This window comes from Prochlorococcus marinus XMU1404 (assembly GCF_017696175.1).
In the GTDB taxonomy this organism is placed as follows: domain Bacteria; phylum Cyanobacteriota; class Cyanobacteriia; order PCC-6307; family Cyanobiaceae; genus Prochlorococcus_A; species Prochlorococcus_A marinus_X.
The window spans coordinates 511,846-569,516 of record NZ_JAAORE010000001.1; the positions used below are offsets into that span (position 1 = coordinate 511,846).

Here is a 57,671-nt window from a genome sequence, read left to right on the forward strand (position 1 = left end):
TGTAATACTCAAATTTTTTGTTTTGAATAAAAATTTCAGCTTTAGAGAAATATATTTCTTTGTAAGGAATAGTTCCTGCTCCTAAAGTGAATTTATGAAATTAATTTAATATCCCTCAAGATCCAGAATCCTGCAAATTTTTCAATATATGGCGTTGACTGTATGGAAATAAATTGATAACCAAAAGAATTTCTTTTATTCTCTAAAAACTTTGTACTTAAAATGTTTGCATCTTTTTCTGGTAAATCTGTTACCAGCCACTTATCTTCTTCTGAAGCTTCAAGGATAAGTTGGTTTTTATTTATAGTTAATTTAATAGGTTCTAAACAACTGAACCATGCAGCAAGTGCTAAAGATCTATCTTTGCTAAAAAGTCTTAATCCTGGGACTGAGTGATTATCATCTAAATCTTGTTGAATTGGGAAAATATCTCCAAATTCCATGGGCCAATTTTCTGCTGATTTTAATTCACCAATTGATATTTCAGAGATAGTTAAAGCGTCACCTCTCACTGCTTCTGGTAGAGGTTGAGGAGAGCTTTCTATTCTGGAGCTTAAAGTAGGAGCTAGTACCCCTCTTACATAACCTGTTTCCTTTGGATAAATCTCTTTTTCAAGAAATTCGATTCTATCAATTAAATCGTAAGTTCTTCTACTAACAAGAGGCTCAATACTTGAGGCCTCCAGTGATTTCTTAATGATCGATTTCATTGAAGATCTCCAAAATCTAACTATTGTTGGTTTCGCCCAGCCTTGTTTTTTTGCATCATTAATTGCTTCATTTAGTGCCTCTGTAAGCCATTCTGAATTAACTTTATTAGCAGGACAATTTTTATTCCAAAGAAAAATATCTTCTGTCTTAAAACTTCTTGTAGAGCAAATAATTAACTCCCATCTTTTTTTTCCATTGGATTCAATAATTGGTCTTGAATAAAAGTCTAATTCCCAATTTGAAGTTTTTAATTCAAGACTTGGTTCTGTTTTATTATTAATGTTCATTTATCTTGTTCTTTTTTATCGAAGAGTGCTTTAGTTTTAAGTGCTCTTTCAGTTGCTTCTTGCATAACTTTTTGCTTATCAATAATTAATTCTCCAGCAGAGTTTTCTAAAAGTGCTGTATTGAGACCAATGCGCCCTTTTTCGAGGTCAATTTCAGATATTAAAGCTTTTATAATTTCCCCTTCTCTAAAAATTTCTCGTAAGGAACGAATAGATCCATTTGTTAGTGAGGATTGATGAAGAAGTCCACTAGCTCCATCTAAATCAATAAAAAAGCCATATGGTTTAACTGCTAAAACTTCTCCTTCGATTAATTGGCCCAATTTTAAACTCCCAAGTTTAGAAACTAATCTCGCCTTTTTTTCAGAGAGAACTAATTTTCTGGATTCTGGATTGACCTCTAGAAATGCTACTTTTAAAGTTTTGCCAACAAATGATTGATGATTCTGACCATCTTCAAGTTGGGATCTTGGGATAAATCCTCTCAACCCATCTACATCGCATGTAAGTCCACCCCTGTTAAAACCATTTATTAAAACATCAATTAATTCTCCATTTTTTGAAGAAATTGTGACTTTTTCCCAACTTTGTCTAAGAATTAATGCTCTAGCACTTAACGTCACCATTCCATCAGCATTTTGCTCTTTAATTACCAAAACTTCCATTTCAAGCCCTTTAGAAAATTTTTCCTTAAAGTTAGTAATTACTCCTAACCCGCATTCTTTTTTGGGCATAAAACCTGGCGCTTTTCCACCAATGTCAACGTATAAACCATCACTCTCAATTGCTATAACCTTTCCTGAGATAGTCTCTCCTGTCGCCCCTATTGGCTCATTTTCATTTAAAGCTTCTAAAAAGGCACTTTCATCAAAATCGAATTCATCAACTGTTCTTTCTAATTGAAAATCTGTGCTTTGCTCAGAAAAATTAAGGGGTCTATTTAAGTCTTGTTGAGTTAAATTTTGTTGAGAAATATCAAAATCATTGGTGTTTTCATTATTGTCCTCAATTTTTTTTACTGAATCATTTTTAATGATTTGCGGTTTGATTGCGATATCTTCTTTTTTAATTTCTTCTTGCGAATTGGTTTGCTCATTATCTATTTTTTGAGTATCTTTCTTGCTTATGTGAAGTACCTGAAGAGGTTTTTTATTGCCCTTTGGTTGGATATTATCTTGGGCATTTTTATTACTGACTCCCATCGTAGGTAAAATAAGGATAATTAATTATTAACATACTCTAAATGTTAGTACTCAAAATTAAAATTAATGAACTTTAAACCAATACCTAACAAATTTGAATATTTAAATTGGCAAGAAATTGAGTGTGTTGCAAAAAACAAAAGATCAACAGTGATTTGGCCATTCGGTGCTGTTGAGCAACATGGGCCGCATTTGCCTCTTGCTACAGACAGTATTTTTGTTGATGAAATTATTAGCGAAGTTTTTAAATTATTCTCTGCCGATATTCCATTAAAAAAACTTCCAACCCAATATATTGGTTTTTCTCCAGAACATAAGGGTTTTGCCGGGACAATTTCACTTTCCTCAAATTTACTAACCTCAATGATAAAGGAAGTTGGAGGTCAATTATCTGAAATGGGTTTTAAAAGATTGATATTAATTAATGGACATGGAGGTCAAATTTCACTATTAAATACAGCTGCAAGAGAGCTAAGAAGTATCGCACCAGGGATGGCAGTTTTTCCTTGTTTCTTATGGAGTGGTGTGAATGGATTGAGTGAATTGTTAACAAAAACTGAGATTGAGGATGGGCTTCATGCTTCTTTAGCTGAAACAAGTTTGATGATGGCTTTGAAACCAGAATTAGTAGGTGATGAACGCCCAAATGAGGGCAATAAAGTAGAGATCCCTGAAGGTTGGAGTCTAGAGGGCAATGCGCCTACTGCTTGGCTTACTGACGACTTTAGTAAATCAGGTGTTATTGGAGATAGTAGAGGAGCAAATGAGTCTTTAGGGAAAAATTTAAAGGAATTATTGATTAATCATTGGTTCAAATTGATTATGAATCTGATGCAATCAGATTGGCCAAACAATTATTAAATAAGTTTTAGTAAAAAATGTGACTTAACAATTGAAACTATTTTCATGATATTTAAATAAACTCTCTATAATCATGTAATATTCATGCATAATGAGCTAAAGATTACTGACATGCAAACTCTAGAATCAAATAAAAAAACTATTGAAGAATCGACTAATCCGATTTCTTTAGATTTGCCCGACTTCACTACAGATTCTTATAAGGATGCATACAGCAGAATAAATGCAATTGTTATAGAGGGAGAGCAAGAGGCTCATGATAATTACATTTCAATAGCAACTTTAATTCCAAATGAGTTAGAGGAGTTAACTAAATTGGCGAGAATGGAAATGAAGCATAAAAAAGGCTTTACTGCATGTGGAAGAAATTTAGGTGTAGTAGCTGATATGGAATTTGCCAAAAAATTCTTTTCTAAATTACATGGTAATTTTCAAGTTGCTCTTGAAAAAGGAAATTTAACAACATGTCTTTTAATACAAGCTATCTTAATTGAAGCATTCGCAATCTCTGCTTATAACGTCTACATAAGAGTTGCTGATCCTTTTGCAAAAAAGATAACAGAGGGAGTAGTTAAAGATGAATATCTTCATTTAAATTACGGTCAAGAGTGGCTTAAAGAGAATTTATCTACTTGTAAAGAGGAATTAATGGAAGCTAACAAGGTTAATCTTCCTTTAATTAAGAAGATGTTAGATGAAGTAGCAGATGACGCATCAGTTTTAGCTATGGACAGGGAAGAATTAATGGAAGAATTTATGATTGCTTATCAAGACACATTGATGGAAATAGGTCTAGATAATAGAGAAATAGCCAGAATGGCGATGGCTGCAATTGTTTGATTTTATTTCTACTTAATTAGGAATTTTAATAATTAATCATTCCTATTTATGTAGTTACCTCTGTGCTATTGTTCATAACATCATATAGAAACAATTTATAAATTTTAAATGTTTGGGTTAATTGGCCACTCAACCAGTTTTGAAGATGCGAAAAGAAAAGCTTCGATGCTAGGCTTTGATCATATTGCAGATGGTGATTTGGATGTTTGGTGTACAGCTCCTCCACAGTTGGTTGAAAATGTTGAAGTTAAGAGTGCTACTGGAATATCTATTGAAGGTTCTTATATAGATTCTTGCTTTGTTCCTGAAATGCTTTCTAGGTTTAAAACGGCAAGAAGAAAAGTATTAAATGCTATGGAACTAGCTCAAAAAAAAGGGATTAATATTACTGCTTTAGGTGGATTTACTTCTATTATTTTTGAGAATTTTAATCTTCTTCAGCATAAACAAATAAGAAATACTTCATTAGAATGGGAAAGATTTACTACTGGCAATACTCATACCGCCTGGGTTATTTGTAGGCAACTAGAAATAAATGCACCACGTATTGGGATAGACCTTAAAAAAGCAACTGTTGCTGTTATTGGTGCTACAGGGGACATAGGCAGTGCTGTTTGTAGATGGCTTATAAATAAAACCGGTATTTCTGAACTTCTTATGGTCGCAAGACAACAAGAACCACTAGCTTTATTACAAAATGAATTAGATGGTGGCACCATAGCAACTTTAGATGAGGCATTACCTCAAGCGGATATTGTTGTATGGGTAGCAAGTATGCCTAAAACTATTGAGATTGATACTGATAACTTAAAAAAACCATGTCTAATGATTGATGGTGGTTACCCCAAAAATCTTGATGAGAAATTTCAGGGCGAAAATATTCATGTTTTAAAAGGAGGTATAGTAGAGTTTTTCAATGATATTGGCTGGAATATGATGGAACTTGCAGAAATGCAAAACCCTCAGAGAGAGATGTTTGCTTGCTTTGCAGAAGCTATGATTTTAGAATTTGAAAAATGTCATACCAACTTCAGTTGGGGAAGAAATAACATTTCTCTTGAAAAGATGGAATTTATTGGAAAAGCTTCTTTAAAACATGGTTTTTCTGCAATTGGACTTGATAAACAGCCCAAAGTATTAACTGTCTAAATTATGGCTAAACGTTACCTCCTTGACTTTGAGAAGCCTCTTGTTGAACTTGAAAAACAAATAGAGCAAATTAAAGAATTAGCTAGAGATTCAGAAGTAGATGTAAGCCAACAGCTTCTACAGCTTGAAACTTTAGCTGCTAGGAGAAGAGAAGAAATATTCAAATCTCTCACCCCTGCACAAAAGATTCAGGTAGCTAGGCATCCTCAAAGACCTAGTACTTTGGACTTTGTTCAAATGTTTTGTGATGATTGGATCGAATTACATGGAGACAGAAATGGTGGCGATGATATGGCACTAATTGGGGGGATAGGTTCGATAAATAATAGACCAGTGTTAATGTTAGGACATCAGAAAGGAAGAGATACAAAAGAAAATGTAGTAAGAAACTTTGGGATGGCAAAGCCAGGAGGTTACAGAAAAGCTCTTAGATTAATGCAGCATGCAAATAGATTCTCTTTGCCAATTCTTACATTTATTGATACTCCTGGAGCTTATGCTGGTTTAAAAGCTGAAGAAGAGGGCCAAGGGGAAGCGATTGCAAGAAACCTTCGAGAGATGTTTGGATTGAAAGTTCCAATAGTGGCTACTGTTATTGGAGAAGGAGGTTCCGGAGGTGCACTTGGGATAGGTGTTGCCGATAGGTTACTAATGTTTGAACACAGTGTTTACACAGTGGCTAGTCCGGAAGCATGTGCATCAATTTTGTGGAGAGATGCTGCGAAGGCACCAGAAGCGGCTTCAGCACTTAAAATTACAGGTAAAGATTTACTTAAATTGGGGATAATAGATGAGGTATTACCAGAACCTTCTGGTGGGAATAATTGGGATCCTTTAGATGCTGGTAATACACTAAAAGAGGCTATTGAGAAACACCTTAATTCTTTACTGCAAATGCCTGAAGATGAATTAATTGAGGAAAGATACAAAAAGTTTAGGGTTTTAGGTAAATTTATCGAAGCAAACAATATTGAAGAGATTTATAGTGAAATCCCTCAAAAAACTGAATAAATTGAAACTAGCTTTTATAACAGGTGCTACGAAAGGTATTGGTAGATCTACCGCAATTACTTTTGCACATGCTGGCTGGGATTTAATTTTGCTCTCTAGGAATTTGGATTTGATGGAGAAACTAAAGAGCGAACTTTTGACTACTAAATCAAAAATTAGCCTTATTAAATGTGACTTATCAAATCCTCTAGAAATTGAGCATTGTGTTAAAGAAGCAATTGAGAAGTATGGATGCCCTTCAGTCTTGATCAATAATGCCGGTTGTGCATTTAATGGGCCTTTAGTTGAAATGGATTTAGGCCAATGGGAACAAACTATTCAAATAAACCTAACAAGTGTTTTTCAAATTTGCAGTTCAATAATTCCTCAAATGAGAAAAAATGGTGGTTTAGTTATTAATGTTAGTAGTCATGCCTCCTATAATGCATTCCCTCAATGGGGAGCTTATTGTGTTTCAAAATCTGCACTAGCTATGTTTACTAAATGCTTGAGGGAGGAGGAGAGATCTAATTCAATAAGGGCGTGCACAATAACTTTAGGTTCAGTAAATACTCCTCTTTGGGACTCAGAATCTATCAATGCTGATTTTGATAGAACTTCTATGCTCTCCTCAAGCGAAGTATCAGATACTATTCTCTATATGGCTCAACAACCTGAATCACAACTGATTGAAGACTTAACTTTAATGCCCTCTGGTGGAGCTTTTTAAACATTCTTTTTCTTTTCTTAATCCTTAAAAAGTGATTTTTTTTAGGTCTAAGCGAACCCGATTAAACAAGAGAATGTGATATAGTTAATAAGCAATTAAGCTATAGGAAGATACAGTTAATTAAGTTGCGTACAATTTTCTGTCAAGAATTTTATGACCTCTACATTACCCAACGATAATATTAGAAACTTTGACGACCAGATTACTAATAAATTAATCTCAGAAATTATAAGAGACAGAATCAAGAACTCTGGAACCAGATTTAGCGCCAACGATAACATTGCAGATTTTATAAATCCGGGAGAATTAGAGATTTTAGAAAGAGAAGTTGCCTCAAGAGTTAAGGACTTACTAAAGTCCCTCATAATAGATGTTGAAAATGATCATAATACTCAAGAAACTGCTGAAAGAGTTTCAAAAATGTATTTAAATGAAGTTTTTAAAGGCAGATATCACCAACAACCTAAAGTTACAAGTTTCCCAAATGATAAGAATCTTGATGAGATTTATACAGTCGGCCCAATTTCTGTTAGATCTGCATGCTCGCATCACTTAGTTCCAATTCTAGGAGAGTGTTGGATAGGTATTAAACCTGGGAATAAAGTCATAGGACTTTCAAAATTTGCGAGAGTTGCTGATTGGGTTTTTTCAAGACCTCATATTCAGGAAGAAGCTGTAATGATCCTTGCAGATGAAATTGAAAAACTCTGCGAACCTAAAGGTTTAGGCATTATTGTAAAGGCCCAACATTATTGTATGAAGTGGAGGGGAGTCAAAGAACCAAATACAAGCATGATTAATTCTGTTGTGAGAGGCGATTTTAGACACGATTTAAGTTTAAAGCAAGAATTTTTTGAGCTTGTAAAACAGCAGTCAGCTACTAATAATTATTAAATTCTTTTTAATAACTTAAAAAGATCCTCTGTTTTTTTAATATCTTTTAAACCTGGAGATATTTCAATACCACTTGAAATATCTAGTCCATCTGGTTTGAAGTCAGTAAGAATTTCATTAATCCATTCAATTGATATTCCACCTGCCAACCACCATGGTTTGCTAAATTGTAAATTCTTTAAATAAATAGAATTTATTTTTTTTCCTGAACCTCCATAAGTTTCTTTATTCCAAGAATCAAGTAGTATCGCATCTACAAAATCTTCAAAAGGTTTTATTTTATCTATGTCCTTTTCGGTTTTTATTCTGAAAGCCTTCCATAGGCCAATATAGGGAATTTTTTCCCTTATTTTTTTGCAATAGTCAATATCTTCATCTCCATGTAATTGAATGATAGTTTCACTTGGGTTGCCTAAGAAGTTTTTGATAATTAAATCTATAGGACAATTTTGCACAACAGTTACTCTATCGATTTTTGGATAAAAATTTTCTAGGGTTTTAAATATTTTTTTCTTAATTTGAGCTGATACATACCTTGGAGACTCTTCAACCGAAATAATGCCAATGGCATGTGCTCCTAATTTAGCGACTTGAAGAGCTTGTTCTTCAGAAGTTAGTCCACAAATTTTAACTAAAGTATTAGTCTTGGGCATATCATTATCCTTTATGTAAAATTAATATTATTGCTAAATATAGCGGAGATTATTTTTGAGAAGTTGGCAAATTTTTAAAATATGGGGAATTCCCTTCAAAATTCATCCTTATTGGTTTGCGATTCTCTTTTTATTTTCATGGAGTATAAGTAATCAGGTTAATTTAACTTCAAGTGATATCTACAATACTAAAGAAGCTTGGATTATAGGATTTTTAAGTTCTTTTTTCTTGTTAACATCTATTATCTCTCATGAGATTTTGCATACTTTTGTTTCTTTAAATCAGGGTGTAAAAATAAAAAAAATTACTTTTTATTTTCTTGGGGCAATTTTACAAATAGATAAGTATTGTCAAACTGCTTTAGGTAATATAAAAATCGCAATTGTTAGACCTCTATTATGTTTTGTTACAGCATCTATCCTACTTTTAATTAGTAGCAACAGTACATCTCAAGAAATAATATCCATTGATATAATCTCTAGAGTAGGTATATTAAATTTATTCTTAGGCTTCTTAAATTTGCTTCCAATTGGTTCTTTAGATGGAGGAAATTTATTAAAAAGTATTATTTGGCATTTCTCTGGGAGTAAAAACAAAGGGAGAAATTTCCTAAATAAAGTAAATTTATCTTTATCTTTTTTAGTTCTAATATTTGGGATAATTTGTTTATTTAAATTTAACTTTTACTATGGTTTTATCCTTTCTTTTTTAGGTTTGTTTGGAGTTAATTCTTCAAAGTCTGAAAGTCAATTTTTTAAAATTGAAAATATACTTAAATTTAGTAAAGTTTCCGAACTTAAATTAAAGCCATTGAGAAAAATTGAATTCGATTCTAATTTCAAAGAATTAAACTCATTAATAAAAAATAAAAAGGACGCGTCAGATAAATATTTTTTTGTTACGAATAATGGTAGATGGACTGGTTTTGTTGATGAAAAAATTTTAAAAACTGTCTCCTTAAAAAAATGGGAACAGAACTTTGTTGGAGATTTTAAGAAACCAATCGATAGTCTTGTAAATGTTTACAGTAACGATAAATTATGGCAAACCATAGAAAGACTTGAAGAAACAAGTGAAGGTTTTATATTGGTTCTCAATTCTGCAGATATGCCTTTAGGGATAATTGATAGATCTAAAATTGGAAACTTTGTATTGAATAAATTAGGGTTTAATTTGCCTTCAGAGATTGTAAATAAATTTAATGATAATAATAAGTATCCTTTGGGAATTGAATTGCCAAGAATAGTTTATGCAATGAAGCAGAAAGGAGATCTTTAAGAATTGGTATCATTAAAATTTTTAACATTCTTATTATCTATGGTAATTTTTTAAAATTTAGATTTGAATTATTAGCTAAGAATGAATTTGTTAAATGTTGAACAATTTCATCATTTGTGAGGTCTAGATTTACTTTTGGTGGAGCTTCTTCTTTAAATAATTTGAACCACAAATCTTTTGAAGGATTTGTTTGAATTTCTCCATGTTGAAGGAATCCATTTTTTTTACGATATTGGGCACTACCTATCCTCTTAAACCCATCTTGATCAACTAAATCAGAAATTAATGAAGTTCCAAAACAATTTGTTTTAATGCGTGATTTTCTTAAACTACCATTTTGTAAATTTAGACCTAATTCTCTGAAACTTTTCATTAACCAATTATTTACCATTTCATAACTTAGGAATTTATAGTAAGACTTTTTAAATGTTAATGCATATGTTATGCCTCCTGAATGCAAAACGGCCCCCCCTCCAGAAGGACGTCTGACAATGTTAATTTCTCCATTTGATAATAATTTTTCCCAATGAGGAGGAATTTCCTTTTGGTGATAACCAATTGAAATCCAATCCCCAGTCCAATAGTAGAACCTCAATGTGAGTATTATTTCAGCTTTAAAAATAGTCTGATCTAAAGAATTTAAATCGAAAGCCATTTGATCAAAACCAGATAAATTATTTGTCGAAAAAATTAAAGCTTGATTTTCTATTCCCAAAATTTACTTTGTAGGTTTATTTATGATAATTTTCAATAAATTTTTTCTTTCAATTTGTTAATTACGTAACATCATTTTGTAATAGTGTTTCAAATCTCCTCTTTTCAGTGGAGAATATAGGAAACATTTTTTTAACCATGGAGCCAACTCAAACAATAAATTTAATTGCATTAAGCCTCATAGTAGTTATGCATGCAGGAGTTTTAGCGTTAAGGCTAGGGATTAGTTTGGGTAGAAATTAAAATTTATTAGAAAATATATTTTTTTAAGGTAATAATATAGGAAGACTGAATTAACTTATTCAGTAAAATATCAATCACTTAATTTGTCCAAATCATTTCGTGCAAATAGTATTTTTTACAAAAAATATCTAGATTCTGCATTTAAAATAAAAAAAAATAAACATGAAAATTTTGTATCTTTTGTTTTTCTAATTATAAAAATTTGCTTTTCACTCTTAGCAATAATAAGTTTGACTAAACTTGGTCATAGCTCCAAGGTCAGGTTAAACAGATTAAGGGAAATTCAAGATTCATTTTTATTCGAAAAATATAGATTTAATGTTTTAAAAAGTAGGTTTGATGACTTATTCTCTTCTGAAGGTGAGCAAAGATTTATGAAGGATCAAGATCAAATAATTTCTAGGGACATTATCAGAGTAATATGGCGTTGATAAGGAAGATCTATAATCTTTTAACTTGTCATTTTTCTATTAACTTTTTTGCTAGTGAGTCAGAACATTAAAGGTTTAGTCCTAATAACAGGAACAACTTCAGGAGTTGGGTTAAATACTCTAAAACCTCTTTTAAGATTTGGATGGGAAGTCATAGCTGTTAATCGATCTAATAAAAGAGCTATAAAAATAGCTGATGAATTATTGTCGAAAGAGGAAATTAAAAATGTTCACTTTATAGAGATAGATCTTTCTAATTTGGATGAGGTCAGAAAAGGTTGCGATGAAATATTGGAAAGATTTGTAAACCCAATAAATTCTCTTATTTGTAATGCAGCGGTTTATAAGCCAAGACTAAAGAGACCTGAAAGATCTCCGCAAGGTTTTGAAAACTCTATGGCAGTAAATCATTTTGGGCATTTTCTTATGATAAACCTACTTATGGAAAATATTTTATCTTCTGAAAGAGAAATTGTTTTAAATGGCAAATCAACTATATTCAAGCCAAGAATTACAGTATTAGGGACTGTTACGGCTAATTATTCAGAACTTGGAGGAAGGATCCCCATACCTGCTCCAGCTGATTTGGGAGATTTATCTGGATTCAAAAATGGTTTTTTATCTCCAATAAGTATGGCGAATGGAAAGAAATTCAAACCTGGTAAGGCTTATAAGGATAGTAAACTTTGCAATATGGTGACCGTTCAGGAATTATCAAAAAGATATCCTGCAGATAAAATTATTGTAAATTCTCTATATCCTGGATGTGTTGCTGATACAAAACTTTTTAGAGATACACCTTGGTTATTTAGATTTCTTTTCCCGATATTTCAAAAATTCATAACAAAAGGATATGTTTCACAAAGAATGGCAGGAGAGAGGGTCGCTCAAGTGGCAACTTATAAAGAATTCGCTAAACCATCGGTCCATTGGAGCTGGGGAAATCGTCAGAAAACTGGCAGAAAAGCTTTTTCTCAAAAGTTGTCAAAAAGAATAATTGATACGAAGACCTCTAAACAAACTTATGATTTAACAAGCCAATTGGTTGGATTAGATTAATTTAGACTAATCAAATCCTAATAAATCAAAAATTTCTCTATCTTTAAGTGGATTACCTTCTAAAGGTTCTACGTTTTCAAGCATATTTTTGGCAAGAGATAAATATTCATTTTGAACTTCAATAACATCTTCAGTTGGTTCCATTTCAAAAATGGTGCATTTTTTTAGTCTTGATCTTCTAATGGCGTCGACATCTTTAAAGTGGGCCATAGTTTTTAAACCTGTTCTTTCATTGAATTTATCAATTTGATCTGTGTCTTTTGATCTATTTGCGACTACCCCACCTAATCTGACTTTATAATTTTTTGCTTTTGCTTTAATTGCAGAGACAATTCTATTCATAGCGAATATTGAATCGAAGTCATTAGCAGTAACAATTAGACAATAATTTGCATGTTGCAATGGAGCTGCAAATCCTCCGCAAACAACGTCTCCCAGGACATCAAAAATAACAACGTCAGTATCTTCTAATAAATGATGTTCTTTTAATAGTTTAACTGTCTGGCCGGTTACATATCCCCCGCACCCTGTCCCGGCGGGGGGACCTCCACTTTCAACGCACATTACGCCATTAAAACCTTCAAACATGAAATCGGTTGGTCTCAATTCTTCGCTATGAAAATCTACCTCTTCGAGAATATCGATAACTGTAGGAACCATTTTGTGTGTCAAAGTGAAAGTACTATCGTGTTTCGGATCGCACCCAATTTGTAGAACCTTTTTACCTAATTTTGAGAATGCGGCAGAAAGGTTTGATGATGTAGTTGATTTTCCAATGCCACCCTTCCCATACACGGCAATAACTAAAGCCCCTTCCTCAATATTTATTTTTGGATCTTGTTTTACTTGAACACTTCCTTCTCCATCAAGAGGTCTATTTATAGTACTTGTCATTTAAAGCTTAAAACACATTATTATTTATATTCTTGCAGCGCAAATACACATGAAATATGTTTCTAAACAAATATGTATTTATTTGTATTAAAAGCGGGAAATATGTTCTTATAACTGAATTTTTAGGATTAAATTTATTAGATTATGAGTGAAAATACTCATGACTTAATTATAGTTTATTAGTAAAAATTAACTGAAATATGCTTTGGCATCGTAGAGAGTTTCATCGCTTATCTCTGGAATTCCTCTCAAGATTGCGTATTTTTCAGTATTTGTTTTAACTTTACCTCTTACAAAAAATGGAACTTTTGTTAATTCAGCTCTACCAGATTCAGTCCAAATAATTCCTTCTTTACTATTTTTTTCTTTTTTTTCGTCAGATTTTAAAATTTCCTTTGTGTTTGTCGCTGTATGTCCTAAATGGCTTTGATGACCATCAACAAACTCAAAGTCATGTTTGAACATATCAATAAGATGCTCTTCTAATCCCATCATTAGGGGGTGTACCCAGTCATCAAAAATCACATTTGCTCCTTCCCATCCCATTTGAGGGCTATATCTTGCAGGAACATCTTGAACATGCATTGGAGTACTAATTACTGAGCATGGAATGCCGAGTCTTTTTGCACTATGCCTTTCCATTTGAGTCCCTAAAACTAATTCAGGGGCTGCTTTTTTCATGGCATCTTCCACTTCTAGATAATTGTTAGTTATCAGAGCTTCTACATTTAGATCTTTTGCAGTAGCTCTTACTTGCCTGGCCATCTCCCTGCTGTACGTTCCAAGACCAACTACTTCAAAACCCAATTCTTCCTTCGCAATTTTGGCTGCTGCAATTGCATGTGTTCCATCACCAAAAATAAAAACTCTTTTGCCGGTTAGATAATTTGAGTCAACTGATTTTGAGTACCAAGGAAGTTTTGATTTATTTTCTAATTCTTTTTTATTCGTCAAAGGAAGATCTAATTTCTTATGAACTTCATTTATAAATTCAATTGTATTTTTTATTCCAATTGGAATAGTGTTTGAATATTCCATTCCAAAGTTCCGTTTAAGCCATTCGCATGATGCTTCCGCAATTTCTGGATAAAGACAAATATTTATTTCAGCATCAATTAGTCTTTCAATATCATCTGGACTAGCACCTAATGGAGCAACTACGTTTGTATCTATTCCTTGCTCTGAAAGTATGCGTTGGATTTCGATTACATCATCTCTACATCTAAAACCTAGTAATGAAGGGCCAAGTATATTGACTTTTGGTCTACGCCCAAATTCCTTCCACCTTAGAGGACTTATTTTCTCTGAATAGCTTACTTTTTCTTTTAAAAGGGTTCTTGTTAATTGATAAAAGGTTTCTGAGGCCCCCCAATTTTCTTTCTTGCTATAAGCAGGTAATTCAAGATTCACAATCGGCATATCAAACCCCATCCCTTTCGCAAGAGCTCCAGGTTGGTCTTGGATAAGTTCTGCTGTACAACTTTCTCCGACTAAAAGAGTTTTGGGTTTGAATCGTTCAACTGCTTCCTTAATATTTTTCTTCACTAATTCAGCTGTATCACCTCCAAGGTCTCTAGCCTGAAAAGTTGTATAAGTTACTGGAGGCCTTTGCCCCCTCCTCTCGATCATTGTAAAGAGAAGATCTGCATATGTATCTCCTTGGGGGGCATGAAGCACATAATGAATGTCTTTCATTGACGAGGCAATTCTCATAGCACCAACATGTGGTGGTCCTTCATAAGTCCAAAGAGTTAATTCCATAGTTTTTAATGAGTTACTAAAGTTTTTGAAGTTAGTATTTGATTTCTTTTTAAAGGCTTGGAGAAGAGACCAGCCAAATCTGCGGCTTGATCAATTCCATGAATTGGACTGAATACCATTTCTATTGACCACTTGGTACTAATCCCCTCCGCCTCAAGAGGGTTAGCTAAACCCATTCCACAAACTACTAAGTCTGGATTAGATTCTCTCACTCGATCTAATTGTTTTTCTACATGCTGCCCTTCGACAATTTTTGTATTATCAGGTAATAAATTTATCTCCTCTTTCATTAAATCTTTATTTAGGTAAGGAGTGCCTACCTCTATAAGATCCATTTCGCATTCATTATGCAAAAATCTTGCCAAAGATATCTCCAGTTGCGATTCAGGAAGAAGAAATAATCTTTTCCCCTTAAGTATTTCTTTGTGAGATTCAAGAGCAAGTTTTGCTCTACTAATTAAAGGCGAAATAATTTCATGAACTTTAAGTTCACTAATTTTGAAAGCTTTCGCTGCAGCTAAAATCCATTCAGTACTTCCTTCGATACCGAGAGGAAATGGAGCCGAAATTATTTCACAACCACGATGTTTTAGGTCTCGAACGGTATCACTTAAATAAGGCTGAGTTAATAAAACTTTTGTATTTTTGCCAATCTTTGGCAATTCAGTTGATTGACGGGGTGGGAAGCTCTCAATTTTTGAAATTCCTAAATTTTTAAAAATCTTTTTAAACCTATCCTCTACATTATTTGCAAGTGTCCCAACTAATAACAATTTCTCCTCATTTGATGACTCCATTAATGGAATTAAAGCTTTTAATGCGCCATCTTCTCCTTGGGTAAAAGTTGTTTCTATCCCACTGCCAGAGTAATTAACGAATCTTACTTGACCAAAAAATCTTTTATTTAATTTCTCTGCGACAGTTGCAAGATCTAATTTGATCACTTCACTTGGACAAGATCCAACTAGAAAAAGAGTTTTTATTTCTGGTCTTCTTGCAATAAGATCATTAACCACTCGATCTAATTCTTCATGAGCGTCAGCAAGACCAGCAAGATCTTTTTCTTCAAGAATAGCCGTCCCAAATCTTGGCTCAGCAAAAATCATAACTCCAGCAGCGCTTTGAATTAAATGAGCACATGTCCTTGAGCCTACTACCAGAAAAAACGCATCAGGCATTCTTCTGTGGAGCCAGACTATTGAAGTTAACCCACAAAAAACTTCCCTGGGCCCAGTTTCCTTATTAAATTCAACTTTACTCATTAAAAAATTTCAAGAGCTTGTATTTCAAGCTTGCATAAACTTTTTAATTTAAGAAAGTAATTAATAAGTTCTCTTACAAAATGAACACATTTAAAAAACTTATATGAATGTTTAAATACTTAAATGGGAATTATGAAAAAAACTTTTAGGGAGTATTTTAATTTCTGTAGAAGGAATTTCCTTGACTTATTTTTGAAAGCTTCCATACATTTCTAGCTATTTTCGTAGCTAATAATCCTGCTCTTTCTAACTTAGATTTTCCTGGTTTAGCTCCAATTAGAGCTGTCACTTCTGAAGTGGTTAAAGGTGCTCCAGTATTTATAGCTAATTGGGTTAACTCCAATCTATCTCTAAGGTTCTTAAGATTTACTTTCTCAATTTTATCTTCTTCTAACCAGCTAAAAGATGGGTCTTTCTGAGATAGTTTTTGCATCAAGCTTAGGCTAACTAATCCAAGAGTTTGATCAGGAGTTAATTCTTTTTCAGTACCAGAAACATTTGGTTCTTTTTTTTGAGAAGTTCCCATAAAAATGCATATCTTTTACTTGAAGTTATCGTTTTGTGGTAAGCATGCAAGTAAATTTAATAGAAAAAATGAACCATTATCCGTTATAGTCGCCTCAATGGAACCAACTTCTAGCTTAAACAGAGGAGAACGAAAAAAAGGGAGTTCTCTAGTCACAGGATCTGAGGTGCAGTCTCAGGCCAATGGTGCTAGCTGTTTTATTACTACCGATTCAGAAAAGTCTCTGGTATCCAGACAAGCAAGTCAAGTTGAGCAAATTGAGTTAAGAACATATGTTTTTTTAGATTCTCTGCAACCTCAATTAGCCGCATATATGGGAACTGTTAGTAGAGGTTTTTTACCTATTCCTGGTGATTCATGTCTTTGGATGGAAGTTTCACCCGGGATGGCTGTTCATAGAGTTACTGATATCGCACTAAAAGCAAGTAATGTAAGACTTGGTCAGATGATTGTTGAAAGAGCATTTGGATCTCTTGCTCTTTACCATAAAGATCAAAGCACGGTTTTACATTCTGGAGACGTTGTTCTAGATGCTATTGGGAGCGAAGTGAGAAAAAGAACAAAACCTGCTACGAGTTGGACTGAAGTTATTCGAGCGATTACTCCAGATCATGCAGTTTTAATAAATAGACAAAACAGAAGTGGATCAATGATTCAATCTGGAATGAGCATGTTTATATTAGAAACTGAACCAGCTGGTTATGTTTTAAAAGCAGCTAATGAAGCTGAAAAGGCATCTAATATAACTGTTGTTGATGTTAAGGCAGTTGGAGCTTTTGGTAGATTAACTCTCGCTGGGAAAGAAGGGGATGTAGAAGAGGCTGCAGCTGCTGCTATAAGAGCAATTGAAGAAATTTCAAATTATTGAGAATTTTTTAATTTAAACTTTCTTTTAACTTAAACCTATCTCTTTTTTTAAAAAAGGTGACATAATTTTTGCAGCTTTACCTCTACTACCTAATTTATTTAATTGTGATTGTGAGAGCTCACCGTAAACACAGTTAGACTCTTTTACCCAAAAAATAGATTCGAATTCCCCGTTTGGATATTTGGGGTTCTTAAGAATTTCTCCCCAGCATATTCCTGTTGTATCTTTAACTAAGTTTCCTGAGGGATCGCACAAAACCATGCAACTTATAAATCTTGCACTCCTATAAGGACTATCAGAAAGTTCATTAATTAATTTTTTAATTTTCTCATCATTAGTTTTGGCATATCGAGCAGAATAAATTCCTGGCCGACCATCTAAAACATCTACTTCAAGACCCGAGTCATCAGCTAATGCCCAAGTTTTAGTCTCTAAAGCAGCTGCTTTTGCTTTTAGAAGTGCATTCTCAAAATATGTGTTTCCAGTCTCTTCGACATTTAAATATTCTGGTTGCTTCTGAACCTTTAAAGACAAAACATCCAGCATCTCTGAAATTTCAGATACTTTTCTTTCATTGCCACTAGCAATAGTTAGAACTGGAAGGTTCAAAATAACAAATAAATTTATTGTGAATATTATCTTACTTCAAAGCTTGATACGGAGACAGGAAAGGTTGAACATTCCACACCTGTGTAGACAGGGCCTGCCTCGTACGGTAAATAACATAATGTAAATTTTTTCTTAACACAACAGTATGTTTTGATGCACTAACTAATTTGCATAAGTATTGACATATCAATAGTACCAAGGGTGATAAGTTTAACTTATGAATGATAGAAAAAACATTAATGGAGATTTTGTCGAAAACGCTTGACTTATAAGTACTTAATGAAGCATTCTTCGAATTGAACATTCCACATTTAGTAATTAGTAGACAATGGCTACAGAAACAATGGGCATCGCTCTCGGCATGATCGAGACACGCGGACTTGTACCTGCAATCGAAGCAGCAGACGCAATGACAAAGGCAGCAGAAGTTCGCCTTATTGGTCGTGAATTCGTTGGCGGCGGTTATGTCACAGTATTAGTTAGAGGCGAAACAGGCGCAGTTAACGCAGCTGTAAGAGCTGGTGCTGATGCTTGTGAAAGAGTTGGTGACGGTTTAGTTGCAGCTCACATTATTGCTCGTCCTCATAGAGAAGTTGAACCTGCTCTAGGTAACGGTGAATTTCTTGGTCAAAAGGACTAATTAAGTAAAGCAAGATTTATAAATTTTGCACAATAATTATTTTCCCTACACAGATCTAAATTTATCTTTATGAGTAAGAAGTATGACGCAGGGGTAAAGGAGTACAGAGATACCTACTGGACTCCAGAATATGTCCCCCTAGACACCGATTTACTAGCCTGTTTCAAATGTACAGGTCAGGAAGGTGTTCCAAGAGAAGAAGTTGCAGCAGCTGTTGCCGCTGAATCTTCAACAGGTACTTGGTCAACAGTTTGGTCCGAGTTACTTACTGACTTAGAATTTTATAAAGGACGTTGTTATCGAATCGAAGACGTCCCTGGAGATCCTGAAGCTTTCTATGCTTTTATTGCATATCCTTTGGATCTTTTTGAAGAAGGCTCAATTACAAACGTATTAACATCTCTTGTAGGAAACGTTTTTGGATTTAAAGCTCTAAGACATCTACGTCTAGAAGATATTAGATTCCCAATTGCTTTCATTAAAACTTGCGGTGGTCCACCAAATGGAATCGTAGTTGAAAGAGATCGACTTAACAAATACGGAAGACCTCTACTTGGTTGTACCATCAAACCTAAATTAGGATTATCTGGTAAAAACTATGGTCGAGTTGTATATGAATGTCTTAGAGGCGGTCTTGATTTAACTAAGGATGATGAGAATATTAATTCTCAACCATTCCAACGTTGGAGAGAAAGATTTGAGTTTGTTGCAGAAGCAGTTAAGCTTGCTCAACGAGAAACTGGAGAAGTTAAAGGTCACTACCTAAACTGCACTGCTAACACTCCTGAAGAACTCTATGAAAGAGCTGAATTTGCAAAAGAGCTAGATATGCCAATCATCATGCATGATTATATAACTGGTGGTTTTACTGCAAATACTGGATTAGCTAATTGGTGTCGTAAAAATGGCATGCTTCTGCATATTCATAGAGCTATGCATGCTGTTATTGATAGACATCCAAAGCATGGTATTCACTTCAGAGTTCTTGCAAAATGTTTGAGACTATCTGGAGGAGACCAATTACATACTGGAACCGTTGTTGGAAAACTTGAAGGTGATCGTCAAACAACTCTTGGTTATATTGACAACTTAAGAGAGTCATTTGTTCCTGAAGATAGATCAAGAGGTAACTTTTTTGATCAGGATTGGGGTTCAATGCCTGGAGTATTTGCAGTCGCATCAGGTGGTATCCATGTTTGGCATATGCCTGCACTTCTAGCGATCTTTGGAGATGATTCCTGCCTTCAGTTCGGTGGAGGAACACATGGTCATCCATGGGGTTCAGCTGCTGGAGCTGCAGCTAACAGAGTTGCTTTAGAAGCTTGTGTAAAAGCCCGTAATGCTGGTCGCGAAATCGAAAAAGAGAGTAGAGACATTCTTATGGAAGCTGCTAAGCATAGTCCTGAATTAGCTATTGCTCTAGAAACTTGGAAGGAAATTAAGTTTGAGTTTGACACTGTCGACAAGCTTGATGTTCAAGGTTAACTCAAGTTTCGAAATTGAGGAGATTTATTCTCCTCAAACTTATTAAAATCTCGTTTTTACGAGTAATTCATTCACATTTTGATTAATTATGCCTTTCCAGAGCACAGTAAGCGACTATCAAACAGTTGCAACCCTGGAAACATTCGGTTTTTTACCACCGATGACCCAGGAAGAAATATATGACCAAATTGCGTACATAATTGCTCAAGGTTGGAGTCCAGTTATTGAGCATGTTCATCCTAGTGGATGTATGCAAACTTATTGGTCTTATTGGAAACTCCCATTCTTTGGGGAAAAAGATCTTAACTTGATCGTGAGCGAATTAGAGGCATGCCATAGAGCATACCCTGATCATCATGTAAGAATCATCGGATACGATGCTTACACTCAAAGTCAAGGAACAGCTTTTGTAGTTTTCCAAGGCCGTTAAAGCTACTTATCGTAGTTAATATCTTTCTCCAAAAAAATTTTTTGGAGAAAGTTTTTCAAAAGAGTTTCACATTTGAAGATTATGTCAAAAAAAACCAGTAGAGAGATTGCACTTGAAAGAAGAAAGGCGATGAGTGATAGCGGTAAAAAAGCTGCTGCTTATTCTTCAACCACCAAAGATAGAGTTCGATCTTCTCAAGATACACAAATTTCTGGGACTCAGTCTTCTTCTAATAATCATAATATTTCTAAACCAGCTACAAAGCATATTCCAAAAACTCAGGTAAACAGAAATTCTTCAACAACTTTATCTAGTAAAGAGTTAGTAATAGAGAGAAGAAAAGCAATGTCTACCCATGGGAAATCAGCTATAACTTCATCCGATAGAACCCGTACTGATGTTAAAAAAGAAAGTCCTGTAAACACAGTTAAATCAACTATAAGCAGAAATCAAGAAGTTCAAAATTCACATAATACAGAAATTAAAACATCAAAACCAAACGTTAAAAGAAGAATTAATCAGAAGAGAAAGCCTATTACTAATACTAGTAGAGATATTGTTTTAGCGAGAAGAGAAGCTCAATCTAAGCATGGTAAATCAGCAACTAAACAAAATACCAGTGCAGCTTCTTTAGCTAGAAGGGGAGACCCAGATTTAAGTAGTAGAGAGATTTCTCAGAGAGTGAGAGAGCTAAGAAGTAAAACTGGTGCTACAGGCAAAAAAGGTAATGGTAAATGTAGACCATGTGGTCCAAATAAAAATGGGTCCAAACAAAATATTGCGGATGCTAGCTGGAAAGTTGGTAAAAGTGAAACTGATTCAGGTCAAATAGTTACCGGAACACAAGCTAATAGATCTGTAAAAACTACAGGTAATGAAGCAAGTACATGCAGAACTGTCACTGGTACTCAATATATGGGAGCAGAAGTAGTTGACCAATTTTGTCAAGATAGACAAAGTTATAAACAACCACTTAGATCTACAGTTACCTCTACAACATCAGGTAATAAAGTAACTGGAAATGAAGTTGGTAGATCTGAAAGGGTCACAGGCGATGAGCCAGGGACTTGTAAAAATCTTACAGGTACTGAATATGTATCTGCTAATCAATCACAGAAGTATTGTGGCGATGTTCCAAAAAATCCTTCAAAGGTTAAACATAGTACTACAAATGATGGATTAAAAGTATCTGGATCACTTCCAGGTAGATCAACCCTAGTTACTGGAGATGAATCAGGTTCTGGACATCAATTAACTGGAGATCAATATCTTGGCTCTGAGCCAAATCCAAAAGGTAAAGCATTTGAAAAAGTAGGCAGTTACAACACTCTTAATGGGAACAATGTAACTGGTACAGGGGTTGGAAGATCAGACCATATGACAGGCAATGAACATGGGAGTTGTAAGAATGTAACTGGCGATGAGTACATAGGATCTCAACAATATGAGAAGTTTTGCGTTTCAAAACCAAAACCAGAAGCTAGAAAAGTAGGTTTAAGCCTTTCTTCAAAGTCAAATTTAATAAGCGGCACTATGACAGGAAGATCAGAAATAGTAACTGGAGATGAACCAGGTTCATGCAAAGTGTTAACAGGAACACCATACGCAGGTTTAGATCAGATTAATGAAAATTGTAGTACTGAGATTTCAGAAGATATGAAATCCCGAGCAACAGTTAATTCTGGAAATAATTCAAATGCCAGACTTACAGGACAGCAACCAGGAATTGGCGGAGTAATGACAGGTGCTAAGAAAGGTGCTTGTAAAAATCTAACAGGTACTCCCTATGTTGGTGGAGATCAGCTCTCACAAGCTTGTGATAATCCTCCACAAGATGCGGCTTATGCGAATCCGGAAAAGTCGGCAGGTAACTCTTGGAAGGAATTCTCTGTTAAATCACCATCAAGAGATAAATATTCTGAAAAAAATACTCAAGGTGTTACAGGTAATGAATATGAAAATGGTTCAAAGGTAACAGGACCTTTTGATATGGCAGTTGATAAGGTCACTGGCACTGAAAAATTTAGGTTTGAACCGAATAAAAATATAACGTATAAACAAAAAATGGAAATTGAAGAGGTTGATCGTGCTGCAAATACACCAGAGAAAAGAGTCGCTTCTAGGATTACTGGTGAAGGACAATCAGTGGGAAATGTAACTGGTGATGATTGGGATCGTGGTGATAAGGTGACAGGTACAGAGGGAGCTTCTTCAAGAAAGAGAAATCCATCAAGAGCAGGTTTTATTAGCGCAATGCCCCCTTTAGAGGTTAAGAGAAATGAGGATGTAGAAAAACCGGATTTCTTGGTAACTGGATCTAGTGGTAATACTCGTGAAGGACAACTTGTTACCTTTTCAGGTGGTGCAAGAGGTTAATAAATAATGCCTTTAAGAGGACTGGCTAAAGCCAAGAACTTCACATTGGGGCCAACAGCTCCAATGAAAACTTTTACGGAAAATATTCATATACAAACTAAAGAATCAAATAATTTTAGAAATTCTGGAAATTCTCACAAATTAACTAATAATATTCAAAATGAAAATCTATTTAAGTATGAAAGCAAAATAAAAAGTGATTTTGACAAGATTGTTCCAACTCTTAAGGAAATTGCCCGAATACAACATCATGAAGATTTTATAGCAAAGGCTCAGACAATATCTAGAAAAAATTTAGGAATAGATTTACCCCTTCATGTATTAGATAAATCTTGGGTTAAACCTCTTGATATAAGAGCTTTATATGCATGGTGTTCTTTCAAACAGCATGAGAAACTCAGTGATAATTTTTTTAAAAACGATCCACTTGAAGGTGCTAAAGGAAGTAGGGATGCGGAAGATTTTGAGAAATTTCTTTTAGATTGTGGAATACATTTACTTGATATAACTCCTTGTTCAGATGGGAGATTAGCTCATTCAGTTGCTTATGTTATGAGAATACCTTTTAGTTCAGTAAGAAGAAGATCCCATGCTGGAGCACTGTTTGATATTGAAAATACAGTAAATCGATGGGTAAAAACTGAACATAAAAGATATAGAGAGAATATTCCTAATGAAGCTCATAAAGATACTAGGTACTTAAAAGTTGTAACTTATCATTTTAGTTCAGTAGATCCTCTTCATCAGGGATGCGCAGCTCATGGAAGTAATGACGAGTTAGCTGCAAGAGAAGGTAGAAATAAACTATATGCTTTCAAAGAGGCTGTAGAGAATAGCTTTTGCTGCGGTGCATCTGTGGATTTAATGTTGATTGGACTTGATACAGACACTGATTCATTAAAAATTCATTTGTCAACTAGCGATGGCAATATAGATTTAGAAAAAACTATTTCTACATTAGATATTTATAATTCAACGATAAATTTTTCGAAAGAGGATGCAGAGAAAGAAATTTGTCAAATAATTTCTACGAATTCTTCAAAAGATAAACTCCAGGGTCTGGAAAAATTTATGTATAAATTAATTGTCAATAATATTTCTCAAATTGACTATGTTAAAAGTTTTCATAATGGTTCTTATGAAGATATTGGTCATGCAGAGAGGTTTATTGGAGTTGGTATTGGTTTCAAAGAAGTTCATCTCAGAAATTTAACTTATTTTGCTCATTTAGATACAGTCGAAGAAGGGGCTCCAGATTTAGATGTAGGAGTGAAGATTTTTACTGGATTAAATGTTTCTCAAGATCTACCTATTCCAGTAGTTATAAGATTTGATTACTCTGGCAAAGTACCCGGTGCAAAAGAGAGAGCAATAAATGATTGTGAAAGAGTTAATAATGCGATATCAATTAGATATAAAGATTTAGTTGATCAAGGTTTTCTACATACTTGCTCTACTATTAGAGATAGGGACGACATTCATTCCGCCCAAATTATTGGAATGTCTTTAGATAAAAAATCAGAGGAGGCTCACTAGTTATGTTAATTTGCAAGGTTGTAAAACCACTTGTTTCTACCAATAGGATTCCTGGTTTTGAACATAAACATCTACAAGTTGTATTGGATGGTACTTCAAGTAAAGTTGCTGTAGATGCCGTCGGCTGTAAACCAGGAGATTGGGTCATTTGTGTTGGAAGTTCTGCCGCTAGGGAAGCTGCAGGAAGCAAATCGTATCCAAGTGATTTAACTATTGTAGGAATAATAGATCATTGGGATCCTGACAAAGCTTAAAAATAGGAGGAAGAAATCGTGGAAATCATGAAGGTACTTGGAAGAATGGTATGTACTCAAAGAGTTGCTGGCTTAGGCCATATGAATTTAAGAATTTTGGAAAATAATAAGGGAAAGAAGTTAGTTGCTGTTGATCCTGTAGGCGCGAGAGAGGGTAACTGGGTTTTTACTGCTAGCGGTTCTGCTGCAAGATTTGCTTGCCCTAATCCAGAAGTTCAAACCGATTTAACTATTGGCGGGATTATTGATTATTGGGAGAATGAATAAATACTTCAACTAAAAAAATTTTTTGAGAAACTTTGTTGACTGTATAGTGTAATTATTCCTGAATAAAGAATTAAATGTGGAATGAAAGAGAATCACCTTCAAGGATTGAAAAAAGATTTGAATTTGAGGAATACTCAAAAATAAGCAAATTTATGGGGAAAATTGAGAAATTATGTAAAGAAAAAGAAATCTATCCAAATATCAGTTTTGGTAAAAATTTTGTTAGTCTTTCAATATTTTTAGATAGTAAAGAAATATCTATTAAAGAAAAAGAATTTTCAAAGGATATAGATACATTTTATTTGGAAGATTAATCCTTTCAATAATTATTAGGCTTAGCAATATCTCTTTTGATTAAAGCCATCAAATATGTAGGCGCTTTATATCTTCCTGGCAGGCATCTATTTAGAGTTTCTAGATGTCCCCAGCATACTGTCTTTTCTATATCTTTTACTGAATTACCTTTTAAGATTAATAGTCTTAGAGCTTTACAAAATAAAGGATAACCTGCTTCTAACTCATCTATATTTAGCTTTGCTGCTGACATAGACTAAAGAGGAATAACCATTTAATAATCTATACAAATATGGTGCATATTTGGATCATATTTCAAATATCTCAATAAATAGAAATTAATCTAGAAATGCAACGCAATCTATCTCAACTAAAACTCCTTTAGGTAGGGATGAAACCTCCACACAGGCCCTTGCTGGAGGATTCTCTACGTTGAAAAAATCACTATATATTTGATTGACGATTTGAAAATTACTTAGGTCGGTCAAGTAAATAGTTGTTTTTATTATATGCTCTATTTTTGCTCCACCGGCTTTAAGAACCGCTTCTAGATTTTTTAAAACTTGAATAGTTTCCTTTTTTATATCACCCAAACATGTTATTTCATTTGAAGCTGGGTCTATAGCAATTTGGCCAGAACAATAAATAAAATCACCGGCTTTTATTGCTTGATTATAAGGTCCGACTGGATCTGGAGCGTTCGATGTTTTAATTACTTGCTTTGTGGACATTTGTTTAAGAAGATACCAATCTATTTAAACCCATAAATCTTTATTTGCTCTTAAATAAGTAAATTCTTCCAAATTTCTTGCTCTTAAGAAAAGATTTATTTTCATCTCATCAACTAGTAAAAATGGAATTGTCAATTCTTTAAGAGAAAGTTTTTTCTCAACTTCCGAAAGTTTATTTTTTATATCTTGATCCTCAGGCTTAAGATGCAAAGCCCACAATAGATTTGCCTTAGTATATTCATGTGCACAATATATAAGAGTATTTTTTGGTAAGAATTTGATTCTTTCTAGAGATGAATACATTTGTTGATAAGTTCCTTCAAAAATTCTTCCACAGCCTCCAGAAAATAATGTATCACCTATAAAAAGAATAGGATTTGCCCCATTCAAAAAGAAGGAAATATGTGAGCTTGTATGCCCTAATACTTCAATTATTTTTACTTCTTCATCTAGAATATTTAAATTTTCTCCATCCTTTACTGATACATTTTGAAAAGGTATTCGTTTTTTTTCTTTGGAAGAAGCAATCACCTTTACATTTGGCCATCTTTCCATTAGTTGTTTTGTCCCACCAATATGATCTGAATGATGATGCGTTTGCAAAATAGCTTTTAAGTGTAAATTATTTTCATCTATGTATTTAATTACTGGTTCGTGTACAGATGGATCTATAACTACAACGGATTTATCTTTTACCCACAACCAAATAACGTTATCATTTAAAACTCTGATTCCTATTATATTTCGAGCTTTATTAAATTCCATTGTTAACTTAGAATTAAGAATGCTTTGAAGAAATTGATCTATGTTTACTATAGCTTTACCTAAAGGAGCTCTGTTAAAAGATTCAATTTCAACTTTTAAAAGAGCTGGATTAGATTTTTCTGCAGCATTGGACGAAAATAATAGATCATTAACCTTTGAATCAAATTGCAAACGGGCTAAAGCATTATTAGTAAGAAATGGAGATGTCCCCGTTTACGTTAGTTATGGCCAAGCTGATTTGGGTATTGTTGGGTATGATGTCCTACTCGAATCTGAATTAAAAGTCGCAAAATTATTAGATTTAGGATTTGGGGGTTGTCATATGTCGTTGGCGGTTAAGAAAAATAGCAATTATTCCAAACCAACTGATCTTCCAGCTAATTGTAAAGTAGCAAGTAAATTTACAAAAACAGCAAGATCTTATTTTGATGAATTAAATATACCTGTAGAAATAGTTCATTTGACAGGATCAGTAGAGCTTGGTCCTCTTACAGGTATGGCAGAAGCAATAGTTGATTTGGTTGCAACTGGAAAGACTCTTCAAGAGAATGGTTTAATTAAAATAGACGATCTTTTCTACTCGACTGCAAGACTAATAGGAAATCCTTTATCTATGAGGTTAGATGATAATCATCTCAGAGATACGATTTTATCAATAGAATCAACTAATGCTCTATAGAAGATTAGTTAAATGTTTTTTAATGATTTTAGAAGGATTAAAAAGTTAGGTAAATATTTAACAAAAGACAAAAAAGCAATCTACTTGATCTTAATAGTTTTATTACCCGTATCATTCTCTGGAGCTATTCAACCACTATTAGTAGGCCAGGCAATTACTATTCTTAAAAATGAAAGCACAGATGTTTGGTTAAGTAAAACTTTCTTTGGGCAATCAATAAATGCAATAATCTTAACTTTATTTATAACTGTTTTATTTAGGTTAGTTTTGCAAGGATATCAAACTTACAATATCCAAGCAGTTGGTCAACGTTTGACAGCAAGGATAAGAAGAGAACTTTTTGATCATTCGATATCATTATCTCTTAACTATCACGACAAAATGCCTGTAGGGAAATTGTTAACGAGATTAACTAATGATGTTGACGCTCTAGCCGAGGTTTTTGGTAGTGGGGCGGTTGGAGTCATTGCTGACTTTGTTAGTCTGATCGTAATTTCTTTGACAATGCTCTCAATTGACCGAGGACTTGCGATTTTATTACTCTTAACTCAAATCCCAGTTTCATATTTCATTATTTGGCTTCAAAAACGTTATAGAAAGGCTAATTATCAAGTAAGAGAAGAATTATCTCAACTTAACTCTGATTTTCAAGAGAATCTTCAAGGTTTAGAAGTAGTACAGATGTTTAGAAGAGAGGGTTTTAATAGCAAGAAATTTTCTAATACTGGACTTGCTTATAAAAGAGCAGTAAATGGAACAATATTTTATGACAGTAGCATTTCAGCATTTATAGAGTGGATTTCACTTGCCGCAGTTTCCTTAGTTTTAGCAGTTGGAGGGTATCTGGTTACCTCTGGAAATATTGGCTTAGGCACATTAACAACTTTCATTTTATATTCCCAAAGACTATTTGAACCTTTAAGACAACTAGCAGAAAGATTTACTCAGATTCAAGGAGGTCTTACAGCTGTCGAGAGAATAAATGAATTATTAGATGAAGAAATTCAGATTAAAGACTCTATTTCTGAAAAGCATTTTTCGCAAGATTTTCAAAATTTAAATAAGAAATTTAAGGGAAAAATCGAATTCAGGAATGTTAGTTTCTTCTACAAAGAAGGAGAGCATATCCTAAAAGATTTATCTTTCTTGATAAATCCAGGAGAGCATGTAGCTTTCGTAGGCCCAACTGGTTCAGGTAAAACAACCATAATTAGATTATTATGTAGATTATATGAACCTCAATCAGGCGAAATTTTAATCGATGATATAGATATAAAAGATATTCCTATCGCAACCCTTAGAAATATGTTGGGAGTCGTTTTACAAGATACATTTATCTTTAGTGGAAATGTTGCAGATAATTTGAAACTAAATGCGAATATAGACAATTTTGAATTAGAAATTCTTTGTAAAGAATTAGGGTTAAATAGTTTGTTAAAAAAATTACCAAATGGTTTGAATACCTTTCTTAGAGAAAGAGGAGGTAATCTGTCTTCTGGGGAGAGACAACTTCTTTCAGTAGCTAGGGTGGCGATTAGAAACCCTGTCGTTTTGATAATGGATGAAGCTACAGCATTTATGGATCCTTCTACAGAAGCCACTTTGCAGAAAGATCTTGAAAGAATTCTTACAAAAAGAACAGCATTAGTAATAGCGCATAGACTGGCAACTATTGAAAGTTCTGATAAGATTTTAGTTTTAAAAGGGGGATCATTAGTTGAAGAGGGGACACATAATGAATTAAGACTGAAAAAGGGTTTGTATTTTCAGCTCTCTGAGCTTCAACAAAAAGGATTTGCGAATTTTTAATGATTTTCAGAAACCAAGGGCCCTCAATAAAAAAATCTAACAACATACCTAAAGATGAACTTTCAGATATTTATGGTGTGAATTCTTATGAATTTACTCAAAAAAATAAAGAAGAGATTTTTGTATGTAGTAGAAGCAAAGAGTTAGATCTAATAGAGCTAGATCAACTCTTGCAAACTGTTGGTTGGAGCAGAAGGCCAATAAGAAGAGTTAAAAGAGCTTTGGATTTTAGTATTTTGGTGGTTGGATTATGGCGTCACGATGATAAATTTCCTAGGCTAGTAGGCTTTGCAAGATGTACTGGAGATGGAATCCTAGAGGCAACAGTGTGGGACGTAGCTGTTAATCCTGTCTATCAAGGCCTTGGATTAGGAAAAGAGTTGATGAAATATATCTTAAAAGAATTAAAAAATATTGGGATTTCAAAAGTTACTCTCTTTGCTGATGCGGAAGTGGTTTCATTTTACAAAAGACAAGGTTGGACATTAGAGCCAAGAGGTTCTAAATGTGCTTTTTGGTATGCAAATTAATTATTTTTTGTAGTAGTCAGAATAGATAGATTTTGTCGATTCGCCTTTTAACCACCTTCTTCTATAGTTCCAGTTCTTTATCGCTTGGAGCAAAATATTGGTTTTTTCCCATTTTCTTGAACTTATAAAAATGGGTAAATTTAATTGTTTTAAATCTTTTTTATTGTTTAATCTCCTTAAAAAATCTACGTCTTCCATTAGAGGTATCTTTCTAAAACCATTATTCTTAAGGTAGTTAGTTCTATGAATTATTAAACCTTGGTCACCATAAGGTTTTTTAAAATATTGACTTCTCAAATTTACAAGAATCTCTAGGAATCTGTAAATTATCTTTTTGTGATTAATTTTAAATTTAAAATAGTAAATATACTTCTTGTCGCCCCTTAAGATTGAATTTATTTTCCTAAACCAATCATGAGTTAATCTCGTATCAGCATGTAAAAATATTAGCCATTCCCCTTTTGAATTCTTAGCACCAATATCTAGTTGTAAACCTCGATTTTTTTCTTTGGATTTATATACTTTCGCCCCATAAATCTTTGCTAGATCAATTGTTTTATCTTTACTGCCGCAGTCAACAATAATAATTTCTCCATCTTTGTGAATAATCGACAAGTCTGAAAGCAATAATGGCAAGTTATTGGCTTCATTGATAGTTGGAATAATAATTGAGATGTTCGACAAATTGATTACTTTCTTTTTTCAATATCAATTATTGTATCTATATCTGTTTTTTTATTTAAAAACTTATATTTTAATTTTGTAGAGGAAAAATTATCAATTGTTTTCTGAAGAACATTTTCTTTACTCCAACTTATATTGATAAAAGGTAAGTATGGATGTCTTGATATTATTTTTGTTGATAAGCCAATAAGCCAATAACCTCCATCATTGGATGGCCCTAAAATAAGATCATTATGTTTTAGCTCTCTTAAAGTAGTTAATAAATCTAAGTGGCATAAATCTGGTAGGTCAGTACCAATAAAAATAATATTTTTTATCTTATTTTGATCACAATATTTTTTGTTGATAATTATTTGCCTTTTCATTTTTTCTCCCAAGCAGCCTTTTCCCTGTAAATTAAACTTTTTAATTCCTAATTCTGTAGACCATCTTTTACAACTCTTTTCCCCTAACCCTGAAATCGCTATAGAAATATCAATTAGCTTAATTTTTTGGAGAGATTTAGCTACTGAAATAGTGTGATTAGTCATTACACTTTGTACTTTTGCAGAATTACTTTTACCTATATCTTTCGCTAATCTTGTTTTGCATCTCCCAAAACCATGCCATTTTGCCATGATAATAAGTAATCCTTTATCCAATACTTCAGAAAGCTTTTTAACAATTATATGTCTATAAAAATAGAAAATTTATTTTTTTTAATTTAGATGATGCTTTGTTAAGTAATTTTAAATTTATCGTGATCTTATGATTTGACAATGGCCAATTATTAAATTCCAACTAGATTAATAATCTACAGAAAAAAATTTTGCAAGCAACTAATCCTATTTGGGCGGAAGTTCAACAATTACTTCAAAAAACTTTAAGTAAGCCTTCATTTGAGACGTGGATAAGGCCTGCTAAATTTGATTGCTTTGAAAAAGGTTTATTGACTTTGATCGCTCCAAACACATTTTCCAGTGATTGGTTAAGGAAGAATTATTGTGAAACTATCGAAAAGGCTGCAAAAGAAATTTGCGGACATGATGTAAAAGTCGTTTTTAAATCTGAAACAAATAGTATCAACGATTTAATAAATAAAGATAACTTAAATGAGAGAAACGTTAATCATATAGCAAAATCTTTTTCTAATAAAAGCCAAGATAACTCTTCAAAAAATCGATCTAAAAATCCTAATGGTTTAAATTTTCGCTACGTTTTTAAAAGATTTGTTGTGGGTCCAAATAGTAGGTTAGCTCACGCTGCAGCTTTAGCAGTTGCCGAATCTCCCGGAAGAGAATTCAATCCTTTATTTATTTGTGGTGGAGTAGGCCTAGGTAAAACTCATTTAATGCAAGCAATAGGTCATTATCGAGTAGAAATTGATCCAGAAGCAAAAGTTAAATATGTATCTACAGAGACTTTTACTAACGATGTTATTAGTGGCATAAGGAGAGATGGAATGACTGCTATTAGAGATAAATATAGAAATGTAGATTTGATCTTAATAGACGATATACAATTCTTGGAAGGTAAAGAGTATACACAGGAAGAATTCTTTCATACTTTTAACGCTCTTCACGAATCAGGAAGTCAAATAGTTATTGCAAGTGATAGACCTCCAAATCAATTATCTGGAATTCAAGAGAGATTGATTTCTAGGTTCTCAATGGGTATGACTGCAGATATTCAACCTCCTGACCTTGAGACTAGGACAGCTATTCTTCAAAAAAAGGCAGAACAAGAGAGGTTGAGTCTTCCAAGAGATTTAATTCAATTTATAGCTGGAAGATTCACTTCGAATATTCGAGAATTAGAAGGAGCATTTACAAGAGCTGTTGCATTCGCTTCAATTACAGGTTTGCCTATGACAGTTCAATCAATAGCCCCAATGCTTGATCCCAATAGCGTTGGAGTAGTTGTTACTCCAAAACAAGTTATTAATAAAGTTTCAGATTTCTTTAAAGTTTCTACCGATGAATTGATAAGTTCAAGTAGAAGAAAACCCGTAAGTCAAGCTAGACAAATCGGTATGTATCTTATGCGACATGGCACTGATCTAAGCTTACCAAGAATTGGAGATGAATTTGGGGGTAAAGACCATACAACAGTTATGTACGCAATTGAACAAGTTGAAAAAAAATTATCCACTGATCCTAATATTGCTAGCCAAGTTCAAAAAATAAGGGATTTGCTTCAAATAGATTCAAGAAAAAATTCATAATTTATTATAAATGAAATTTTTAGGATCTTGATCATATCTATGCTTGAGGGGTAGCCTATCAATTTCATTGTCATCACTTTGTAATTCAATTTTATTTAATGATTGTCTCAATAACCTTGCAGAAATAATTGGCATATCTCTTGGAACTGAGATCCTATTTTTTAAATATCTTAGAGATTTTCCTGAAAGTTTATCAGGGATTTTTAATTCACCTGTGATCATGTGAGTTAATGCTGATCTTAATGATTCCTCAAAGAATTCTTTATTATATGGGTTAACTTTTAGTAAATTATCTTTATGCTTTATTACTCTTTTTAAAGCAATTTTAGCGTAATATTTTGAATCATATTTTTTATTGAATTCAAAATCACCAAGACCCTCTCCAGTATCTATTGACTCAGAGAAAGCAATCTGTTCTTTATTGGTTTCTTTATAGCATCCTCCCATTTGAGGGGGTAAATCATGAGAGTGCGTATGAAAATCACCCTGTGTACCTGTATAAGCACTTTTCCCTTCAAATTGGGTAAGCCAGTTGTTAACATTTCTATAATTAGATCTTAAATTAAATCCTTTATAGTAAATCAAAGAAGCATTCATTCTTTCCATGTAAGGAATAAAAATAATATCTCCAATACCAGGTTCAATTTCACTTGAATGAGAAACTACCGGATCAACAAACCCTGATTCTGATCTACTTAGGATTTCATCAAATTTGCAAATAGATTCTTCCAATCTTTTTTTTCTAAAAGAGTTATCAATAAAATTAAAGCTTTCTCGGCAAAGCCAATTACACCAGGATCTGAAAATTTCCCTTTCCAATTCTCGAGTTTTCCTAAGATGACTTGACGTTATAAGAGACCCAAGTGCTCCAAATTCATTTTCTAAAAAAGCTATGATGTTATCGCTTTCAGTTATTATTTGACCCTTAAATTCAATTGCTGGTAATTTACCCGATCTGACTTTATCAAGGAACCAACTTTCTTTTTGACCATAGCAAAACATATTTATTTTTTTGACTCTATATGGAATTCTTTTGAATTCAAGCCATAACCATATTTTCTGACAGTAAGGACACCAAGAATGCCTATCTCTGTATAAAGTAACTATTACATCATTTTCAGGATGCCCAAATAATCTTAAATTTGCGTAGGAATTATTAATACCATTGACTCTATCAAGATCTTCAATATCAAACTTTTTTAAATCATTCCATGTCAAAATCCCATTCATTATTAGTGTTAAAGCTATAAACTAAAGTTATAATAAATGATTAAAAAAAGTCTTGGAATTTGAATTTGATTTAATTGTTGTTGGTGCAGGATCAGGGGGACTGGCGGCTGCTAAACGCGCTGCTAGTTATGGCGCAAAAGTTGCAATCATAGAAGTAAATAAAATAGGAGGAACTTGTGTAATAAGGGGATGTGTTCCAAAAAAATTGATGGTTTATGCAGCCAAAAGTAAAAAAAATATAGATTCTTCTGAAGGATATGGATTAAAAAGTGAAGGTATTAATTTTGAATCAAAAGTTTTACTTAAGAATATTAGAGAGGAGGTTGCCAGATTAAGTAATTTACATAGAAATTCTTTAAACAAATTGAATATAACTATTTTTGAGGGCTTAGGAAGATTTGTAACTCAAAATGAATTAGAAATAATTTGCCCAAAAACAAGAAATATTATAGATAAAATAAGTTCAAAGAAAATTCTTATTTCAGTTGGAGGTAAACCAAAGAAATTGAATATTCCTGGGATAGATTTAGCATGGACTAGTGATGATATTTTTGAATTAGAAAAGTTTCCCAAATCAATTTTAATAGTTGGGGGAGGATATATCGCTTGTGAATTTGCTTCTATTTTTAGGAATTTAGGAACTGAAGTTACTCAATTAATTAGAGGTCAACGTTTACTTAATGGTTTTGATGAGGATCTATCTTCATGCTTAGAAGAATCACCTACTTTTACTGGAATAAATATAATCTCCAATAATCAATTAATATCTATCAAAAGAGTAAATGGAGATCTTCAATCTTCGTTGGACTCAGGTGACAAAATATTTACTAATAATATACTTATTGCTACTGGTAGAGAGCCAAATCTTTTACCTTTGAATTTAGATTTTTTAAATCTAAAAATGGATGGCCAATTTTTAGATGTAGATGAACTTAATCAAACAAGCAACGCTAATATTTATGCCGTTGGAGACATCATAAACAGACCAAACTTAACTCCAGTAGCAATTGAACAAGGTAGAGTCTTTTCGGATAATTTTTTTAATGACCAAAAAAGAAAAGTAAATTATGAAAATATCCCTAAGGCCGTTTTCACTATTCCAGAAATCTCAACAGTTGGTTTAAGTGAGGAGAGAGCGAAACATGTTTACTCTGAGGAAAATATAAAAGTTTTCAAATGTAAATTTACACCTATGTCTAACACTTTTAAAGAGAATAAATCAAAATGCATGTTAAAAATTGTAGTTAATAAACTAACTGATAAGGTACTAGGATGCCATATGTTTGGAGAAACATCATCTGAGATCATTCAAATGGTATCAATTGCATTAAACGCTGGCATCACAAAAAAAGATTTTGATATTACTATGGCTTTGCACCCAACCATTTCAGAAGAATTTGTGACAATGTATAGATAAAATTATGATTTAGAAAATTTAAATTTTTCTTGAGATAATAGAATTATAATAAGTGATGTAAAGTAAAAAATTAAACCTATCCTTAATTCATAAAGATAATTAAATCTATTCAAAAATAGTATCTTATCTAAAATATAAAAAATATAAAGATTAAGTAAAATAAATCCTTCAATTCTGGTGATTTTCCCTTTGCTCCAAAAAATTGGTAAGCACGCAAAAGTAGTTAAAACCATAAAAGGTAAGTCAACTTTTATTAAGCTTTGTTCAATTTCTAAACCTTTAAATCCTGAAAAAATACTACAACTTCCAAGTATTAGAAGTTGATTGAGCAAATTGCTTCCTATTACATTCCCAATAGCAAGATCAGTTTTTCCTTTAAATGCCGCAATTATTGAAGTTACTAATTCTGGCAATGATGTTCCAGTAGCGACAATAGTTAACCCAATAACAACTTCATTTACACCTAAAAGAGTAGCGAGAGTTTGAGAACCGTTTACTAAAATATTTGAACCAAAGCTTAAAAGAAATATTCCTAATATAAACTTCACTAAAATATTCACCCTCCCTTTATAGTTATCTTTGAATTCTTCTATCTCTGGTTCAGCATCTTTTGTATCCTCTTCTTTCTCATTGATAGTATTAATTTCCCATATTGTATTTAAGACTAAACATAATATTAGAAAGATCCCTGCTTGGAATGTTAATAAGCCTGTTGATGACATTGCCCAAACCGCACAAGAAATAGCCATTAATAGAGGGACATCTCTTCTGACTATTCTACTTTTTACCTTAAGTGGTGTTATTAGTGAGCTGATACCTAAGACTACAAGAACATTGAAAATATTGCTTCCTATTACATTGCTAGCTGCAATCGAATCACTGCCTTTTAAAATTGAACCTAAACTAACCAACAATTCAGGAGAGCTTGTGCCGAGTGAAACAACTGTTAAGCCAATAACTATTTGAGGTATTCCTAAAATCAAAGATAAATATATAGCTCCTTGAATAAAGAACTCTCCTCCTATAAAAAGTAAAACTACTCCTAAAAATATTTCTATTATTGGGAATAAAAAATAACTCATATACAAGTTTTTTTAGATAATTAGATTTTTCAACTATCCTCGAATATCTATAAATTATTGTCAATTTTAATTTGTTGTTAAAATTGACTAAATAGTAAAAATTTTGAAGACATTAACCATAATAAAACCTGATGATTGGCATTTACATTTAAGAGAGGGTCTTGTATTAAAAAATATCATTCATTTTACCTCAGAATTTTTTGGAAGAGCTATCGTAATGCCAAATACTAAAAATCCCATAACATCTATCCGAAGCGCTATTTCTTACAAAAAATTTATAGTTGAAGCTTTACCAGAAAATTCTAAGTTTGAACCATTAATGACAATGTATCTTACAGATGAGACTGATAAAGGAGAATTAATCAATGGTTTCAAAAATAATGTCTTTTTCGCAGCAAAATTATATCCCGCTAATGCTACAACTAATTCCAGTCATGGAGTTAAGAAAATAGAAAATCTATATAAGATCTTTGAATCAATGCAAGATTCTGGGATTCCTCTTCTAATTCATGGGGAAGTGAATGATTCTAAAGTAGATGTATTTGATAGAGAAGAGGTTTTTATAGATAGAGAACTTTCACAAATAACTAAAAGATTTCCGAAATTAAAAATTGTTTTAGAACATATAACCACCTCTTATGCTGTGGATTTTGTTCAACAAAATAATATTGGAGCTACTATTACTCCTCATCATTTGCACATAAATAGAAATGCAATGTTTTTTGGAGGCTTAAATAGTGATTTTTACTGCTTACCTGTTGCTAAAAGGGAAAATAATAGAATAGCTTTGAGGAAAGCTGCAACAAGTGGGAAAGAATGTTTTTTCTTGGGAACTGACTCTGCTCCACATCTTAGAAAATGGAAGGCTTTTTGTGGTTGTGCAGGTATTTTTAATTCGCCAGTTGCGATAGAAAGCTATTTAACTGTATTTGAAGAGGAAAATGCTTTAGATAATTTTGAGAAGTTTGCAAGTTTAAATGGAGCTAATTTTTATAATGTGCCCCCAAACAAAGAAAGATTAAAATTAGTCTCTAAACCTTATAAAATAAAAGAATATATTGATGTTTTGGAAGGAAAAAATATTGTCGGACAAATAAAACCATTTCATGCAGGGGAAACTTTACAATGGCAAGTAGAAGGGATAGTAAATTAAATAATTAAAGTTATTCTTATCATTCATTAGAAGTGTAAATTTCCCAATTTTTCTTGGTTAATTGGGTTACTTTCGGCTACGATGGAAAAGCGCAAATTCCTTTTGGGAGTGTGGCGGAATTGGTAGACGCGCCGGACTTAAAATCCGTCGAGCGATTTAGCTCGTGGGGGTTCAAGTCCCCCCACTCCCATTATTTAATTATTTATTTTTAGTTCTGACGATAACTTCCTATAGTTGTTATGTTTTAACTAAGCAACCATAAATCAAAATGGAAAGTATTTTTAATAATTCATTTGCAACTTTAATTGCTTATATTGGAGTTATTTCCATCTATTTGTTGGTCATTCCATTATTTCTGTTTTACTGGATGAATAATAGATGGAATGTAATGGGCAAATTTGAAAGATTAGGAATTTATGGACTTGTATTTCTTTTCTTCCCAGGTTTAATTTTATTCTCTCCATTTTTAAATCTTAGATTAAGAGGAAGTGATAAAGGGTAAATAATTGACTAAAGGTAAAGTTATACAAATAGGTATATTTGTCTCATTAATAGGCTTAATTAGTTATGAATTTGCTCCGCAAATTGGAATCAATAATTTTACAGCCACTACTATCTCAAGTTGTATCTTAATTTTGATTGTTATTACCTGGGTAACATCTTATATTTATAGAGTTGTAAATGGAAAAATGACGTTTATGGAACAAAGGAAGCGTTATAGAAAAGAGTATGAAAAAGTTGTTAATGATAAACTAGAAACTAAGTTCAACTCATTGTCAAAGAAAGAGCAGGAAAAACTAATGGAAGATTTAGAAAAAAATCCATAAATTTTTCATAGAAAAGAATCTAAAATTCATGAAAGATAACAAAATGCAAATTACTGAAAATGAATCTTTTTCAAAGGTAGATAAGAAGTTTTATGAGTTAAAAAATAATAAAAAATTAGCTTTGATGCCTTTCATAATGGCTGGGGATCCCAATATTGAAGCAACCTCTGAGATCTTATTAAAGTTACAAGAAAATGGAGCTGACCTTATAGAATTAGGCATCCCATATAGTGATCCACTTGCAGACGGACCTGTTATTCAAGTGGCTGCCTCTCGCGCCTTAAAGTCAGGTACTACCCCAAAAAAGGTAATTACACTTTTAGAGTCTTTAAAAGGTAAGTTAAATATTCCTATCATACTTTTTTCTTACTTAAATCCTTTACTATGTTTTGGCTTTGAACAGTTTTGTGAGATGTCATCTAATGCTGGAGTTTCTGGACTAATAATTCCTGATCTCCCTTTAGAGGAAGCTTATAAATTTTCTAAAATAGTTAGTAATCATCTTATGGACTTGATTTTGTTAGTCGCTCCAACTACTCCTTTTGAGAGAATGAAACAAATATCCAATCATACAAAAGGGTTTACTTATTTAGTGAGTGTTACAGGTGTCACTGGTGAGAGAAACAAGATGGAAAATAGAGTAGAAAATCTTATTGCTAAATTGAAAGAGGTAAATACTAATCCAATTGCTGTTGGTTTTGGTATATCCACCCCTGAACATGTTAATAAAGTTCGTGAATGGGGAGCAGATGGAGTAATTATTGGTAGCGCATTTGTAAAACGAATTTCTAGTTCAAGTGAAAAAGATGTCGTTGATCATGTTGGTGAATTTTGTAAAGATATGCGTTTAGCTGCTGATCAAAAAAAATATAAGAAACTATATTGATAAAAAAAACTTATTAGAAATTTATAAAATTAATTATTCAGTTTATATTTGTTTATCTTTAAGATTATTCAGTTGGTAACAATCTTATTTGTTTTCTTCCAAGTTTAATTTCGAACTCATCACCTGCTTTTAAATCTAAAAGTGCTGTATATGCTTTCCCAATCAAAAGATTTCCGTTCCCTTGAACTGTAGCTATATAACTTAGCTTTCTTCCTCCTTTGCCAATGCCTGCCACTCCAGAGTCGCCAAGATTAACTCCTTTTGCTTCAAGTAGTGCTTCATAAAATGCGGTGAAATTTAGGCGTTCACCTCCATTTTTCTTGGTGGAAACATATCCACAAGCTCGAACAAGGTCAGATTTGCTAACATCACCAAGCTCTTTAACTTTTGCAAGAAGATCACTACCAGTGAGCATAATTAATTAAAAGAAAGTTCTTCTTAAATAAGATAGCAATTTGTGTGTAATATATGCAATTATTAAGTGTATATTTATTCTATTATTTATCTTTAAAAATGGAAAAGTTTGTAGTTTTTGGAGAATACTGTGAAGATGTAATTATAAAAAGGACCCCATTTCGTGAACAACATCTTAATAGACTTAAAACTTTAAAAGATCGTGATATTTTAGTTACTTTAGGACCAACAAAATGTACAAAATATTTGTTTGGAATTTTTAATGCTAATGATGAAAATCAATTAAGAGATTTGATTGAGGAAGATATATATTGGGAAAAAGGTATATGGATTAATTATGATATTTATCCTTGGGTGCAGGCTTTTTAAATAGAATTTATGATATTTTTTAGTATTTTATGTTAGTTATTAAAGTAAAATTTATTTAAAAGAAAATTAGGAAAATATTTTTTATTAATTATTTAATTTTGTATTATGCATAGGATATAAAGCAGTATTTATTTATTAAAAGGTTAGTTTTAAGAGTGATATATTTCTTTAAAAAATTCTCGTTAAGTTTGAAGATTGTTTCTTAATAAAATAGAGAGTTTTGATAAATATTTATTTACTAGTGTCTTGATTTATCTGATTTACTAAAGAGTCTATATCTAATTGATTATAGGGAAGTGTCTGTTGTGTTTCTCGATAATCATTTTTGATATTGTTTAGCCAATTTTGTTCAATTTTTATGAGATTTTTTGCAATATTGAACATGCCGCCTTTTTTATACAATTCTTTAATTTTCAGAATAATCTCAGAGGTTCTGCTCGATTTGATATTTAATTCATTCGCTAAGTCTTTTTGGTTAAATCCATGAGATTTCAACCAATCTTTAATAAAGGAGATAAGCTCTTTTTCTTCCTGTTGAGTTAATCTACTCATTTAATAAAAAGGAAATAACTTATTAAGCTTATTCTCTGCTCTTGCTCTTATTGAAGGAGTCATATATTTGCTCCATATACTAAGTACTGCTGTGAGAGCTACAAAATCATCACTAAAACCAACTAATGGCATAAAGTCAGGGAAAAGGTCAAATGGCATAATTAAATAGGCAAGCGCAGCCATTAATGAAACTCGCACTTGTGCTGGAGTGTAAGGATCTATAGCCATCTCCAAAACTTCTAATGCAGGCTTGGCAATTGTTCTTCCTGCTTTAATAAGAATCTTGATAATAATATTCTCATCAAATGTTGAACTTTCTATAACTTCAGCATCATAAATTTTTTCTTGGGTTTTGTAATTATCTTTCATCTTTATAAATGAAATTTAAATATTTTTTATAGGATTTTTAGCTAATACTATCAACCAACCCATTCTGTATTCCTGCTTTTCTAAGTTTTCTTAAGGCACGTTGAACGACTTGTCGGCAATATTCCCTGCTACAACTCATATGTCTTGCCACTTCAGCTAGAGTCCTCCACTCATTTGAACCGTCTAAACCAAATCTTAGGCTTACTATCTTTCTCTCTTTCTCAGTTAAATTTGCTTTATCTAATAATTTCCAAGCAGAGGCTGTCCTCTCGGCTAATTCGGCTAATTCCATTGGAGGGGTTTGATCACTTGGAAGAATATCTACTAGTTCAGAAGGATCGGACTTTGATTTAACAGTACCTTGGAGACTAACGGTGATGCTTCTCAATTCACAAGAAAGTAGCTCATCAATCTCTTCCTTGGTTATTTTCATTTCCTCAGCTAGCTCACCACTACTGGGTGGAATACCCTTAAGTTGCATAAGCTTTGATTTTGCTGATCTTAATTTCGTGAGCTTCTCATTGATATTAACTGGTATCCTTATAGTCCTACTTTGAGTTGATAATGCTCTATTTAATCCTTGTCTAATCCACCAATAAGCATAGGTGGAAAATCTGTGTCCCCTAGAGGGATCATATTTTTCGACCGCCCTTGTCAGGCCTAATGTCCCCTCCTGAATTAAGTCTAGCAATTCTAGCCCTTTTCCTTGATATCTCTTGGCAAGATTCACAACTAATCTTAGGTTGGCAGTTATCATCTCATTTTTGGCTTTTTCACCAATTTTGATCTTTTTCCGTTCAGCTTCCGAATATTCACAAGCAGGCCCTTTACCACCTGCTTCTTGGCATCTATTAACAAGCACAACCATTTCTTGGACTTTTCTGCCCATAGTGAGTTCTCTTTCGGGAGTCAAAAGTTGATGACGACCTATTTCACCAAGAAAATCGCTTAATGAACTCACGATTTACCTCATTGTTGATATATTTAACTTATAGTCAATTCAGTAATAAGCCATACATGTAATAATTAATTAATAATTAATTAATAATTAATTAATAATTATTAATTAGTTAATTAACATTTTTTTTGTTCAAATTTTTTAAAAAAAATAATCAATTCTAAATTTTAATTATTTAATTTTTTCTTCTTGATTCTAGAACAGCAAGTACATCTCTCCAATCAACTCCTTTATGCATAAGGGCTACTTGGAGATGATAAATTAAATCAGCAGCTTCATTTGAGATTGAATCTTTATCATTATCTTTGCAAGCCATTATAAATTCAGCGGATTCTTCTCCTATTTTTTTTAAAATAGTGTTACTACCTTTTGTAAATAAATGATTTGTGTAACTTTTTTCTGAAGGATTTATTGATCTATCTTTGATGGTATTGAATAATTCAGAACTAATATTTGAGAAGGGAATTGTTTTTTTCTCTTTTTTATTATTTTGATTAATTTGAATTTCGTTGAAAAAACAACTTTTTTCACCAGTGTGACATGCGCCTGAACCATTTTGTTCAATCAATATGATTAGTGCATCATTATCGCAGTCAAATCTTATCTTCTTAAGTATTTGGGTACTTCCACTTGTAGCTCCTTTTCTCCAAATTTCGGATCTTGATCTGCTCCAGTAATGAACGTTTTTGGTCTCAAGAGTCATTTTCAATGATTCTTCGTTCATCCAAGCAAGCATAAGAATTGATCCGTCAAGCCAATCTTGTGCTATTGCAGGGATTAATCCATAATTATCAAAGCGTAGATCTTCTATCGAAAAATTCGTTGAATAAGTCATTATGTTCGTTATGTTAAATCCTGCTCAATGTGTTTTATTCAAAATTATCCTAACAGTTAATTGATGTATATTCATTCTCTGAAATTTTCATGCAGCAAAAGTTACGAGGATTTTCCCTGTTCACATAGGCAATGGCGCCATGAAGGCCACTGCAGATTTGTGCATGGATATTCAAGATCATTCACCTTTTGGTTCACTGCAGAGAAATTGGATCTAAATGGTTTTGTTGTAGATTTTTCAAGTCTAAAGCCCCTTGAAAATAAACTAAAAAAACAATTTGATCATACTTTTTTAATAAACAAAGATGACCCTTTGTTGAATTACTGGGAAAAATTACATGACTTAGATGCTTTAGATCTTAGAATTATGGATAATGTGGGAATGGAGTACACTTCTGAATTGATTTGGAGATGGGCTAATGAATACTTACGAGATAAGGATCAGGGCAGAACATGTTGTTGGAAAACAGAATCAAAAGAAAATAAATCTAATAAAGCAAGTTATGAGAAGATTCCTGATTGGTTCAAATCTTAGATAAAAGTTATTAAATTTCAATTCATATAGAATTCTCTAATTTAGATTTTTAATCAACAATTATCTCTCCATTAAGCAGATAAATATTAATCTCGTCTTTATTAAGGTAATGATTATTCAATAAATTGTTTGAAATTTTTGTCTCAATTTGTTTTTGAATAATTCTTTTTAAAGGCCTTGCACCATAGGAATGATCGTAACTATTTTCGACTAGTTGGTTAATTACCTCATCCGAAATTTTGAATTTTAGATTTTTTTTGTTAACTCTTTTTTCTAAATTTTGAAGCTGGATTTTTGCAATTTCTTTTATGTCATTAAATTCTAAATTATTAAAAATAACTATTTCATCAAGTCGATTTAAAAACTCAGGCTTGAAAAATTTTTTAAGTTCATTGTCTACAAATTTTTTTATTTCATTTGTATCTTCTTTCCTAAGGGATAAATCATTTATTGATTGACTTCCTAAATTACTTGTGAGAACTATGATTGAATTTTTGAAATTGATTGTGCGACCCTGACCATCAGTAATAATTCCATCATCAAGTACCTGTAAAAGAATATCTAAAATGTCTTTGTGTGCTTTTTCTATTTCATCTAGAAGTATCAACGAATAAGGATTTTTTCGCACTGCTTCAGTTAATTGACCGCCTGATTCGAAACCTAAATATCCAGGAGGCGCACCTATAATTTTGCTTACTGAATGCTTTTCCATATATTCAGACATATCCAGTCTTGTAATTGAAGAATTTGAATCGAATATAATTTTGGCTGTTACTTTACTAAGCTCTGTTTTCCCAACACCAGTTGGACCTAAGAAGAGGAAACTGGCTAAAGGCTTGCTTGGATCATTTAGACCAGTCCTTGATCTTTTAATGGAATCTGCAACAGCCCTAATTGCCTTATCTTGACCAATAATTTTTTCTTTAAGGATTGACTCGAGGCTCAAAAGTTTATCTTTTTCTGACTGGTTTAAGTTCTGTACTGGAATAGAGGTCCACTTTGAGACAACTTCTGCAATATCATCAAAAGTAACTTCTTGCCTTAAAAGACTCGTCTCTCCGTTTTTGTGAGAATTAACTAGACACTGACTTTTTTCTTTTAATTTTTTTTGTAAAGAATTTAAAGTTCCAAATTCTAATTCTGCTGCTTTGTTGAGGTCAAAACTCCTTTTGGCTTGATCTATTTGCAATTGAACAGATTCTATTTCTTCCTTTATGGTGCTAATCTCATTAATTTCTTCTTTTTCTTTTTTCCATTTATCACCTAATTCTGCCTGTTTACCTTTAAGGGATATAAGTTCATTATTGATTTTTTTTAATCTTTCTTCAGAAAAATCATCTGTTTCTCTTCTTAAAGATAATTTTTCCATCTCCAACTGCAGAACTTTTCGATCAATTTCATCAATTTCTTCAGGTTTGGAAGTTATGACCATATTTAATCTTGAGGCTGCTTCATCGATTAGATCTATTGCTTTGTCCGGAAGAAATCTATCATTAATATATCTTTCGCTAAGGGTTGCTGCTGCAACTAAAGCATTGTCAGAAATTCTCACACTATGATGAACTTCGTATCTTTCTCTCAATCCTCTTAATATTGATACGGTATCATCTATTGAAGGAGCATCAATTTTTATTTTCTGAAATCTTCGTTCTAGAGCAGGATCTTTTTCTATATTTTGTTTATGTTCAATAATAGTTGTAGCACCAATACATCTAAGCTCTCCTCTTGCAAGCATTGGTTTTAATAGGTTGCTCGCATCTAAAGAACCTCCACTAGCACCAGCTCCAACAACTGTATGAATTTCATCAATAAAAAGAATGATTTTACCGTCTGATTCTTTAACTTTCTTCAGGACATTTTTTATTCTTTCTTCAAATTCTCCACGATATTTTGCCCCAGCTATAAGTGAACCCATATCTAATGAAATTAGTTGCCTATCTTGTAGGGCAGAAGGTACATCGCCATTAATAATTCTTTGAGCCAACCCTTCAACAATGGCCGTTTTACCAACCCCAGGTTCTCCAATAAGAACTGGATTATTTTTTGTTCTTCTACTCAATATTTGAATTGTTCTTCTAATCTCTTCATCCCTACCAATAACTGGGTCTAAAGTTCCATCTCGAGCGGATTGAGTTAGATCGATACCATATTTTCCCAAAGATTCATTAGAAGTATCAAATTCGTTTTTTTCTGCTGGATCTGACTTCATTTTCTTTATAGTTTCAAGAAATTCTGGAATGCCTTTTTGATTTAAAATTTGAAATCCATATTTTTCATCATAAGTGAAACCGTAAACTAAGTGTTCTGTTGATATCACTACATCATTTAAAGTATTTTTAATTTCATTCGCTTTCAAAAATATTTTGTGAAGAGTATCACCGATATATAAATTATCTTGTTTATCTTTCATTTTTGCCTTCAAATTTAACGAAGACATTATTTCTTTCTCAATCTCATTGATATTTACATTATTATTTTTTAAGATTTTTTTTGTAAGATTATCTTGTTTTATAAGAGCTAAAAATAAATTGTCAGAGTCTACGTTTTGTTGATGATTTTTATAAGCAATTTCTTTAGCCAAAATAAAAAAGCTCCAAGCAGAATTTGAAAATTCGCTTGAAACTATTTTCATTAATCAAAAATTAATTATGACTGTAGGAAGTAATAAGTAAAAAGTAGTTAAGTATTAATAGATTTATTCAACGACAACTTTACCTACCATTCCAGCACCTCTGTGAGGCTCACAATAGTAATCATAAGTTCCTGCAGTATCAAATGTTTCTTCCCAAGACTCTCCTGGAGCAAAAGCTAGATCTGCATGACTTAATTCTTCATGTCCATCAAAAACTGCATTGTGAGGAGCTAATTTATTATTGACGAATTTAACTGTATCACCAGCACTAATGTTTACTGTACTTGGTTCAAATGCAAGCATACCAGCATCTGTACCAAGTTTTACTTCAACAGTCTTAGCTGAAACTGATGAAATTCCTAAACCTAGAGTTAAAACTATTGCGAATAACCCTGCAAAGATTGAACGTAACATAATTAAAATTTACTTTTACACTATATATTACAAGGTTTTGGGAGCCTAACTGCGAGAATTTTAATTGTTATTACAGCTTGGTAACTTTGATAACCTTAAAATATCATTCAGTGACTTCGCATAACTTTTAAGTTTAAAAGTCTCAGGATTAGTGATGGGAGCATGATTAAAGTCATATTTCTTGATACTGAAGCTATCCCAAGGGGTGGTTTGGATGGGAAGAATTCTTAATAATATTTTTAGAATTTTTTTTGTAAGGGGTATAGCAAAATATCTCCTCATATTTTTTCTTTTTAAAAGTGTAATTATGGCATGATCAATTGAAATAAATTTCTGACCTAGGACAAATTTTCTAAAGCCTTTGTAATGTTCTTCTTTATGATTTTTTATTAGAAACCCGCAAATTTGAGCAATATCATTTGCGTGTATAAAGTGAAATTTAGAATCGAGTTTTAAAAATCTTGCTAACCAAAGCCATTTCCCGATTTCTTTCAATCCACTAGTTAAATAACTTACAGGATATTTACTTTTTTTTCCAAGATTTCCTCCAAAAACCAAGGTAGGGAAAACAGCGAAAGTTTTTTCTGCAAATGAGCTTTCTCTAAGTCTCTGGAAACATTCGTATTTTGTTTGAATATACTCTGTTCCATAAATCAATGATTCCCTCATTAATTTTGTTTGGTTATCAAGAATGCTAGCTGTTGAAAAATAAATAATCTTTTCTAACTTGTCAATATCAAGCATTTCAAGTAATTCTTCAAAAGCTTTAATGTTTACTTCATAGGCTCTTCTTGGATCTCCCCAAGCTGTAGCAGTATGTATTAGGTAATTAATTTGACTAATTTCTTTTTTATACTTATCTGATTCCCTGATATCACAAACCATTAACTTGACTTTTTTATTTTCTTGAACAGAAATTGGCAACTTACTTTTGTCTCTTACCATGAGATAAAGCCTGAATTTTGTGTTTTTTAAAAACCAATCAACTAAATATTGGCCAACACATCCATTCGCCCCTGTGATTAATAAGTTTTTATATGCCAAGACTTTGACTAGTAAGTAAGTTTTTTTCCATGTTCAAAAAATGTTTGAGCATTTTCTTCTGGAGTCCCAGGTAAAATCCCATGACCCAAATTAAGAATGTATTTTCTATCTTTAATTTTATTGAAAGTTTTATCTATCCTTTCTTTAATTGATTCTTTGTTTCCGAATAAGATGCCAGGGTCAACATTACCTTGAATTCCTATTCCACTAGGGATTCTTTTACAAGCCTCTTCAATATCTACTGTCCAGTCTAATGAAATTATATCTACTCCAGTTTTTGCCATTCTTTCTATAACACCAGCACTGCCTGAAATGTAAAGAATTACTGGTGTTTCGGGGAATTCGGCTTTTACAATGTCAACAACTTTTTTTTGATATGGCCCAGCAAAGATATCGTAATCTTGTGGACTTAATTGGCCTGCCCATGAATCAAAAATTTGTACTACTTGCGCTCCAGATTTTATTTGATATTTAAGATATTCACCAATAGATTTTGCAAAATGATCAAGAAGTTTATGAAGTAAATCTGGTTCTTTAAAAGCCATTGATTTTATTAAAGAATAATTTTTACTGCTTTTACCTTCAACTACATATGCTGCAAGTGTCCAAGGTGCTCCAACAAAACCTAAAACTGTTGCCTCATTATTCACATCTTTTTTTAGTGAAGCAAGAACTTGACCAACAAAACTTAAACTTTCACTTGGATTTAACTCTTTTAAATTTTCTATCTGGTTAAGAGTTCTGATTGGGTCATCAATTATTGGACCTTTACTTTCTATTATTTCAAAATTTATACCCATCCCTGGGAGAGGTGTGAGAATATCTGAAAAAAGGATCACACCATCCGGTTTGAAAGCATGAAAAGGCTGCATTGATATCTCATATGATAATTCTGGATTTTCAGACCTTTCTCTAAAACTTGGGTAACGCTCCCTTAAATCTCTATAGATTTTCATATATCTTCCTGCTTGTCTCATCATCCATACTGGAGGTCTATTCACTTTATTACCTAATGCGGCAGAAAGTAGTAGCGGTAAATTGTCACCCATTTTTCAATTCGATATGTTTTTTTAAAAAAATAAAATTCCAACTTAAAAATCTTACAATGCAAAGCATATCAAAAGCGTTATATGAACATTTATATGAAGTACTAAGTTAAATAAGCCTTATTATTTTTTTGAATGATGTTTGAAGATACTTACGCTTAATGGGGGCAAAGCAAGTTCTAGAGCATTTTGATAATCATGAATATTGTAATTTATAGTTTCTTTACCTCCCATATTTCCCTTATTACTGCCTCCATATCTGGCTCCATCTGAATTAAATATCTCCTTGTAGAATCCTTCTACAGGAACACCTACTTTATATGAACCATGAGTATTAGGTGTAAAGTTGGCAACTACAACAAGCCACTCATTGGTATCGTTTTCTCTTCTCATGAAACTTATTACCGAATTAGATTTGTCATTACAATCAATCCATTGGAATCCATAAGGATCAAAGTCGTTTTTCCATAATGCAGTTTCATTTTTATAAAGTTCGTTTAGGTCATCAATCAAGTTTCTGATACCTTTATGAGGCTCAAATTCTAATAACTCCCATTGCAGGTCATCCCAAACATTCCATTCTTGTCTTTGTCCAAATTCCATTCCCATAAATATCGTTTTTTTACCAGGGTGGGTCCACATATAAGTTAGTAAAGCTCGAGTATTTGCATATTTCTTCCAGTCATCGCCAGGCATTTTATGTAAAAGATGACTTTTCCCATGTACAACCTCATCATGACTAAGAGCAAGCATAAAGTTCTCTGTATAGTTATATGTTATTGAGAAAGTCACACTATTTTGATGGAATTGCCTAAACCATGGATCTATCTCAAAATAATCGAGCATATCGTGCATCCATCCCATATTCCATTTTAAATTAAACCCTAACCCTCCCATGTCAGTTGGTTTGGTTACCATTGGCCACGTTGTTGATTCTTCAGCGATAGAAAGTGCACCTGGGAAATGTTGGAAGAGTACATGATTAGCCTGTTGAAGAAATTTAACGGCTTCTATATTTTCATTCCCACCATTTTCATTGGGGATCCATTCCCCCTCTGGGCGTAGATAATCTCTGTAAAGCATTGAAGCTACAGCATCTACTCTTATGCCATCAATATGAAACTCTTCAAACCAATAAACTAGGTTGGCTACTAAGAAATTCCTTACTTCGTTTCTGCTGTAATTAAATATTAGGGTTCCCCATTCTTTGTGTTCACCTATGCGTGAATCTCCATGTTCATAAAGATGACAACCATCAAAAAATGCTAAACCATGCTTATCTTTTGGGAAATGACCAGGTACCCAGTCAAGAATCACACCTATGCCCTCTTCATGACATTTATTGACAAACTCTCTAAATTCATTTGGAGTGCCAAATCTACTTGTTGGTGCATACCAACCTGTAACCTGGTAGCCCCATGAACCATCGAAAGGATGTTCAGATATTGGCATTAGTTCGATATGAGTAAATCCTCTCTCTTTTACGTAAGGGATGAGTTTGTCGGTTAATTCTGGATAAGTTAATAATCTTGTTCCAGGTTTTAAATCTGCAGCTGGTACTGGGTCTCTTGGTTCACCATTGTCTTCAAGATATTTATTATCTGTTGATTCATGGAGCCAACTTCCTAAATGCATTTCATAAACTGAAATTGGCTTGTTAATTTGACTAGAAGAATCTCTATTTGAAATCCAAGAACTATCATTCCAACTAAAGTTTTTCAATTTTGAAACTATCGAACCATTCTGAGGTCTGATTTCATGAAGGAAACCATATGGATCAGCTTTCTCATAAATATGACCTTGTTGCGTTCTTATTTCATATTTATATGTGTCTCCCTCTTGCATGGTTGGCATGAATAGTTCCCAAATTCCACCTAATCTTTTTTGCATTGGATGATGTCTTCCGTCCCAAGAATTTATATCTCCAATTATCGAGATTGATTTTGCATTTGGAGCCCAAATGCAAAACATGACTCCTTTTTGATTCTTTTCTTCAATGAGATGTGCTCCCATTTTTCCCCAGATATGATGATGATTACCTTCTGCAAAAAGATGCCTATCAACTTCTCCCATCCACTCTTCTTGATATGACCAGGGGTCATGTTGTGTATGTGTGATCCCTCCTCGTGAAATATTTATTTCGTAATTAGAATTTGGGTTTTCAGGCAGGATTGCTTCAAAAAGCCATTTATGATTTATGCTTTCTGCCTTGTAGGTATTATTTTTAAAATTTATTTTAACTTCGTCCGCTTCAGGCATCCATACCCTTATGACCCATTGCTCTTCATAAAAATGAGGACCTAATATTTTTAATGGATTATCATTGCAACAATTTTCTAGGTTGATAGCTTCTGATTTAATCCAGTCTGCTTGAATTGTCTCGATCATGACTGGTAGATATTAAGGATTAATAATATCAAATGATTAACCAAAAAAATAATTATTTATTAAAAAAAAGGGTTCATTTTCATAAATGTTTTATTAAGGCTAAAACTCAGAGTAATAATTCTATGACTTGCTGAAGGCGCACCAACACTTCCCTCCCCAAATCCAGGATTAACTCCAATAGCAGGATAAGCTGCTGCAGATATAGATAAGCGAAGCTTGCTTCCTTTACTCAAACAAATATTTGTTGGTTGCATTGCAATTTGATAAATACATTCTTCACTTATTTTGCGGTTTTTAACTCTTAAGAATCCAGTTGAAAATTGATTCACATTCTCATCACCTTCTTCAACTAGAGATAAAGCAAGGCATATATCGAAATTTGGCTGATCACTTTTTACTGGGATTTCTAATGTGGGAACTCCTGTTAAATATTGATCTTTTTTAAATGAATTGGTTTGAAAAACACCTACGTCCAGGCGTTTATCAATAATATTTCTATTAAACTTTCCTGGATTTGGACCTAAATGACCACCGTCAGATGGAGTAGGTCTCCATGGGTCATTAACAATTGTGAACCATCCTGATCCTTTTGAATTTATGGTCAGACTTCCATCTTCCACATCTATATTTGCCGTACCATCACTTTTGAGCCCAAAGATAAATTCAGGGTGAAATTTATTATCTAATTCTTCCCATTTATTTAATGAGATATTCCATATTTTTTTCTCGCCTTTTGAATTTTTTGAATTCAATTTTTCATCTGATTTTAAGTGTTTATCAAAAAATTTCAATAAAGATTCTTGTGATCCCTCCCACCAATTAAGATGTGTCGCATTTCCAATAATTATCTCTGGACTACCTCCAGCTCCTTTAGATTTCTTATAAAGATCAAAGGCACCTTTTAAATGTGGATCCCAAAGCCCTCCAATAATTAACATGGGTTGTTTAATCCATGATGAAATCGGCTTGAATTCTTCAAAGGGCTGAGCATTATTTAAATTTTTAAGCCATAGTAAAACAAAGCTGTTAGGGTCATATTTATTTAAAATATTAATACCTTCCCTTAGATAACTTTTGTTTTCTAGGGCTAATCTAATTTTCTCCCACGCAACTAAATTATTTTCTCTTTCCATTTTTAGCGCTGCTATTTGTAGTCCCCATGCAATATTGTTATGCCACCAATATGCTCCTCCATCTGAGCACCAATGATCTTTTAAATCTAACCCAGTCATTGCTGGTGATAAACAATCGGGAGGCGTTGAATTTAATTCACCTGTTAATTGAGTAAATCCTTGATATGAAAAGCCATATAACCCAAGTTTTCCATTGCATTCCTTGAGTGATCTTACCCATTCGTGTGTTTCTGAAGTATCACTAGCTTCTTGCTTGAAACCATTAAAAACGCCTTCGGAACTACCCATACCCCTAACATCTTGAATTACTACCATGTATCCTTTGGAAGTCCACCATTCAGGGTGAGAATAGGTAATCGTTGAAGCTATTTCCCTCCCATAGGGTTGTCTCATTAATAATGCAGGCCAGGGGCCAGCACCTTTAGGCAGCCAAATTCTCGATGTAAGTCTGACTCCATCTCTAAGTACTAGAGACTTATCCAAACATCTTGAATAGTGCATTTAAATGTTAGATAATATCTGGACAATGCAGACCTATGACGTAAATAGAAAAAATCTCAGCGTTTACAGGCGTTAAATTATTTCTCTTTGATACATACTCTATAGCTTTATCATCATTTGCAGAAATACCTTTTGAATTAAATTCTCTAAACTTACTACATATAGTATTGGCTTCGTTTGGATTCTTTTTTACACTTTCTAATAAGTTCGATTGACTAAGAACAGGAAAGGAAGAGTTAAGAAATAAAATTAAAAAAAATAAAAAAGATTTCATTATCACTTGTATTTTTTAAAATTCTACATTAAAAAATTTATTTAACCAAGATTTCTAATAAATTAATTGATTTGCTTAGCTTTTATTATCCATTTTTTTAGGAGAGAAAAAGTTATTTCTGTTCCAACTTTCACTCTAAGACTTCTTTCTAATCTCCCTATTTTGCGCTCTAGTTCGTATGGGGTGGATAGTGATAATGATTTAATAGATCCAATCCCGCAATGTAAAAGTAAGTAGGCTTCTGGAGGAGAAATTGCAATTTCTTTTTTGAAAATGGCTATGGCTCTAATTTTTTTTAAATTATTTAATGAACATAGTGGAGATTTAGTTTGAATTTCATTTATATCTAAATCTGAAAGATTGCTTAGTTTTTCTAACTCAAAAAGATTCTTTTTATTAAAGAAAGATTTCTCATGTCTAAAGTTAGTTGGCAAAGAATCTAAAAAGGTTTTACTTTCCATTATTTAAGAGTCTAATTCATTAAGACATTTTTCTGAACTTCCCCTACTATAACTGGCTTACTTACATCATCTGAAATTTTTTCAAGTTTCCTTATTTTGATTTTTACTTTCGCTCCAGACCTACTACCTTTCCTGAGGTTCTCCGATAATTGTTCTAAAGTTGGCCCAATAGAATCTTCAGGGAAGTCGTCCTCAGCTTTAGCAATAATCAAATCGAACCCGTTGTCATAAACAATTGGAACATATTTTGCACCTTCTATTACTACTTTTTCAGTATAACTTTGTATAAATGCCCAACTACTTAAAGAAAGTAATACTGAGAAAATAGTTGCTCCGATTATTCGGAATTTAAAACCAAAATTAAATACAAAAGCTACTATAGTACCGATTAAGAGGAGTATTGCAAATAATCCAAAAATTTTGGGTGTGTTTTCTAATAGTTCAAAAAAAGACATTTACTGGCTTTGACCTAATTAATTTCTTATATTTTGTAAGCCTACTCTATTTTTGGGTTCTAACTTGAAAAAAATTAGATCTCTAAATTTAAATATAAAAATTCTTTCTATAGGCATACTTGTGTTTGTAGGATTTTTAGGCACCTTTTTATTAAATAATTTTTTGAGAGAAACTTATAATTCTAGAAAACCACAACTTGAAGAAAGTGTTGAGGATTTTTTAAATAAAAAGGTTAAATTAGGAGACTATTCTGGGATTAGATTTTTAGGATTTTCTCTGGGAAATTCAGAAATTATTGATAAAGATAATAAAGATTCTCAAATAAAGGCTAATAATTTATACGTGAGCATTTCGCCATTTAGATCTTTGTTAAAACAAAAATTGATAATAAAAATAAGGCCTCAGCAAACTGAAATTAATATAGATAGAGATTTTTTTAAAACAGATAAAACTTATAAAAAACCTCAAGACACAAACAAATCAAAATTGAAATACCAATTAAATTTTAAATTTAATAAATATTCAGTTTTAAATCTGAAAAAATCAGGATTAAAAACAAAAGTAAAAGGTAATGTTATATACAATTCAGTCAATAGAGAAATTATTGCAAATTTAATATCTAATTTTTATGGAAAAGGATTTTTAAAATTTAAATTAAATACGAAATTAAATAAAGACTTTTTAAGTTTGGAATTATTTTCAAGGGGATTGGATCTTAATAATACACAATATAATATCGGAGCTAGAAAAATTAGCCTTAAAAAAGGAAATTTTAAATCTAATTTTAAATTTTATAAATCATCAACACAAGCATTTTGCAAAGGAAGATTTTCTTTTACTAATTTAAAGATAAAGCCTGAAGCCTTCTCGGAAAATATAAATTCAAATTCAACTCTGTTTTATTGTAAAGATAATAATTTAATAGGAAATTCAGATAACTTAAATTATGGAACATTAATATCAAATTTCAATGTAAATATTCCATTAAATAAAGCTTCAAATAACATTAACCTTAATGGAAGTATTGGATATGTTAATAGTCTTAATCCGGATATTAAATTATCCGGTAATATTCCTTATTGGTTCGATAAAAGAGGAATTAATTTTGGCGATGTCAATTCAAGTTTTAACATAAATAGAACTCAACTATCAAATTTAAATATTTTTCGAAAAAGTAATATAAGGGGATTCATAACTGCTAAAGGAGAATTAAAAGGAAAAATTAGCGATCCAGATATTTCTATAAACTTTAATGTTGATTATCCGCACTATAAAGGGATTCGTATTAGAGAAATATGGGAAGGAGAAATTAAAAAAGATAATAGTCAATTTCTTTTAAATATGAAAAATAGATATTCTCCAATTCCTTCATTTCTTTCTGTAAAAATTGATTCTGAGCTTAAATTAGATAATGTAGCTTTCAGTAGAATTTTTAATTCTAATAAAGGTAGTATAGAAGTAGTTAAAAAAAATAATAGGTATATTTGGAGAGCTGATAATTTTCCTCTTGATGAACTTGAATTATCTATAAGAAACAATCAATTCGATAGAATTAAAGGAATTATTAATGGTTCTGGATCAATATCTTCAGATCAGTCTTATCTTGATGGAAGATTAGCCTGGAGTTTAGGTAAATATAGAAATATAAAGCTAGCAAATTCTCTATTTGATTTTAGCCTCAAAAATAACTCTTATTATGTCAATTCATCATTATATCCAATTGACGGAGGCATAATTGAGGTCGAATACGACTCAAAAAACGATAATTTAATTACTGCAGACTTCAGCAACATAAGTACGAGTTGGACAATCTTGACTGCAGTTGATATTTTTAATTTTGAAAATAAAAAAGTTATTCCAACAAGAAAATCTAATATCTTGGATGATTTGGAAATAAATAAAAATAATAATACTTTTAAAGAGAAGATGGATTTTATAAATAAATTTATTGAAAAGAATAAAGAGCTAGAGGATAAATTTAATTTGCAAAAATACTTTAGTAAATTTAAAAGTAGATATTACGGAGAAATAAATATTAATGGCGATAGACCAGATAATTACAAAATAAATGCAAAATTAAATGGCTATATTGTTAAAAACAAAGAAAACTTTACTAATAATAAAGAAGAATTTTCTATTGATTTGAAGGGGGGACTATTAAAGGGAGAAGGTTCTTTGAGAATTAAAAAACTACCATTAAGTGCTGCAAATATCTTTTTGAATCAACCAAGAGATTTTAAAGGAGGTTTGGATATTAATTCCTTTTATAATCTAAATACAAAATCTTTCTCCAGTGAGATTTCTTCCAATAATGCATCAATCAAAAACAACAAATTATTATTTGATAAGGGACTCGTTGAATTTAATAATTCTATTTTTGATATTGATTTTTCCTTACTAATAAATGATTTCGAAAGCCCAATAAATGTTGAAGGTTTAATACCTATAAACAAAAAAGATAACTTAGATCTGAGATTGATTGGAAATGGAAAATTTATTGATTTAATAGATATTTTTGCTGATGAATATTTTAATTTTAAAGAAGGTAATGTGAATCTTCGAATGATAATAAAAGGTACTAGAAATAAACCAATTTTGAATGGGTTTTTAGTAATTAAAGACTCTGAAATTGATTTTTATAAAAATAAAATAAAAGATATCAATAGCTTAATAATTTTTGATTTTGATTATTTAGAGGTTAAAAATCTAAATGCAAAAGTCGAAAATTCTGGAAATCTTTTTATAAGAGGTTCTTTGCCTTTTTATAGTAAGAATGATCATGGGAAGTCAGAGATTAATCTAATAACAAATAAATTTAATATAAAGACAGATAATTTCAATTTTTTAATAGATTCAAATTTAGATTTAAGTGGATCATTTGAAAATCCTGTTCTGGGAGGTAATCTCTCTCTAAATAATGGATTTATTAACTTTAATAATACCAATCAGAATAGTAAAAAAAATAAAAGTAAACGACAAGAAGTAAAAAAGAATTGGCCAGAACTATATTGGAACAAGAGTAAGAATATTGAGATAATTTCAAATGAATCAATTTTGAATTCAGTTCTTCTTGGAGAAACTTTGCCGAATTATTTGGATAATTTAAGTTTCAATAATCTTAAATTAAAACTTGGCCCAGATTTTAAACTTCAATATTCAGATATAGTTCAAGCTTATTTAAAAACGAAATTAGATCTTAATTTAAATGGAGCGGTAGGAAAAGATTTAAATGCTAGGGGACTTATTTACCTTGAAAAAGGTAGAGCGAATCTATACACTACTCCTTTTAAACTTGATAAAAATAAGGATAATTATATTTTATTTGCCTCAAGAAGTGGTGTCGTTCCATTTATTAACTTTTCTTTGGTTAGTAAAGTTCCAGATTCTATAATTCCTATAAGTGAAAATAATCAAGATTCAAATATCTCAGATGATCTCGATACTGATGCGACTTCAAGCAGTTTTGGAACATTTGGGATTGGTAATACAAGGCTTATAAAAATTGAAGCTTCCTACGAAGGCTTTTTAGATCAATTATCTTTTGAAGATGAAAATAAAAGAATTCAATTAAGGAGTATACCAAGTTATAACAGGTCACAAATAATTGGCTTAATTGGAGGAAACTCGGCAAATCTAATTAATAGAGCATTTATTTCTCAACTTAATAATGCGGATGCTTTTAGTGAAAAATTTCAGTTATCTTTATATCCAGCATTAATAGAAAATAGTGAATCATACAATAGCGTTATTACTAATGAAAATTTAGATATAGAGAATAATGGACAGTCAGATTCTAATCAAGAATTTTATTCTCAAGCTTGGGTAGCTGAACTAGGTCTTGATATTACAGATGCAATAAATTTCTCCTTTCAAACTGTTCCAGGCCGAGATGACCTCTCCCCTATAGGAATTTTGACTTTTCAGGCCAATCCAAACTTAGAGTTGTTAGGCTCTTATGATTATGATGGAGATTGGAAAAGTCAAGTTCAATTATTTTTTAGATATTAAATCAGTAGGGAAGTTAGTTTAAAGAATCATTGATTTGAATTA

General features: G+C 32.3%; 62 protein-coding genes and 1 tRNA gene (1 of these 63 running past the window's edge). 32 read left to right on the forward strand and 31 right to left on the reverse strand.

From position 1 onward, the window contains the following. The 3 genes in view from pgeF to HA144_RS02935 are tightly spaced (at most 22 nt apart) and all read right to left on the reverse strand, a layout consistent with a single transcriptional unit that may run on beyond the window. On the reverse strand, positions 1–70 hold the start of the coding sequence (gene pgeF, locus HA144_RS02925; RefSeq protein ID WP_348535042.1) for a peptidoglycan editing factor PgeF. It extends 719 nt beyond the left edge of the window; the window shows 70 of its 789 coding nt (coding positions 1–70); the start codon lies at positions 68–70; the stop codon falls past the left edge of the window. Between the two features lie 22 nt (positions 71–92). Next, positions 93–998, reverse strand: coding sequence for a Tab2 family RNA-binding protein (locus tag HA144_RS02930; RefSeq protein WP_209042275.1), 906 nt, complete (start codon positions 996–998; stop codon positions 93–95). Further along, complete coding sequence (locus tag HA144_RS02935; RefSeq protein WP_209042277.1) at positions 995–2,200, reverse strand: S1 RNA-binding domain-containing protein; 1,206 nt, start codon at positions 2,198–2,200, stop codon at positions 995–997. Before HA144_RS02935 ends, HA144_RS02930 begins: the two co-directional genes overlap by 4 nt. Before the next feature lie 66 nt (positions 2,201–2,266). On the opposite strand from HA144_RS02935, the gene HA144_RS02940 reads away from it, so the two are divergent. The 6 genes from HA144_RS02940 to folE all read left to right on the forward strand — a co-directional run bounded on the left by HA144_RS02940 (position 2,267) and on the right by folE (position 7,664). Beyond that, entirely contained in the window at positions 2,267–3,061 is a 795-nt protein-coding gene (locus tag HA144_RS02940) for a creatininase family protein (protein WP_209042280.1), read from the forward strand. 111 nt (positions 3,062–3,172) lie between these two features. Further along, positions 3,173–3,901: an aldehyde oxygenase (deformylating) gene (locus HA144_RS02945; protein WP_025945786.1), complete on the forward strand. Its 729-nt coding sequence runs from the start codon at positions 3,173–3,175 to the stop codon at positions 3,899–3,901. Positions 3,902–4,009: 108 nt separating this feature from the next. Next, positions 4,010–5,050, forward strand: coding sequence for a long-chain acyl-[acyl-carrier-protein] reductase (locus tag HA144_RS02950; protein ID WP_209042282.1), 1,041 nt, complete (start codon positions 4,010–4,012; stop codon positions 5,048–5,050). Positions 5,051–5,053: 3 nt separating this feature from the next. Then, on the forward strand, positions 5,054–6,061 hold the full coding sequence (locus HA144_RS02955) for an acetyl-CoA carboxylase carboxyltransferase subunit alpha (protein ID WP_209042284.1): 1,008 nt from the start codon (positions 5,054–5,056) through the stop codon (positions 6,059–6,061). Beyond that, a complete protein-coding gene (locus HA144_RS02960) occupies positions 6,036–6,770 on the forward strand; it encodes an SDR family oxidoreductase (protein WP_209042286.1) in 735 nt (244 codons plus the stop codon). The genes HA144_RS02955 and HA144_RS02960 overlap by 26 nt, the downstream gene beginning before the upstream one ends. Before the next feature lie 153 nt (positions 6,771–6,923). Then, complete coding sequence (gene folE / locus HA144_RS02965) at positions 6,924–7,664, forward strand: GTP cyclohydrolase I (RefSeq protein WP_079317710.1); 741 nt, start codon at positions 6,924–6,926, stop codon at positions 7,662–7,664. On the opposite strand, the gene HA144_RS02970 is transcribed toward folE, so the two are convergent. Next, complete coding sequence (locus HA144_RS02970) at positions 7,661–8,317, reverse strand: phosphoribosylanthranilate isomerase (protein WP_209042287.1); 657 nt, start codon at positions 8,315–8,317, stop codon at positions 7,661–7,663. The two genes, folE and HA144_RS02970, sit on opposite strands and share 4 nt — an antisense overlap. A gap of 55 nt (positions 8,318–8,372) precedes the next feature. On the opposite strand from HA144_RS02970, the gene HA144_RS02975 reads away from it, so the two are divergent. Beyond that, positions 8,373–9,596 carry a site-2 protease family protein gene (locus HA144_RS02975; RefSeq protein ID WP_209042289.1) on the forward strand — a complete coding sequence of 408 codons (1,224 nt, stop codon included), beginning with the start codon at positions 8,373–8,375 and terminating at the stop codon, positions 9,594–9,596. 37 nt (positions 9,597–9,633) lie between these two features. On the opposite strand, the gene HA144_RS02980 is transcribed toward HA144_RS02975, so the two are convergent. Beyond that, on the reverse strand, positions 9,634–10,311 hold the full coding sequence (locus HA144_RS02980; RefSeq protein WP_245152804.1) for a lipoyl protein ligase domain-containing protein: 678 nt from the start codon (positions 10,309–10,311) through the stop codon (positions 9,634–9,636). A 137-nt stretch (positions 10,312–10,448) separates the two neighbouring features. Between HA144_RS02980 and psaM the strand changes: the two genes are divergently transcribed. The 3 genes from psaM (at position 10,449) to HA144_RS02995 (ending at position 12,043) form a co-directional block, all read left to right on the forward strand. Next, the gene (gene psaM / locus HA144_RS02985; protein ID WP_025887817.1) at positions 10,449–10,553 is read left to right on the forward strand and encodes a photosystem I reaction center subunit XII; all 105 of its coding nucleotides are present in this window, start codon (positions 10,449–10,451) and stop codon (positions 10,551–10,553) included. An 83-nt stretch (positions 10,554–10,636) separates the two neighbouring features. Beyond that, entirely contained in the window at positions 10,637–10,984 is a 348-nt protein-coding gene (locus tag HA144_RS02990; protein ID WP_209042293.1) for a hypothetical protein, read from the forward strand. 54 nt (positions 10,985–11,038) lie between these two features. Beyond that, positions 11,039–12,043, forward strand: a complete 1,005-nt coding sequence (locus HA144_RS02995; RefSeq protein WP_209042295.1) for an SDR family NAD(P)-dependent oxidoreductase — start codon at positions 11,039–11,041, stop codon at positions 12,041–12,043. Positions 12,044–12,049: 6 nt separating this feature from the next. On the opposite strand, the gene bchL is transcribed toward HA144_RS02995, so the two are convergent. The 4 genes from bchL to HA144_RS03015 all read right to left on the reverse strand — a co-directional run bounded on the left by bchL (position 12,050) and on the right by HA144_RS03015 (position 16,486). Continuing rightward, positions 12,050–12,937 carry a ferredoxin:protochlorophyllide reductase (ATP-dependent) iron-sulfur ATP-binding protein gene (gene bchL, locus HA144_RS03000; RefSeq protein WP_011818051.1) on the reverse strand — a complete coding sequence of 296 codons (888 nt, stop codon included), beginning with the start codon at positions 12,935–12,937 and terminating at the stop codon, positions 12,050–12,052. 189 nt (positions 12,938–13,126) lie between these two features. Continuing rightward, positions 13,127–14,698: a ferredoxin:protochlorophyllide reductase (ATP-dependent) subunit B gene (locus HA144_RS03005; RefSeq protein ID WP_209042298.1), complete on the reverse strand. Its 1,572-nt coding sequence runs from the start codon at positions 14,696–14,698 to the stop codon at positions 13,127–13,129. Between the two features lie 5 nt (positions 14,699–14,703). Further along, positions 14,704–15,960, reverse strand: coding sequence for a ferredoxin:protochlorophyllide reductase (ATP-dependent) subunit N (locus tag HA144_RS03010; protein WP_209042300.1), 1,257 nt, complete (start codon positions 15,958–15,960; stop codon positions 14,704–14,706). Positions 15,961–16,117: 157 nt separating this feature from the next. Beyond that, entirely contained in the window at positions 16,118–16,486 is a 369-nt protein-coding gene (locus tag HA144_RS03015; protein ID WP_011818054.1) for a hypothetical protein, read from the reverse strand. 97 nt (positions 16,487–16,583) lie between these two features. Between HA144_RS03015 and HA144_RS03020 the strand changes: the two genes are divergently transcribed. Then, positions 16,584–17,354 carry a BMC domain-containing protein gene (locus tag HA144_RS03020; RefSeq protein ID WP_209042566.1) on the forward strand — a complete coding sequence of 257 codons (771 nt, stop codon included), beginning with the start codon at positions 16,584–16,586 and terminating at the stop codon, positions 17,352–17,354. Positions 17,355–17,378: 24 nt separating this feature from the next. Here the strand turns inward: HA144_RS03020 and rdgB are convergent, their stop codons facing one another. Then, positions 17,379–17,963, reverse strand: a complete 585-nt coding sequence (gene rdgB / locus HA144_RS03025) for an RdgB/HAM1 family non-canonical purine NTP pyrophosphatase (RefSeq protein ID WP_209042302.1) — start codon at positions 17,961–17,963, stop codon at positions 17,379–17,381. Positions 17,964–18,291: 328 nt separating this feature from the next. Between rdgB and HA144_RS03030 the strand changes: the two genes are divergently transcribed. The 8 genes from HA144_RS03030 (at position 18,292) to HA144_RS03065 (ending at position 25,265) form a co-directional block, all read left to right on the forward strand. Continuing rightward, positions 18,292–18,603, forward strand: a complete 312-nt coding sequence (locus tag HA144_RS03030) for a BMC domain-containing protein (protein ID WP_002807869.1) — start codon at positions 18,292–18,294, stop codon at positions 18,601–18,603. A gap of 69 nt (positions 18,604–18,672) precedes the next feature. Next, a complete protein-coding gene (locus HA144_RS03035) occupies positions 18,673–20,088 on the forward strand; it encodes a form I ribulose bisphosphate carboxylase large subunit (protein WP_011862567.1) in 1,416 nt (471 codons plus the stop codon). 88 nt (positions 20,089–20,176) lie between these two features. Then, positions 20,177–20,518 carry a ribulose bisphosphate carboxylase small subunit gene (locus HA144_RS03040; protein ID WP_011862568.1) on the forward strand — a complete coding sequence of 114 codons (342 nt, stop codon included), beginning with the start codon at positions 20,177–20,179 and terminating at the stop codon, positions 20,516–20,518. Between the two features lie 81 nt (positions 20,519–20,599). Continuing rightward, entirely contained in the window at positions 20,600–22,894 is a 2,295-nt protein-coding gene (csoS2, locus tag HA144_RS03045; RefSeq protein WP_209042304.1) for a carboxysome assembly protein CsoS2, read from the forward strand. 6 nt (positions 22,895–22,900) lie between these two features. Next, positions 22,901–24,430, forward strand: a complete 1,530-nt coding sequence (locus HA144_RS03050) for a carboxysome shell carbonic anhydrase (protein ID WP_209042306.1) — start codon at positions 22,901–22,903, stop codon at positions 24,428–24,430. A 2-nt stretch (positions 24,431–24,432) separates the two neighbouring features. Next, a complete protein-coding gene (locus HA144_RS03055; protein ID WP_209042308.1) occupies positions 24,433–24,684 on the forward strand; it encodes a carboxysome peptide A in 252 nt (83 codons plus the stop codon). 18 nt (positions 24,685–24,702) lie between these two features. Further along, positions 24,703–24,951, forward strand: a complete 249-nt coding sequence (locus HA144_RS03060; RefSeq protein WP_209042310.1) for a carboxysome peptide B — start codon at positions 24,703–24,705, stop codon at positions 24,949–24,951. Between the two features lie 74 nt (positions 24,952–25,025). After that, complete coding sequence (locus tag HA144_RS03065; protein ID WP_209042311.1) at positions 25,026–25,265, forward strand: 4a-hydroxytetrahydrobiopterin dehydratase; 240 nt, start codon at positions 25,026–25,028, stop codon at positions 25,263–25,265. 5 nt (positions 25,266–25,270) lie between these two features. On the opposite strand, the gene HA144_RS03070 is transcribed toward HA144_RS03065, so the two are convergent. From HA144_RS03070 to gloB, 3 genes are all read right to left on the reverse strand, one after another. Next, positions 25,271–25,498 (reverse strand): DUF3136 domain-containing protein, encoded by a 228-nt coding sequence (locus tag HA144_RS03070; RefSeq protein WP_002806681.1) that lies wholly within the window; start codon positions 25,496–25,498, stop codon positions 25,271–25,273. 85 nt (positions 25,499–25,583) lie between these two features. Continuing rightward, complete coding sequence (locus HA144_RS03075; protein ID WP_209042313.1) at positions 25,584–25,976, reverse strand: Rid family detoxifying hydrolase; 393 nt, start codon at positions 25,974–25,976, stop codon at positions 25,584–25,586. Between the two features lie 24 nt (positions 25,977–26,000). Further along, positions 26,001–26,741, reverse strand: coding sequence for a hydroxyacylglutathione hydrolase (gene gloB / locus HA144_RS03080; RefSeq protein WP_209042315.1), 741 nt, complete (start codon positions 26,739–26,741; stop codon positions 26,001–26,003). Positions 26,742–26,781: 40 nt separating this feature from the next. Between gloB and hisG the strand changes: the two genes are divergently transcribed. From hisG to HA144_RS03095, 3 genes are read left to right on the forward strand one after another with little or no spacing between them, the layout of a single operon-like run. Continuing rightward, complete coding sequence (gene hisG / locus HA144_RS03085) at positions 26,782–27,420, forward strand: ATP phosphoribosyltransferase (protein ID WP_209042317.1); 639 nt, start codon at positions 26,782–26,784, stop codon at positions 27,418–27,420. A gap of 12 nt (positions 27,421–27,432) precedes the next feature. Continuing rightward, a complete protein-coding gene (locus tag HA144_RS03090; protein WP_209042319.1) occupies positions 27,433–29,229 on the forward strand; it encodes an ABC transporter ATP-binding protein in 1,797 nt (598 codons plus the stop codon). Continuing rightward, positions 29,229–29,759 (forward strand): GNAT family N-acetyltransferase, encoded by a 531-nt coding sequence (locus tag HA144_RS03095; RefSeq protein ID WP_209042321.1) that lies wholly within the window; start codon positions 29,229–29,231, stop codon positions 29,757–29,759. The genes HA144_RS03090 and HA144_RS03095 overlap by 1 nt, the downstream gene beginning before the upstream one ends. On the opposite strand, the gene HA144_RS03100 is transcribed toward HA144_RS03095, so the two are convergent. Both HA144_RS03100 and HA144_RS03105 read right to left on the reverse strand, forming a co-directional pair. Next, positions 29,760–30,443 carry a TIGR04283 family arsenosugar biosynthesis glycosyltransferase gene (locus tag HA144_RS03100; protein WP_209042323.1) on the reverse strand — a complete coding sequence of 228 codons (684 nt, stop codon included), beginning with the start codon at positions 30,441–30,443 and terminating at the stop codon, positions 29,760–29,762. A gap of 5 nt (positions 30,444–30,448) precedes the next feature. After that, positions 30,449–31,060: a TIGR04282 family arsenosugar biosynthesis glycosyltransferase gene (locus HA144_RS03105; RefSeq protein WP_209042568.1), complete on the reverse strand. Its 612-nt coding sequence runs from the start codon at positions 31,058–31,060 to the stop codon at positions 30,449–30,451. Positions 31,061–31,251: 191 nt separating this feature from the next. Between HA144_RS03105 and dnaA the strand changes: the two genes are divergently transcribed. Continuing rightward, entirely contained in the window at positions 31,252–32,646 is a 1,395-nt protein-coding gene (gene dnaA, locus HA144_RS03110; protein WP_209042325.1) for a chromosomal replication initiator protein DnaA, read from the forward strand. On the opposite strand, the gene HA144_RS03115 is transcribed toward dnaA, so the two are convergent. Beyond that, entirely contained in the window at positions 32,641–33,876 is a 1,236-nt protein-coding gene (locus HA144_RS03115; protein WP_209042327.1) for a glutathione S-transferase, read from the reverse strand. The genes dnaA and HA144_RS03115 overlap by 6 nt on opposite strands. A 52-nt stretch (positions 33,877–33,928) precedes the next feature. Here HA144_RS03115 and gorA point away from each other — a divergent pair, with 52 nt between their 5' ends. Continuing rightward, complete coding sequence (gorA, locus tag HA144_RS03120) at positions 33,929–35,293, forward strand: glutathione-disulfide reductase (RefSeq protein WP_209042328.1); 1,365 nt, start codon at positions 33,929–33,931, stop codon at positions 35,291–35,293. Between the two features lie 2 nt (positions 35,294–35,295). On the opposite strand, the gene HA144_RS03125 is transcribed toward gorA, so the two are convergent. Continuing rightward, entirely contained in the window at positions 35,296–36,375 is a 1,080-nt protein-coding gene (locus HA144_RS03125) for a calcium/sodium antiporter (protein WP_209042330.1), read from the reverse strand. 103 nt (positions 36,376–36,478) lie between these two features. Here HA144_RS03125 and pyrC point away from each other — a divergent pair, with 103 nt between their 5' ends. The 5 genes from pyrC to trpA all read left to right on the forward strand — a co-directional run bounded on the left by pyrC (position 36,479) and on the right by trpA (position 39,241). Next, complete coding sequence (pyrC, locus tag HA144_RS03130) at positions 36,479–37,528, forward strand: dihydroorotase (protein ID WP_209042332.1); 1,050 nt, start codon at positions 36,479–36,481, stop codon at positions 37,526–37,528. 104 nt (positions 37,529–37,632) lie between these two features. After that, positions 37,633–37,718: transfer RNA gene (locus HA144_RS03135), tRNA-Leu, on the forward strand. A gap of 78 nt (positions 37,719–37,796) precedes the next feature. Next, positions 37,797–38,030, forward strand: coding sequence for an NAD(P)H-quinone oxidoreductase subunit L (locus tag HA144_RS03140; RefSeq protein ID WP_209042334.1), 234 nt, complete (start codon positions 37,797–37,799; stop codon positions 38,028–38,030). 4 nt (positions 38,031–38,034) lie between these two features. After that, positions 38,035–38,355, forward strand: coding sequence for a DUF3007 family protein (locus tag HA144_RS03145; RefSeq protein WP_209042336.1), 321 nt, complete (start codon positions 38,035–38,037; stop codon positions 38,353–38,355). Between the two features lie 28 nt (positions 38,356–38,383). Continuing rightward, positions 38,384–39,241, forward strand: coding sequence for a tryptophan synthase subunit alpha (gene trpA / locus HA144_RS03150; protein ID WP_209042338.1), 858 nt, complete (start codon positions 38,384–38,386; stop codon positions 39,239–39,241). A gap of 64 nt (positions 39,242–39,305) precedes the next feature. Here the strand turns inward: trpA and HA144_RS03155 are convergent, their stop codons facing one another. Next, positions 39,306–39,656, reverse strand: a complete 351-nt coding sequence (locus tag HA144_RS03155) for an AbrB family transcriptional regulator (protein ID WP_209042341.1) — start codon at positions 39,654–39,656, stop codon at positions 39,306–39,308. Positions 39,657–39,754: 98 nt separating this feature from the next. Here HA144_RS03155 and HA144_RS03160 point away from each other — a divergent pair, with 98 nt between their 5' ends. Then, positions 39,755–40,024 (forward strand): YciI family protein, encoded by a 270-nt coding sequence (locus HA144_RS03160; protein WP_209042343.1) that lies wholly within the window; start codon positions 39,755–39,757, stop codon positions 40,022–40,024. A gap of 231 nt (positions 40,025–40,255) precedes the next feature. Here HA144_RS03160 and HA144_RS03165 read toward each other — a convergent pair whose 3' ends face one another. The 4 genes from HA144_RS03165 to hisIE form a co-directional block, all read right to left on the reverse strand. Continuing rightward, positions 40,256–40,576 (reverse strand): hypothetical protein, encoded by a 321-nt coding sequence (locus tag HA144_RS03165; protein ID WP_209042345.1) that lies wholly within the window; start codon positions 40,574–40,576, stop codon positions 40,256–40,258. Beyond that, positions 40,577–40,945: a YkvA family protein gene (locus HA144_RS03170; protein WP_209042347.1), complete on the reverse strand. Its 369-nt coding sequence runs from the start codon at positions 40,943–40,945 to the stop codon at positions 40,577–40,579. A gap of 37 nt (positions 40,946–40,982) precedes the next feature. Further along, positions 40,983–41,906: a sigma-70 family RNA polymerase sigma factor gene (locus HA144_RS03175; RefSeq protein ID WP_209042349.1), complete on the reverse strand. Its 924-nt coding sequence runs from the start codon at positions 41,904–41,906 to the stop codon at positions 40,983–40,985. 172 nt (positions 41,907–42,078) lie between these two features. Beyond that, on the reverse strand, positions 42,079–42,738 hold the full coding sequence (gene hisIE, locus HA144_RS03180) for a bifunctional phosphoribosyl-AMP cyclohydrolase/phosphoribosyl-ATP diphosphatase HisIE (protein ID WP_209042351.1): 660 nt from the start codon (positions 42,736–42,738) through the stop codon (positions 42,079–42,081). A gap of 63 nt (positions 42,739–42,801) precedes the next feature. On the opposite strand from hisIE, the gene HA144_RS03185 reads away from it, so the two are divergent. Continuing rightward, positions 42,802–43,272 carry a 6-carboxytetrahydropterin synthase gene (locus tag HA144_RS03185; protein WP_209042353.1) on the forward strand — a complete coding sequence of 157 codons (471 nt, stop codon included), beginning with the start codon at positions 42,802–42,804 and terminating at the stop codon, positions 43,270–43,272. Positions 43,273–43,321: 49 nt separating this feature from the next. Here HA144_RS03185 and HA144_RS03190 read toward each other — a convergent pair whose 3' ends face one another. The 9 genes from HA144_RS03190 to HA144_RS03230 form a co-directional block, all read right to left on the reverse strand. Then, a complete protein-coding gene (locus HA144_RS03190) occupies positions 43,322–45,904 on the reverse strand; it encodes an ATP-dependent Clp protease ATP-binding subunit (protein ID WP_209042355.1) in 2,583 nt (860 codons plus the stop codon). A 63-nt stretch (positions 45,905–45,967) separates the two neighbouring features. Further along, positions 45,968–46,318 (reverse strand): plastocyanin, encoded by a 351-nt coding sequence (gene petE / locus HA144_RS03195; RefSeq protein WP_209042357.1) that lies wholly within the window; start codon positions 46,316–46,318, stop codon positions 45,968–45,970. 60 nt (positions 46,319–46,378) lie between these two features. Continuing rightward, complete coding sequence (locus HA144_RS03200; RefSeq protein WP_209042359.1) at positions 46,379–47,362, reverse strand: NAD-dependent epimerase/dehydratase family protein; 984 nt, start codon at positions 47,360–47,362, stop codon at positions 46,379–46,381. Positions 47,363–47,370: 8 nt separating this feature from the next. Then, the gene (gene hemE, locus HA144_RS03205; RefSeq protein ID WP_209042361.1) at positions 47,371–48,411 is read right to left on the reverse strand and encodes a uroporphyrinogen decarboxylase; all 1,041 of its coding nucleotides are present in this window, start codon (positions 48,409–48,411) and stop codon (positions 47,371–47,373) included. Positions 48,412–48,531: 120 nt separating this feature from the next. Continuing rightward, on the reverse strand, positions 48,532–50,796 hold the full coding sequence (glgB, locus tag HA144_RS03210) for a 1,4-alpha-glucan branching protein GlgB (protein ID WP_209042363.1): 2,265 nt from the start codon (positions 50,794–50,796) through the stop codon (positions 48,532–48,534). Positions 50,797–50,855: 59 nt separating this feature from the next. Then, a complete protein-coding gene (locus HA144_RS03215) occupies positions 50,856–52,430 on the reverse strand; it encodes a CocE/NonD family hydrolase (protein ID WP_209042365.1) in 1,575 nt (524 codons plus the stop codon). Between the two features lie 7 nt (positions 52,431–52,437). After that, entirely contained in the window at positions 52,438–52,704 is a 267-nt protein-coding gene (locus HA144_RS03220; protein WP_209042367.1) for a hypothetical protein, read from the reverse strand. A 62-nt stretch (positions 52,705–52,766) separates the two neighbouring features. Further along, positions 52,767–53,165 (reverse strand): DUF4332 domain-containing protein, encoded by a 399-nt coding sequence (locus tag HA144_RS03225; protein WP_209042369.1) that lies wholly within the window; start codon positions 53,163–53,165, stop codon positions 52,767–52,769. A gap of 11 nt (positions 53,166–53,176) precedes the next feature. Continuing rightward, positions 53,177–53,620, reverse strand: coding sequence for a DUF2518 family protein (locus tag HA144_RS03230; protein WP_209042371.1), 444 nt, complete (start codon positions 53,618–53,620; stop codon positions 53,177–53,179). Positions 53,621–53,684: 64 nt separating this feature from the next. Between HA144_RS03230 and HA144_RS03235 the strand changes: the two genes are divergently transcribed. Further along, positions 53,685–57,629, forward strand: coding sequence for a translocation/assembly module TamB domain-containing protein (locus HA144_RS03235; protein ID WP_245152806.1), 3,945 nt, complete (start codon positions 53,685–53,687; stop codon positions 57,627–57,629). Positions 57,630–57,671 lie beyond the last annotated feature (42 nt).

Bases quoted from the DNA above. Each gene is read 5' to 3' on its own strand.
- bchL (WP_011818051.1), bottom strand. From the start codon at position 12,937: ATGACAAGTACTATAAATAGACCTCTTGATGGAGAAGGAAGTGTTCAA.
- HA144_RS02970 (WP_209042287.1), bottom strand. From the start codon at position 8,317: ATGCCCAAGACTAATACTTTAGTTAAAATTTGTGGACTAACTTCTGAA.
- HA144_RS02945 (WP_025945786.1), top strand. From the start codon at position 3,173: ATGCAAACTCTAGAATCAAATAAAAAAACTATTGAAGAATCGACTAAT.
- HA144_RS03215 (WP_209042365.1), bottom strand. From the start codon at position 52,430: ATGCACTATTCAAGATGTTTGGATAAGTCTCTAGTACTTAGAGATGGA.
- HA144_RS03155 (WP_209042341.1), bottom strand. From the start codon at position 39,656: ATGCTCACTGGTAGTGATCTTCTTGCAAAAGTTAAAGAGCTTGGTGAT.
- HA144_RS03170 (WP_209042347.1), bottom strand. From the start codon at position 40,945: ATGAAAGATAATTACAAAACCCAAGAAAAAATTTATGATGCTGAAGTT.
- HA144_RS03160 (WP_209042343.1), top strand. From the start codon at position 39,755: ATGGAAAAGTTTGTAGTTTTTGGAGAATACTGTGAAGATGTAATTATA.
- HA144_RS03225 (WP_209042369.1), bottom strand. From the start codon at position 53,165: ATGGAAAGTAAAACCTTTTTAGATTCTTTGCCAACTAACTTTAGACAT.
- HA144_RS03090 (WP_209042319.1), top strand. From the start codon at position 27,433: ATGTTTTTTAATGATTTTAGAAGGATTAAAAAGTTAGGTAAATATTTA.
- HA144_RS03070 (WP_002806681.1), bottom strand. From the start codon at position 25,498: ATGTCAGCAGCAAAGCTAAATATAGATGAGTTAGAAGCAGGTTATCCT.
- trpA (WP_209042338.1), top strand. From the start codon at position 38,384: ATGAAAGATAACAAAATGCAAATTACTGAAAATGAATCTTTTTCAAAG.
- HA144_RS03230 (WP_209042371.1), bottom strand. From the start codon at position 53,620: ATGTCTTTTTTTGAACTATTAGAAAACACACCCAAAATTTTTGGATTA.
- glgB (WP_209042363.1), bottom strand. From the start codon at position 50,796: ATGATCGAGACAATTCAAGCAGACTGGATTAAATCAGAAGCTATCAAC.
- csoS2 (WP_209042304.1), top strand. From the start codon at position 20,600: ATGTCAAAAAAAACCAGTAGAGAGATTGCACTTGAAAGAAGAAAGGCG.
- HA144_RS03035 (WP_011862567.1), top strand. From the start codon at position 18,673: ATGAGTAAGAAGTATGACGCAGGGGTAAAGGAGTACAGAGATACCTAC.
- HA144_RS02935 (WP_209042277.1), bottom strand. From the start codon at position 2,200: ATGGGAGTCAGTAATAAAAATGCCCAAGATAATATCCAACCAAAGGGC.
- HA144_RS03165 (WP_209042345.1), bottom strand. From the start codon at position 40,576: ATGAGTAGATTAACTCAACAGGAAGAAAAAGAGCTTATCTCCTTTATT.
- petE (WP_209042357.1), bottom strand. From the start codon at position 46,318: ATGTTACGTTCAATCTTTGCAGGGTTATTCGCAATAGTTTTAACTCTA.
- HA144_RS03190 (WP_209042355.1), bottom strand. From the start codon at position 45,904: ATGAAAATAGTTTCAAGCGAATTTTCAAATTCTGCTTGGAGCTTTTTT.
- HA144_RS03030 (WP_002807869.1), top strand. From the start codon at position 18,292: ATGGCTACAGAAACAATGGGCATCGCTCTCGGCATGATCGAGACACGC.
- HA144_RS02950 (WP_209042282.1), top strand. From the start codon at position 4,010: ATGTTTGGGTTAATTGGCCACTCAACCAGTTTTGAAGATGCGAAAAGA.
- HA144_RS03095 (WP_209042321.1), top strand. From the start codon at position 29,229: ATGATTTTCAGAAACCAAGGGCCCTCAATAAAAAAATCTAACAACATA.
- psaM (WP_025887817.1), top strand. From the start codon at position 10,449: ATGGAGCCAACTCAAACAATAAATTTAATTGCATTAAGCCTCATAGTA.
- HA144_RS03040 (WP_011862568.1), top strand. From the start codon at position 20,177: ATGCCTTTCCAGAGCACAGTAAGCGACTATCAAACAGTTGCAACCCTG.
- HA144_RS03115 (WP_209042327.1), bottom strand. From the start codon at position 33,876: ATGAATGGGATTTTGACATGGAATGATTTAAAAAAGTTTGATATTGAA.
- HA144_RS02940 (WP_209042280.1), top strand. From the start codon at position 2,267: ATGAACTTTAAACCAATACCTAACAAATTTGAATATTTAAATTGGCAA.
- HA144_RS03065 (WP_209042311.1), top strand. From the start codon at position 25,026: ATGTGGAATGAAAGAGAATCACCTTCAAGGATTGAAAAAAGATTTGAA.
- HA144_RS02955 (WP_209042284.1), top strand. From the start codon at position 5,054: ATGGCTAAACGTTACCTCCTTGACTTTGAGAAGCCTCTTGTTGAACTT.
- HA144_RS02930 (WP_209042275.1), bottom strand. From the start codon at position 998: ATGAACATTAATAATAAAACAGAACCAAGTCTTGAATTAAAAACTTCA.
- HA144_RS03015 (WP_011818054.1), bottom strand. From the start codon at position 16,486: ATGGGAACTTCTCAAAAAAAAGAACCAAATGTTTCTGGTACTGAAAAA.
- HA144_RS03005 (WP_209042298.1), bottom strand. From the start codon at position 14,698: ATGGAATTAACTCTTTGGACTTATGAAGGACCACCACATGTTGGTGCT.
- HA144_RS03140 (WP_209042334.1), top strand. From the start codon at position 37,797: ATGGAAAGTATTTTTAATAATTCATTTGCAACTTTAATTGCTTATATT.
- HA144_RS03055 (WP_209042308.1), top strand. From the start codon at position 24,433: ATGTTAATTTGCAAGGTTGTAAAACCACTTGTTTCTACCAATAGGATT.
- hisG (WP_209042317.1), top strand. From the start codon at position 26,782: ATGTTTACTATAGCTTTACCTAAAGGAGCTCTGTTAAAAGATTCAATT.
- HA144_RS03050 (WP_209042306.1), top strand. From the start codon at position 22,901: ATGCCTTTAAGAGGACTGGCTAAAGCCAAGAACTTCACATTGGGGCCA.
- folE (WP_079317710.1), top strand. From the start codon at position 6,924: ATGACCTCTACATTACCCAACGATAATATTAGAAACTTTGACGACCAG.
- HA144_RS03075 (WP_209042313.1), bottom strand. From the start codon at position 25,976: ATGTCCACAAAGCAAGTAATTAAAACATCGAACGCTCCAGATCCAGTC.
- HA144_RS03125 (WP_209042330.1), bottom strand. From the start codon at position 36,375: ATGAGTTATTTTTTATTCCCAATAATAGAAATATTTTTAGGAGTAGTT.
- HA144_RS03020 (WP_209042566.1), top strand. From the start codon at position 16,584: ATGGAACCAACTTCTAGCTTAAACAGAGGAGAACGAAAAAAAGGGAGT.
- HA144_RS03185 (WP_209042353.1), top strand. From the start codon at position 42,802: ATGTATATTCATTCTCTGAAATTTTCATGCAGCAAAAGTTACGAGGAT.
- hisIE (WP_209042351.1), bottom strand. From the start codon at position 42,738: ATGACTTATTCAACGAATTTTTCGATAGAAGATCTACGCTTTGATAAT.
- HA144_RS03105 (WP_209042568.1), bottom strand. From the start codon at position 31,060: ATGGCAAAATGGCATGGTTTTGGGAGATGCAAAACAAGATTAGCGAAA.
- gloB (WP_209042315.1), bottom strand. From the start codon at position 26,741: ATGGAATTTAATAAAGCTCGAAATATAATAGGAATCAGAGTTTTAAAT.
- hemE (WP_209042361.1), bottom strand. From the start codon at position 48,411: ATGGGTGACAATTTACCGCTACTACTTTCTGCCGCATTAGGTAATAAA.
- HA144_RS03010 (WP_209042300.1), bottom strand. From the start codon at position 15,960: ATGAGTAAAGTTGAATTTAATAAGGAAACTGGGCCCAGGGAAGTTTTT.
- HA144_RS03220 (WP_209042367.1), bottom strand. From the start codon at position 52,704: ATGAAATCTTTTTTATTTTTTTTAATTTTATTTCTTAACTCTTCCTTT.